This window comes from Sphingomonas sp. CARO-RG-8B-R24-01 (assembly GCF_022662295.1).
Classification (GTDB): domain Bacteria; phylum Pseudomonadota; class Alphaproteobacteria; order Sphingomonadales; family Sphingomonadaceae; genus Sphingomonas.
The window spans coordinates 1-54,020 of sequence record NZ_JAKNQI010000004.1 but is presented as its reverse complement, the minus strand read 5'-3'; the positions used below and the strand labels follow the sequence as shown (position 1 = coordinate 54,020).

General features: G+C 67.6%; 59 protein-coding genes, 1 tRNA gene and 2 pseudogenes (1 of these 62 running past the window's edge). 36 read left to right on the top strand and 26 right to left on the bottom strand.

Annotated elements, in window-relative coordinates; all coding sequences use genetic code 11:
* Nucleotides 1–889 carry the 3' portion of an ammonium transporter gene (locus L8G49_RS09885; RefSeq protein WP_242185743.1) on the top strand. It extends 545 nt beyond the left edge of the window, so 889 of the gene's 1,434 nt are visible here — the last part of the coding sequence; its start codon lies beyond the left edge, outside the window; it ends in the stop codon at nt 887–889.
* 205 nt (nt 890–1,094) lie between these two features.
* Here L8G49_RS09885 and L8G49_RS09880 read toward each other — a convergent pair whose 3' ends face one another.
* Entirely contained in the window at nt 1,095–2,186 is a 1,092-nt protein-coding gene (locus L8G49_RS09880) for a mechanosensitive ion channel domain-containing protein (RefSeq protein ID WP_242185742.1), read from the bottom strand.
* Nucleotides 2,187–2,273: 87 nt separating this feature from the next.
* On the bottom strand, nt 2,274–2,513 hold the full coding sequence (locus tag L8G49_RS09875; protein ID WP_242185031.1) for a hypothetical protein: 240 nt from the start codon (nt 2,511–2,513) through the stop codon (nt 2,274–2,276).
* 164 nt (nt 2,514–2,677) lie between these two features.
* On the opposite strand from L8G49_RS09875, the gene L8G49_RS09870 reads away from it, so the two are divergent.
* From L8G49_RS09870 to L8G49_RS09855, 4 genes are all read left to right on the top strand, one after another.
* Nucleotides 2,678–3,112, top strand: a complete 435-nt coding sequence (locus tag L8G49_RS09870) for a TIGR01244 family sulfur transferase (protein ID WP_242137970.1) — start codon at nt 2,678–2,680, stop codon at nt 3,110–3,112.
* A 19-nt stretch (nt 3,113–3,131) separates the two neighbouring features.
* The gene (locus L8G49_RS09865) at nt 3,132–3,527 is read left to right on the top strand and encodes a hypothetical protein (RefSeq protein WP_242137969.1); all 396 of its coding nucleotides are present in this window, start codon (nt 3,132–3,134) and stop codon (nt 3,525–3,527) included.
* Between the two features lie 106 nt (nt 3,528–3,633).
* Complete coding sequence (locus L8G49_RS09860) at nt 3,634–5,220, top strand: GMC family oxidoreductase N-terminal domain-containing protein (RefSeq protein WP_242137968.1); 1,587 nt, start codon at nt 3,634–3,636, stop codon at nt 5,218–5,220.
* 17 nt (nt 5,221–5,237) lie between these two features.
* A complete protein-coding gene (locus L8G49_RS09855; RefSeq protein WP_242185030.1) occupies nt 5,238–5,405 on the top strand; it encodes a hypothetical protein in 168 nt (55 codons plus the stop codon).
* Between the two features lie 58 nt (nt 5,406–5,463).
* Here the strand turns inward: L8G49_RS09855 and recQ are convergent, their stop codons facing one another.
* The gene (recQ, locus tag L8G49_RS09850; RefSeq protein WP_242185741.1) at nt 5,464–7,236 is read right to left on the bottom strand and encodes a DNA helicase RecQ; all 1,773 of its coding nucleotides are present in this window, start codon (nt 7,234–7,236) and stop codon (nt 5,464–5,466) included.
* 300 nt (nt 7,237–7,536) lie between these two features.
* Between recQ and L8G49_RS09845 the strand changes: the two genes are divergently transcribed.
* Nucleotides 7,537–7,809, top strand: coding sequence for a GNAT family N-acetyltransferase (locus L8G49_RS09845; protein WP_242185028.1), 273 nt, complete (start codon nt 7,537–7,539; stop codon nt 7,807–7,809).
* A gap of 3 nt (nt 7,810–7,812) precedes the next feature.
* On the opposite strand, the gene L8G49_RS09840 is transcribed toward L8G49_RS09845, so the two are convergent.
* A complete protein-coding gene (locus tag L8G49_RS09840; protein WP_242137965.1) occupies nt 7,813–8,496 on the bottom strand; it encodes an RlmE family RNA methyltransferase in 684 nt (227 codons plus the stop codon).
* Nucleotides 8,493–9,602 (bottom strand): Ppx/GppA phosphatase family protein, encoded by a 1,110-nt coding sequence (locus L8G49_RS09835; protein ID WP_242185026.1) that lies wholly within the window; start codon nt 9,600–9,602, stop codon nt 8,493–8,495. The genes L8G49_RS09840 and L8G49_RS09835 overlap by 4 nt, the downstream gene beginning before the upstream one ends.
* A 183-nt stretch (nt 9,603–9,785) precedes the next feature.
* Here L8G49_RS09835 and L8G49_RS09830 point away from each other — a divergent pair.
* Nucleotides 9,786–9,859: transfer RNA gene (locus L8G49_RS09830), tRNA-Gln, on the top strand.
* 47 nt (nt 9,860–9,906) lie between these two features.
* Here L8G49_RS09830 and L8G49_RS09825 read toward each other — a convergent pair.
* From L8G49_RS09825 to L8G49_RS09815, 3 genes are read right to left on the bottom strand one after another with little or no spacing between them, the layout of a single operon-like run.
* Nucleotides 9,907–10,542 carry a heme exporter protein CcmB gene (locus tag L8G49_RS09825; protein WP_242185023.1) on the bottom strand — a complete coding sequence of 212 codons (636 nt, stop codon included), beginning with the start codon at nt 10,540–10,542 and terminating at the stop codon, nt 9,907–9,909.
* The gene (ccmA, locus tag L8G49_RS09820; RefSeq protein WP_242185014.1) at nt 10,536–11,129 is read right to left on the bottom strand and encodes a heme ABC exporter ATP-binding protein CcmA; all 594 of its coding nucleotides are present in this window, start codon (nt 11,127–11,129) and stop codon (nt 10,536–10,538) included. Before ccmA ends, L8G49_RS09825 begins: the two co-directional genes overlap by 7 nt.
* Nucleotides 11,126–11,545, bottom strand: coding sequence for a metallopeptidase family protein (locus L8G49_RS09815; RefSeq protein ID WP_242185012.1), 420 nt, complete (start codon nt 11,543–11,545; stop codon nt 11,126–11,128). Before L8G49_RS09815 ends, ccmA begins: the two co-directional genes overlap by 4 nt.
* 38 nt (nt 11,546–11,583) lie before the next feature.
* On the opposite strand from L8G49_RS09815, the gene L8G49_RS09810 reads away from it, so the two are divergent.
* Complete coding sequence (locus tag L8G49_RS09810; RefSeq protein WP_242137960.1) at nt 11,584–11,877, top strand: 4a-hydroxytetrahydrobiopterin dehydratase; 294 nt, start codon at nt 11,584–11,586, stop codon at nt 11,875–11,877.
* Nucleotides 11,878–11,884: 7 nt separating this feature from the next.
* On the opposite strand, the gene L8G49_RS09805 is transcribed toward L8G49_RS09810, so the two are convergent.
* Nucleotides 11,885–12,679, bottom strand: a complete 795-nt coding sequence (locus L8G49_RS09805; protein WP_242185010.1) for an SDR family oxidoreductase — start codon at nt 12,677–12,679, stop codon at nt 11,885–11,887.
* A gap of 316 nt (nt 12,680–12,995) precedes the next feature.
* Between L8G49_RS09805 and L8G49_RS09800 the strand changes: the two genes are divergently transcribed.
* Both L8G49_RS09800 and L8G49_RS09795 read left to right on the top strand, forming a co-directional pair.
* Nucleotides 12,996–13,784 carry an ABC transporter ATP-binding protein gene (locus L8G49_RS09800; protein WP_242185005.1) on the top strand — a complete coding sequence of 263 codons (789 nt, stop codon included), beginning with the start codon at nt 12,996–12,998 and terminating at the stop codon, nt 13,782–13,784.
* A complete protein-coding gene (locus tag L8G49_RS09795) occupies nt 13,781–15,322 on the top strand; it encodes an ABC transporter permease/substrate-binding protein (protein WP_242185003.1) in 1,542 nt (513 codons plus the stop codon). Before L8G49_RS09800 ends, L8G49_RS09795 begins: the two co-directional genes overlap by 4 nt.
* A gap of 225 nt (nt 15,323–15,547) precedes the next feature.
* Here the strand turns inward: L8G49_RS09795 and ubiG are convergent, their stop codons facing one another.
* The gene (gene ubiG / locus L8G49_RS09790) at nt 15,548–16,288 is read right to left on the bottom strand and encodes a bifunctional 2-polyprenyl-6-hydroxyphenol methylase/3-demethylubiquinol 3-O-methyltransferase UbiG (protein ID WP_242184992.1); all 741 of its coding nucleotides are present in this window, start codon (nt 16,286–16,288) and stop codon (nt 15,548–15,550) included.
* 66 nt (nt 16,289–16,354) lie between these two features.
* On the opposite strand from ubiG, the gene L8G49_RS09785 reads away from it, so the two are divergent.
* On the top strand, nt 16,355–17,614 hold the full coding sequence (locus L8G49_RS09785; RefSeq protein ID WP_242184983.1) for an aspartate kinase: 1,260 nt from the start codon (nt 16,355–16,357) through the stop codon (nt 17,612–17,614).
* 35 nt (nt 17,615–17,649) lie between these two features.
* Here L8G49_RS09785 and L8G49_RS09780 read toward each other — a convergent pair whose 3' ends face one another.
* The 4 genes and pseudogenes from L8G49_RS09780 to L8G49_RS09765 form a co-directional block, all read right to left on the bottom strand.
* Nucleotides 17,650–18,348, bottom strand: a complete 699-nt coding sequence (locus L8G49_RS09780; protein ID WP_242184981.1) for a hypothetical protein — start codon at nt 18,346–18,348, stop codon at nt 17,650–17,652.
* A gap of 10 nt (nt 18,349–18,358) precedes the next feature.
* Entirely contained in the window at nt 18,359–19,399 is a 1,041-nt protein-coding gene (locus L8G49_RS09775; RefSeq protein WP_242184980.1) for a hypothetical protein, read from the bottom strand.
* Nucleotides 19,400–19,733: 334 nt separating this feature from the next.
* A pseudogene (locus L8G49_RS09770) lies at nt 19,734–20,591 on the bottom strand (NAD(P)-dependent oxidoreductase); the annotation flags it as partial.
* A gap of 185 nt (nt 20,592–20,776) precedes the next feature.
* Entirely contained in the window at nt 20,777–21,193 is a 417-nt protein-coding gene (locus L8G49_RS09765; RefSeq protein WP_242137952.1) for a secondary thiamine-phosphate synthase enzyme YjbQ, read from the bottom strand.
* A gap of 45 nt (nt 21,194–21,238) precedes the next feature.
* Here L8G49_RS09765 and L8G49_RS09760 point away from each other — a divergent pair, with 45 nt between their 5' ends.
* Nucleotides 21,239–22,270: a nitronate monooxygenase gene (locus tag L8G49_RS09760; RefSeq protein ID WP_242184976.1), complete on the top strand. Its 1,032-nt coding sequence runs from the start codon at nt 21,239–21,241 to the stop codon at nt 22,268–22,270.
* 392 nt (nt 22,271–22,662) lie between these two features.
* Nucleotides 22,663–22,854 (top strand): hypothetical protein, encoded by a 192-nt coding sequence (locus L8G49_RS09755; protein ID WP_242184974.1) that lies wholly within the window; start codon nt 22,663–22,665, stop codon nt 22,852–22,854.
* A gap of 339 nt (nt 22,855–23,193) precedes the next feature.
* Here the strand turns inward: L8G49_RS09755 and L8G49_RS09750 are convergent, their stop codons facing one another.
* The gene (locus L8G49_RS09750; RefSeq protein WP_242141082.1) at nt 23,194–24,006 is read right to left on the bottom strand and encodes an SDR family NAD(P)-dependent oxidoreductase; all 813 of its coding nucleotides are present in this window, start codon (nt 24,004–24,006) and stop codon (nt 23,194–23,196) included.
* A gap of 78 nt (nt 24,007–24,084) precedes the next feature.
* On the opposite strand from L8G49_RS09750, the gene L8G49_RS09745 reads away from it, so the two are divergent.
* Together L8G49_RS09745 and L8G49_RS09740 are read left to right on the top strand one after the other, a co-directional pair.
* A complete protein-coding gene (locus L8G49_RS09745) occupies nt 24,085–24,432 on the top strand; it encodes a helix-turn-helix domain-containing protein (RefSeq protein ID WP_242141081.1) in 348 nt (115 codons plus the stop codon).
* A gap of 648 nt (nt 24,433–25,080) precedes the next feature.
* Nucleotides 25,081–25,413: a GFA family protein gene (locus tag L8G49_RS09740; RefSeq protein ID WP_242184973.1), complete on the top strand. Its 333-nt coding sequence runs from the start codon at nt 25,081–25,083 to the stop codon at nt 25,411–25,413.
* Nucleotides 25,414–25,446: 33 nt separating this feature from the next.
* Here the strand turns inward: L8G49_RS09740 and L8G49_RS09735 are convergent, their stop codons facing one another.
* Both L8G49_RS09735 and L8G49_RS09730 read right to left on the bottom strand, forming a co-directional pair.
* On the bottom strand, nt 25,447–26,895 hold the full coding sequence (locus L8G49_RS09735) for a hypothetical protein (protein ID WP_242184972.1): 1,449 nt from the start codon (nt 26,893–26,895) through the stop codon (nt 25,447–25,449).
* Nucleotides 26,892–27,638, bottom strand: coding sequence for an ABC transporter ATP-binding protein (locus L8G49_RS09730; RefSeq protein WP_242137933.1), 747 nt, complete (start codon nt 27,636–27,638; stop codon nt 26,892–26,894). The genes L8G49_RS09735 and L8G49_RS09730 overlap by 4 nt, the downstream gene beginning before the upstream one ends.
* Before the next feature lie 174 nt (nt 27,639–27,812).
* On the opposite strand from L8G49_RS09730, the gene L8G49_RS09725 reads away from it, so the two are divergent.
* The 9 genes from L8G49_RS09725 to L8G49_RS09685 all read left to right on the top strand — a co-directional run bounded on the left by L8G49_RS09725 (nt 27,813) and on the right by L8G49_RS09685 (nt 34,433).
* A complete protein-coding gene (locus tag L8G49_RS09725) occupies nt 27,813–28,340 on the top strand; it encodes a YbgC/FadM family acyl-CoA thioesterase (protein WP_242184971.1) in 528 nt (175 codons plus the stop codon).
* A gap of 5 nt (nt 28,341–28,345) precedes the next feature.
* The gene (gene tolQ / locus L8G49_RS09720; RefSeq protein WP_242138706.1) at nt 28,346–29,038 is read left to right on the top strand and encodes a protein TolQ; all 693 of its coding nucleotides are present in this window, start codon (nt 28,346–28,348) and stop codon (nt 29,036–29,038) included.
* A 3-nt stretch (nt 29,039–29,041) separates the two neighbouring features.
* Entirely contained in the window at nt 29,042–29,479 is a 438-nt protein-coding gene (gene tolR, locus L8G49_RS09715) for a protein TolR (protein WP_242137931.1), read from the top strand.
* A gap of 13 nt (nt 29,480–29,492) precedes the next feature.
* The gene (gene tolA, locus L8G49_RS09710; protein WP_242184969.1) at nt 29,493–30,632 is read left to right on the top strand and encodes a cell envelope integrity protein TolA; all 1,140 of its coding nucleotides are present in this window, start codon (nt 29,493–29,495) and stop codon (nt 30,630–30,632) included.
* A 10-nt stretch (nt 30,633–30,642) separates the two neighbouring features.
* Nucleotides 30,643–32,058, top strand: coding sequence for a Tol-Pal system beta propeller repeat protein TolB (tolB, locus tag L8G49_RS09705; protein ID WP_242184958.1), 1,416 nt, complete (start codon nt 30,643–30,645; stop codon nt 32,056–32,058).
* 85 nt (nt 32,059–32,143) lie between these two features.
* Nucleotides 32,144–32,653: a peptidoglycan-associated lipoprotein Pal gene (gene pal / locus L8G49_RS09700; protein ID WP_242184954.1), complete on the top strand. Its 510-nt coding sequence runs from the start codon at nt 32,144–32,146 to the stop codon at nt 32,651–32,653.
* Between the two features lie 416 nt (nt 32,654–33,069).
* Nucleotides 33,070–33,972: an SPFH domain-containing protein gene (locus L8G49_RS09695; RefSeq protein ID WP_242137927.1), complete on the top strand. Its 903-nt coding sequence runs from the start codon at nt 33,070–33,072 to the stop codon at nt 33,970–33,972.
* Between the two features lie 10 nt (nt 33,973–33,982).
* Nucleotides 33,983–34,204 (top strand): toxin-antitoxin system HicB family antitoxin, encoded by a 222-nt coding sequence (locus L8G49_RS09690; protein WP_242137926.1) that lies wholly within the window; start codon nt 33,983–33,985, stop codon nt 34,202–34,204.
* The gene (locus L8G49_RS09685) at nt 34,188–34,433 is read left to right on the top strand and encodes a hypothetical protein (protein WP_242184952.1); all 246 of its coding nucleotides are present in this window, start codon (nt 34,188–34,190) and stop codon (nt 34,431–34,433) included. The genes L8G49_RS09690 and L8G49_RS09685 overlap by 17 nt, the downstream gene beginning before the upstream one ends.
* A 276-nt stretch (nt 34,434–34,709) precedes the next feature.
* Here L8G49_RS09685 and L8G49_RS09680 read toward each other — a convergent pair whose 3' ends face one another.
* The 3 genes from L8G49_RS09680 to L8G49_RS09670 are packed head-to-tail and all read right to left on the bottom strand — an operon-like array spanning nt 34,710 to nt 37,681.
* Nucleotides 34,710–35,585: a S1/P1 nuclease gene (locus L8G49_RS09680; protein WP_242184950.1), complete on the bottom strand. Its 876-nt coding sequence runs from the start codon at nt 35,583–35,585 to the stop codon at nt 34,710–34,712.
* Between the two features lie 45 nt (nt 35,586–35,630).
* On the bottom strand, nt 35,631–36,542 hold the full coding sequence (locus L8G49_RS09675) for an isoaspartyl peptidase/L-asparaginase (protein ID WP_242184948.1): 912 nt from the start codon (nt 36,540–36,542) through the stop codon (nt 35,631–35,633).
* Nucleotides 36,539–37,681: an acyltransferase family protein gene (locus L8G49_RS09670; protein WP_242184938.1), complete on the bottom strand. Its 1,143-nt coding sequence runs from the start codon at nt 37,679–37,681 to the stop codon at nt 36,539–36,541. The genes L8G49_RS09675 and L8G49_RS09670 overlap by 4 nt, the downstream gene beginning before the upstream one ends.
* Before the next feature lie 132 nt (nt 37,682–37,813).
* Between L8G49_RS09670 and ispG the strand changes: the two genes are divergently transcribed.
* The 6 genes from ispG to L8G49_RS09640 all read left to right on the top strand — a co-directional run bounded on the left by ispG (nt 37,814) and on the right by L8G49_RS09640 (nt 41,445).
* Nucleotides 37,814–38,959, top strand: coding sequence for a flavodoxin-dependent (E)-4-hydroxy-3-methylbut-2-enyl-diphosphate synthase (gene ispG / locus L8G49_RS09665; protein ID WP_242184935.1), 1,146 nt, complete (start codon nt 37,814–37,816; stop codon nt 38,957–38,959).
* Between the two features lie 36 nt (nt 38,960–38,995).
* Complete coding sequence (locus tag L8G49_RS09660; RefSeq protein ID WP_242137920.1) at nt 38,996–39,292, top strand: AbrB/MazE/SpoVT family DNA-binding domain-containing protein; 297 nt, start codon at nt 38,996–38,998, stop codon at nt 39,290–39,292.
* The gene (locus tag L8G49_RS09655; RefSeq protein ID WP_242184918.1) at nt 39,289–39,666 is read left to right on the top strand and encodes a type II toxin-antitoxin system VapC family toxin; all 378 of its coding nucleotides are present in this window, start codon (nt 39,289–39,291) and stop codon (nt 39,664–39,666) included. Before L8G49_RS09660 ends, L8G49_RS09655 begins: the two co-directional genes overlap by 4 nt.
* 95 nt (nt 39,667–39,761) lie before the next feature.
* Nucleotides 39,762–40,613, top strand: coding sequence for a DMT family transporter (locus tag L8G49_RS09650; RefSeq protein ID WP_277923209.1), 852 nt, complete (start codon nt 39,762–39,764; stop codon nt 40,611–40,613).
* On the top strand, nt 40,610–41,089 hold the full coding sequence (locus tag L8G49_RS09645) for a GNAT family N-acetyltransferase (RefSeq protein ID WP_010161679.1): 480 nt from the start codon (nt 40,610–40,612) through the stop codon (nt 41,087–41,089). Before L8G49_RS09650 ends, L8G49_RS09645 begins: the two co-directional genes overlap by 4 nt.
* Nucleotides 41,089–41,445, top strand: coding sequence for a TfoX/Sxy family protein (locus L8G49_RS09640; RefSeq protein ID WP_242137917.1), 357 nt, complete (start codon nt 41,089–41,091; stop codon nt 41,443–41,445). The genes L8G49_RS09645 and L8G49_RS09640 overlap by 1 nt, the downstream gene beginning before the upstream one ends.
* Before the next feature lie 227 nt (nt 41,446–41,672).
* On the opposite strand, the gene ppa is transcribed toward L8G49_RS09640, so the two are convergent.
* The 4 genes from ppa to L8G49_RS09620 form a co-directional block, all read right to left on the bottom strand.
* Nucleotides 41,673–42,245: an inorganic diphosphatase gene (gene ppa, locus L8G49_RS09635; RefSeq protein ID WP_242137916.1), complete on the bottom strand. Its 573-nt coding sequence runs from the start codon at nt 42,243–42,245 to the stop codon at nt 41,673–41,675.
* A 58-nt stretch (nt 42,246–42,303) separates the two neighbouring features.
* Nucleotides 42,304–44,211: a peptidase M61 gene (locus L8G49_RS09630; protein ID WP_242137915.1), complete on the bottom strand. Its 1,908-nt coding sequence runs from the start codon at nt 44,209–44,211 to the stop codon at nt 42,304–42,306.
* Between the two features lie 81 nt (nt 44,212–44,292).
* Nucleotides 44,293–44,949, bottom strand: a complete 657-nt coding sequence (locus tag L8G49_RS09625) for a DUF1345 domain-containing protein (protein ID WP_242137914.1) — start codon at nt 44,947–44,949, stop codon at nt 44,293–44,295.
* A gap of 44 nt (nt 44,950–44,993) precedes the next feature.
* A complete protein-coding gene (locus tag L8G49_RS09620) occupies nt 44,994–45,821 on the bottom strand; it encodes a sulfite exporter TauE/SafE family protein (RefSeq protein WP_242137913.1) in 828 nt (275 codons plus the stop codon).
* Nucleotides 45,822–46,059: 238 nt separating this feature from the next.
* Here L8G49_RS09620 and hisS point away from each other — a divergent pair, with 238 nt between their 5' ends.
* From hisS to L8G49_RS09595, 5 genes are all read left to right on the top strand, one after another.
* Nucleotides 46,060–47,304: a histidine--tRNA ligase gene (hisS, locus tag L8G49_RS09615; RefSeq protein ID WP_242137912.1), complete on the top strand. Its 1,245-nt coding sequence runs from the start codon at nt 46,060–46,062 to the stop codon at nt 47,302–47,304.
* Nucleotides 47,301–47,486: a hypothetical protein gene (locus L8G49_RS09610; protein WP_242137911.1), complete on the top strand. Its 186-nt coding sequence runs from the start codon at nt 47,301–47,303 to the stop codon at nt 47,484–47,486. Before hisS ends, L8G49_RS09610 begins: the two co-directional genes overlap by 4 nt.
* Nucleotides 47,483–48,556 (top strand): peptide chain release factor 1, encoded by a 1,074-nt coding sequence (gene prfA / locus L8G49_RS09605; protein WP_242137910.1) that lies wholly within the window; start codon nt 47,483–47,485, stop codon nt 48,554–48,556. Before L8G49_RS09610 ends, prfA begins: the two co-directional genes overlap by 4 nt.
* Nucleotides 48,557–49,088: 532 nt before the next feature.
* Nucleotides 49,089–49,907, top strand: a complete 819-nt coding sequence (prmC, locus tag L8G49_RS09600) for a peptide chain release factor N(5)-glutamine methyltransferase (RefSeq protein WP_242185739.1) — start codon at nt 49,089–49,091, stop codon at nt 49,905–49,907.
* A gap of 256 nt (nt 49,908–50,163) precedes the next feature.
* Nucleotides 50,164–51,312 carry a DUF4167 domain-containing protein gene (locus L8G49_RS09595; RefSeq protein WP_242184915.1) on the top strand — a complete coding sequence of 383 codons (1,149 nt, stop codon included), beginning with the start codon at nt 50,164–50,166 and terminating at the stop codon, nt 51,310–51,312.
* Nucleotides 51,313–51,369: 57 nt separating this feature from the next.
* On the opposite strand, the gene L8G49_RS09590 is transcribed toward L8G49_RS09595, so the two are convergent.
* Nucleotides 51,370–51,645 carry a hypothetical protein gene (locus tag L8G49_RS09590; RefSeq protein ID WP_242184906.1) on the bottom strand — a complete coding sequence of 92 codons (276 nt, stop codon included), beginning with the start codon at nt 51,643–51,645 and terminating at the stop codon, nt 51,370–51,372.
* A 74-nt stretch (nt 51,646–51,719) separates the two neighbouring features.
* Between L8G49_RS09590 and L8G49_RS09585 the strand changes: the two genes are divergently transcribed.
* Nucleotides 51,720–52,148, top strand: a complete 429-nt coding sequence (locus L8G49_RS09585) for a CBS domain-containing protein (protein WP_242184904.1) — start codon at nt 51,720–51,722, stop codon at nt 52,146–52,148.
* A 166-nt stretch (nt 52,149–52,314) separates the two neighbouring features.
* On the opposite strand, the pseudogene L8G49_RS09580 reads toward L8G49_RS09585, so the two are convergent.
* Nucleotides 52,315–53,845, bottom strand: a pseudogene (locus L8G49_RS09580) (lipopolysaccharide biosynthesis protein).
* Between the last annotated feature and the right edge of the window lie 175 nt (nt 53,846–54,020).

Here is a 54,020-nt window from a genome sequence, read left to right as displayed (position 1 = left end):
GACGATCGTCTATTTCCCGATCGCGCACATGGTGTGGTATTGGGCAGGCCCCGATTTCCTCCCCGGATCGCCGACCGACGGCGGCTGGCTGTTCAACCTCGGCGCGCTCGATTTTGCCGGCGGCACCGTCGTCCACATCAATGCCGGGATCGCCGGGCTGGTCGGTTGCCTCGTGATCGGTCCACGCCTCGGCTATGGCCGCGAGCCGATGCCGCCGCACTCGCTGACGATGACGATGATCGGCGCGAGCCTGTTGTGGGTCGGCTGGTTCGGGTTCAACGCCGGGTCCAACCTCGAGGCGAACGGCGTCACCGCGGTCGCGTTCATTAACACCTTCGTCGCGACCGCCGCCGCTGCCGTCTCCTGGGCGGTGATCGACCAGGTCGTGCACAAGAAGCCGTCGCTGCTCGGCGCGGTGACGGGCGCGGTCGCCGGGCTGGTCGCGATCACGCCGGCCTCGGGCTATGCCGCACCGATGACCTCGGTCGTCCTCGGGCTCGTCGTGTCGCCGATCTGCTTCATCTTCGTCACCTATGTAAAGGCGTGGCTGAAGTATGACGACTCGCTCGACGTGTTCGGCGTCCATTGCATCGGCGGGATCGTCGGGGCGCTCGCCACCGCGATCGTCGCGGCGCCGTCGCTCGGCGGACAGGGGTATTTCGATTACACCAAGTTCCCGGCCGTCGCGGTGACCGCTGCCGAGTACAGCATGTCGGCGCAGCTGGTGAAGCAGCTCACCGCGGTCGGCATCACGCTGGTGTGGTCGGGCGGCGTCTCGGCGGTCCTGTTCCTCGCGCTCAAGTTCACGATCGGCCTGCGGCCGACCGAAGAGGTCGAGCATAACGGTCTCGACGTCACCGAACATGGCGAGCGCGCCTATAATTACTGACGAGTTTGGTTGCCGGGTCGGGTGGCCCGGCGGCCCCACGATGTTCCTCCTGCGGACGACCTTAGGCCGGTGTGGCAACGCACCGGCCGCTTTTTATGGGACTTGCCATGTATCGGGCCGGGCATCGAGCAACGGTCGATGCCATTCCCACACCCAGTGGCATCTCGATCCCAGGGTCCCGCGGCAAGGTCCCGTCCGAACGCGGTTAATGCCCTTCCGGCACGGTCGTCGTGTGTCCCGCGAACCCGTCCGTCAGCAAACGGCGTCGCACGATCGCCTCGGGCATTTCGGTGGCGATGTATCGCATCAGGCCCTCGCGAATGTCGCAGCGCAGGTCGAAAGCGATCGACGCATCCTGCGCGGTCGCCAGCACGCGCAACTGCAACGCGTCGGCGGTCGCATCGGTGACCTGCAGGTTCCAGAAGCGCTTGTCCCAGCGGGGGTTGTCCGACACCAGTCGCTCGACATGCGTCCGCAACCGCGCGACGTCGGCCGCCGGGTCGACATAGACGAACACCGAGCCCAGCAATTGCGCGTTCGACCGGGTCCAGTTCTGGAAACTGTCTTCCAGGAACTTGCTTACCGGCACGACCAAACGACGGTCGTCCCAGATCCGCACCACCACATAGGTCAGCCGGATTTCCTCGATCCGGCCCCATTCGTTCTCGATGATGACGACGTCGTCGAGCCGGATCGGTTCGGTAAAGGCGAGCTGGATTCCCGCGATCAGGTTCTTGAGCGCAGGCTGCGCCGCAGCGCCGACCGCAAGGCCGGCAAGTCCGGCGGACGCCATCAGGGTCACGCCGACGGCGCGGATCGCCGGGATGCTGAGCAGCATCATGCACAAGGTGATGAAGACGACGCAGATGACCGCGATTCGCGTCAGGATCGCATAGCGGGTGCGCTTGCGACGGGCCTTGAGATTGTCCGCGACGCTGATGTCGTAGCGCAGATCGACGATGTCGTTGGCCGCCCGGATCGTCGCGATCACCATCCAGCCGACCAGTGCAGGAATGACGAATCCGGCGATCTGCTGGCCCAGCGCGGCCTGGTGGGCGGGCAAGTCGATCCCGCGCGCCGCCATGCTCAGCGCGACCGCCACGAAGATCCAGCGCAACGGCGCGGCGATCCGCGCGACCACGATGTTGTCGGCGCGGCTCGGCGTCCGCTCGGTGAACCGGCGCAGTGCGAGCATCGCGATACGGTAGGACACCAGCGCGATCGCGATCGCGACGGCAAAGGTCACTGCGGCGGCAAGCCGCTGCTCCCACAAATGCGACAATCCAAGGTCGCCGATCACAAGGCCTCCGCTGATCGAGGTGACACTACGCCATCGCAGCGCCTCCTTAACGGATCAGCGCAACCGGGCGTTCCGATGCCGAGGTCAGATCCAGCTGCGCCCATCAGCGCCGCCGCAGCCAAGCGGGGGCAATTGCCCCGGGAACCGCGCATGCAGCTTGGCACAGCCCCAGTGCCGCAATGGTGCCGGCGCGTAGCCATTCAGGGCAATGCCGACTTCGTTATACGGACTGTCGGCGTGAGCGACGTACATGTACCAGCGACTCCCGAACATCACGACGATCGCGACCGTGATGACGACCAGAACTTGCAGCAGTTTGTTCATCAAAATTCCCTTGGTGTCCGTGGCGGAAGGCCATGACTGCGATAGACCTGCGGCGCAACATATATTGATTTAAGTCAATGTTGATGAACGACTTGGGATCGGCGGGCGGCACGTGTGGGGTGCCGAGCCTTTCGCCGCGGCGCTGGGACGGTATAAGGGTGCCCATGACCACGCTTCGCACCATCGACGCCAGCATTGCCGTCGCCCCGCAGATCGCGCCCGATGCGATCGCCGAGCTTGCTGCCGCAGGCTTCACCGACATCGTCAACAATCGCCCCGACGGCGAGGATTTCGGACAGCCGAGCGGCGACGCGATCGCCGCCGCCGCCGCAGCCGTTGGCATGACCTACACCGCGATCCCCGTGACCCATGCCGGTTTCTCGCACCCGCAGATCGATGCGATGGCGGCGGTGCTGGGGGAGGCCAAGGGGCCGGTGCTCGCTTATTGCCGCTCGGGTACGCGGTCGTGCAACCTGTGGGCGCTTGCCGCGGTCAAGGCGGGCGGGCATCCCGATGCCGTCATGGCGAAGGCGGCGGCGGCTGGGTACGACCTGACCGGCCTGCGCCCGTTGCTCGACGCGCTGTCGACACCGCAGTGACGCGGACCGGCGCGCGCCGATGCCGCTGAGCTGGGACGTGATCGGCTATGGCCTCGCCGGGCTGATCGGCCTTGCCCTGGTCGCGCGCTGGCTGCGGCTGGCCGAAAGCCGGATCGGCGACGCAGCGCAAGCGCGCGAGATGGCAGAGACTTTGCTCGCAGGTTTCGTCGCGCACGGGGCGGTGGTCGGCACCGACGGCAATGCCGCGCTGGTCGCGGGCGGGGGCGCGGTCGCGATGCTCAAGCGGCGGGGCGCCAAGGTCGTCGCGCGGCGGTTGCTTCCACCCGTCGCGCTGAGCCAGGACATCGAGGGCGTGCGGGTCGAGACCGGTGAGCGAATGTTCGGCGGCGTGCTGCTGTTCGGCGTGACTGCGGACGAGGTCCGTGCGCTGGAATCTTCGCTGACCTTTCACTGATCCCGTGACGCGCGGCCTCTGGCGGCCGCCACGGGTTCGTGCCAAGTTCGACACGCAAGGCACGATGGCAGCATAGCCACGGCCGTGGAGAGTGAGAGGACAGCCCGTGGAAGAAGTCGACATCGTCGTCATCGGAGGAGGGTCGGGCGGTGCCGCTGCGGCGGGCCGGCTAAGCGAAGGCGGGAGATTCTCGGTCGCGGTGCTAGAGGCGGGCGGCCGCAACACCGGGTTGCGCACGCGGATTCCGGCAATGCTCGCGTTCCAGACCCCCAAGACCAACTGGAATTACGAGACCGTCCCGCAAACCGGGCTCAACGGCCGGCGCGGGCACCAGCCGCGCGGCAAGGGGATGGGCGGATCGAGCGCGATCAACGCGATGATCTACATCCGTGGCAATCGCTGGGATTACGACAATTGGGCGGCGATGGGGTGCACCGGCTGGTCGTATGACGACGTGCTCCCGTGGTTCCGCCGCAGCGAGCATAACGAGCGCGGCGGCGACGCTTTCCACGGTGGCGACGGTCCGCTGTGGGTCAGCGAGCAGCATCATGCCAATCCCGGCAGCCGCGATTTCGTCGCGGCGGGCGAAAGCCTGCAGATCCCGCACAACGCCGATTTCAACGGCGCGCGGCAGGATGGAATCGGCCTGTACCAGGTGACACAGCGCAACGGCGAACGCTGGACCTCCGCACGCGCCTATCTCGGCGACCGGCCGACGCACCCCAACCTGTCGGTGCTGACCGGGGTGACGGTCGAGCGGGTCCTGTTCGACGGCGCGCGAGCGAGCGGGGTCACCTATATTCAGGACGGGCAGGCCCGCCAGATCCGCGCGCGGCGCGCGGTGATCCTTGCCGGCGGCGTGTTCGGGACCGCGCAGTTGCTGCAATTGTCGGGCATCGGCCCGGCGGCGCATTTGCGCGACCACGGCATTGCGGTGCGGGTCGACCGGCCGGCCGTCGGGTCCAATCTGCAGGACCACATCGATTATGTCGCCGCGTTCGAGACGCCGGGGACGCAATTCGTCGGCAGTTCGCTGAAGGGGACGATCGCGATGGCGGGCGGCATGATCCAGTGGCTGCGCAAGCGCCAGGGGATGATGACGACCCCGTTCGCCGAGGCCGGCGCATTCCTGAAAGTGATGCCGGACGCGCCCGCGCCCGACGTCCAGCTGCATTTCGTGGTTGCAGCGCTTGAGGATCACGGCCGGACCAAGGTGCCGGGACACGGATATTCCTGCCATGTCTGCGTGCTCCGTCCCGAAAGCCACGGAACGGTACGCCTCGGATCGACCGACGCGCGGGAAGCGCCGCTGATCGACCCGGCCTTCCTCACCGACCCGCGCGACATGGCCGTGATGAAGGCGGGCGTACGCGCGATGTACCGGATCCTGGAACAGCCCCCGCTCAGCGACCATCAGGGCCGCGACCGGCATCCGGTCGACCTGTCCGACGACGCGGCGCTGGAGGATCTGATCCGGTCGCGCGCGGATACGGTCTATCACCCGGTCGGGACCGCGCGGATGGGATCGGACGAGGCTGCCGTGTGCGATCCACGACTGCGGGTTCGCGGGGTGGAGGGACTGTATGTCGCGGATGCATCGGTCATGCCCAAGCTCGTCTCGGGCAACACCAATGCCCCGTCGATCATGATTGGCGAACGCTGTGCCGATTTCGTGGCGACCGATCTGCGCTGACCGCCTAGGCGATTTCGATGGATCGCAAGGACTGGACCAGGATCGGAGTGGTGGCGGCGGTGTTGCTGGTGCCGGGAGGCTTCGTGCTGGGCGGGCTGCTCGCGACACGGCGGTATCGCGCGGCGCAGGCGGCAAAGGCCATGGAACCGTCGGGCAGTGCGCGCGATCATGAAAATCGCGCCTGAGGTCACGGTATGGTCCGTTCAGGCCGTCATCCCGCGCAGGTAGTCCGACGCCCGCTCCCTAGAACCGCCGCACCACCGCCAGAAACGCCTCGCCATACGCCTCGAGCTTGCGCGCGCCGACCCCGGTGATCCGCCCCATCGCGCCGAGCGACGCCGGGCGCAGGTTCGCCATTTCGCGCAGTACGGAATCGTGGAAGATCACATATGGCGGCACGCTGGCTTCCAAGGCCAGCTCGCGCCGCTTGGTCCGCAGGGCCTCGAACAGCGGATCGCCGCTCGGGTTCGCCGCTGCGCCGCCGCTTGCACCCCCCCGCGTCCGCCGCGCGCGCTTCGGCGGGACGATCAGGTCGACGCGGTCGTTCTCCTTGAGGATCCCGCGCGCGCCGGGGCCGAATTCCAGTCCGCCGAAATCGTTCGCGCGGAGCGCATCGCGCAGCAGCAGCGCGCGGGCGACCGGCTTGATCAGCGCGGTTTCCTCGGGCGACGCGGCGATGCCCCATACCCCGAGCGCCTCATGCCCGTTCATCAGACTGCGCTCGCTCGACTGTCCGGTCAGGACCTGTTCGATATAGCCCGTGCCAAAGCTCTGCCCCGTGCGAAAGACGGCGGAGAGGAATTTCCTCGCCACCTCCGTCGCATCGATGCTGGCGGGCGGGTTGAGGCAATTATCGCAATTGCCGCAATTCTCAGGCGAGTCGTCCCCGAAATGCTTGAGCAGGATCCGCCGGCGGCACCCCGCCGTCTCGGCGAGCGCGCCCAGCGCCGCGAGCCGCTGCCGCTCGCCCGGCTGGCGGACGGGCTCGACCTCGGCGATCCGCTGGCGCGCCCGCGCGAAATCCTCGGCGCCCCAGAAGAGATGCGCCATCGCCGGATCGCCGTCGCGGCCGGCGCGGCCGGTTTCCTGATAATAAGCCTCGATCGACTTGGGCAGGCCGGCGTGGGCCACGAAGCGGACGTCGGGCTTGTCGATCCCCATCCCGAACGCGACCGTCGCGCACATCACCATGTCCTCGGACGCGACGAAATCGGCCTGATTCTTCGCCCGGACCGACGGATCGAGCCCGGCATGATAGGCGCGCGTCGGGCGCCCGGTCTTGGCGAGCGCCTCGGCCATCTTTTCGGTGCCGGCGCGGCTCTGGACGTAGACGATACCTGCGCCAGGCGTCTCCGCGATCAGGTCGGCGATCTGGCGGGTGGCATTGTCCTTGGGGCTGATGCGATACTGGATGTTGGGCCGGTCGAACCCCGCGACGATCATGCCGTCGTGCGGGATGCCGAGCTGATCGAGGATGTCCGCGCGAGTGTGCGCATCGGCGGTCGCGGTCAGCGCGAGCCTTGGTACGTCCGGGAACGCATCGAGCAGCGGGCGGAGCAAGCGATAATCGGGGCGGAAGTCATGCCCCCATTCGGAGACGCAATGCGCCTCGTCGATCGCGAACAGCGCGAGCGGAGCCTGGCCAAGCAGATCGCGGAAGCTCTGGCTCGAGGCCCGCTCGGGCGCGACGTACAGCAGGTCGAGGTCGCCACGCCGGAAGCGCGCGATCGTCTCCATCTGGTCGGTATCGACCGAGGTCAGCGTCGCCGCGCTGATCCCGATCGCGGTCGCCGCGCGCAACTGGTCGTGCATCAGCGCGATCAGCGGGGAGACGACGACGCAGGTGCCGGGCAGCGCGACCGCGGGCAGCTGATAGCACAGCGACTTGCCCGCGCCGGTCGGCATGACGGCGAGGGTGTTCTCGGCACGCAGCACGCGCTCGACGACCGAACCCTGCACTCCGCGAAAACCGGGGAAGCCGAAGGTCGATTGCAGGATCGGAAGGGGGTCGAGCATCATGCCCCGATCTAGCGTGCACGGTCCCAAAGCGTAAGGGGCGCGCGGGCGCAATTAACGCCGTGCCTGCCAAGCGACCTCGCGACCCCGGGACGGGGAAGGTCGGTGGCTGGTGCGCCCGGCGCGTCGTTCGATCGACCACGCGCGTTGTGGCATGCCACCGTCATGACGCTGGCGCGAGTCCACCGGATGGTCCGGACCCCGTCCTTGCCGGTCGCGTGCCCCATGTTTCGACGTGGACGAGCCGCGGCACACGCGCCCTCTTGCGCAATGCGATCCCCGGCGTGCAAACGCGGCACCATGGAACGCGTTGCCGACAACAAGGCCGAGGCCGAATTCGAACTGATCGTATCGGGCCAGCGCGCGGTCGCGGCCTATCAGCGGGAGGACGACACGATCGTCTTCACCCATACGATCGTCCCCAAGGCGATCGAAGGCCGTGGGGTCGCCTCCAAGCTGATTCGCGCCGCGCTCGATTCGGCGCGCGACCGCGGGCTGAAGGTCGTCTCGCAATGTCCGTTCGTCACCGCCTATATTGAGAAGCACCCGGAGTATCGCGCGCTGCTCGGCTGAGCGTCAGTCGGCGGTCTCGCTCGTCTTGCGGCCCTTGAACCCCTGCGCCACGACGTACCATTCCGATGACGCCTTGCGGCTGGCGGGGGGCTTTGCGTGCTTCACGGTGGTGAAGTTGCGCTTCATTTCCGCAACCAGCGCAGTGTCCGCGCCGCCTGCAAACACCTTGCCGACGAACGCGCCGCCCGGCTGGAGCACGTCGATCGCGAAGTCGAGCGCCGCCTCGACCAGACCCATGGTGCGGAGCGCATCGGTCTGGGGATGCCCGACGGTATTCGCCGCCATGTCCGACAGCACAAGATCGGGCGCGCCGCCAAGTGCCGCCATCAGCCGCTCGGGCGCGACATCGTCCATGAAATCGAGCTGAAGGATCTCGACTCCCTCGATGGGATCGACCGGGAGGAGATCGATCCCGACAATCGCCGCCTTGGGTACCTGGCGCCGCACGACCTGCGCCCAGCCGCCGGGAGCCAGTCCGAGATCGACGACGTGGCGCTTGCCCTTGAGGAAATCGAACCGTTCGTCGAGCTCGGACAATTTGTACGCAGCGCGACTGCGGAAACCGTCGGCCTTCGCGCGCTTGACGTAGGGATCGTTCAGCTGGCGTTCGAGCCAGCGCGTGGATTGCGCGGTGCGCTTGCGCGCTGTCTTCACGCGGACCCGGAGTCCGCCGCCGTCTCTGCTCACGAAGAACTCTCCATCAATCGGCGCAAAATGCCCTCGCGAATGCCGCGATCGGCGATGCCCAGCCGTTCGGCGGGCCACAGGTCGAGAATCGTCTCGAGAATCGCGCATCCCGCAACGACGAGGTCGGCGCGCTCGGTGCCGATGCACGGCAGCTGTGCCCGTTGCTGCAAATCCTTACCGGCCAGATCCAGGCTGATCCGGCGCATCGCGGCGGCGGGAACGATCAGCCCGTCGACCTGCGAACGATCGTAATGCGTCAGCCCGAGGTGGACACTCGCCAGCGTGGTTACCGTGCCCGACGTTCCCAGGAGCCGGGGCACCGCGATCCCGCGGGGCAGGCGCGCGGCGAACGCCGCCATGCTGTCGGTGACCAGCGCGCGCATCCGCGCATAGGCCGCCGCCCGCCCGTCGGCGCCGCCATCTGCGCCCGGCGGTCCGTGGCCCGCGCTTTCGGTCAGCGAGACGACCCCCCAGGGCGCGCTGTGCCAGTCGAGCACGCGCGGGGTTTCGCCCTTGGTGTCCACCAGGACCAGTTCGGTCGACCCGCCGCCGATGTCGAACACCAGCGCCGGATCCTCGCCGGGCTCGATCAGCGCGTGGCAGCCGAGCACGGCGAGCCGCGCTTCTTCCTCGGCGGTGATGATGTCGAGCAGGATGCCGGTCTCGGCATAGGCCCGCGCGATGAAATCCGCGCCGTTGACCGCGCGGCGACATGCCTCGGTCGCGACCGCGCGCGACAGCGTCACGTTGCGCCGTTTCAGCTTTTCGGCGCAGATCTTGAGGGCGACGATCGTGCGCTCGATCGCGGCGTCGCTCAGCCGCCCCGATTTGGCTAGGCCCTCACCCAGCCGGACGATTCGCGAAAAGGCATCGACCACCGCAAAGCCATCGCCTTGCGGACGCGCGATCAGCAACCGACAATTGTTGGTGCCGAGATCGAGCGCGGCGAAATGCCGCGAATCGCGCCCCCGCGCAACGGGGTTCGCGGACTTGCCTCCTGGCTTCCTGGCGTTGGCCGGTTTGCCACGAACCTCTCGGCCGTGGGTCGGCGCCGAACGGGCAGGGCGGGCCTGCCGGACCGGCATATCGGGCGGAACGTCCCCCATGCCGTTAAAACTCGCTTATTCTGTTCTGCCGTCGCGACACGCGGGTTCGCGCGTCGTTCGGTGCTTGGTTCAACGCTAGCGCAGCGGGGCCGTTGCAGCAAGCGATGCGAAACACGCGCCATGCATCGTTGCGCAGATCTGTTGACAGCCGCGAATGCCCCGCCTAAATCGCGGCCCTGCTGCTGCCCCGTCGTCTAATGGTAAGACTGCGGTTTCTGATACCGCCTATTGAGGTTCGAATCCTCACGGGGCATCCAGCCAATCCCTTGAAATCCACGGTCTCGATCCGGTTCCCGTACGGGGATCACTCCATGCCCGCGCGCATCGCGGCGCCTGCGACGAACGGTGCGCCGGCGAGCAGCAACAGGCTCACCGCGCCGAGCAGCTTGATCGCGCCCATCCCGCCATCGATCGACCCCGCGCCGAAGATCAGCAGCGGGACGGCAAGCGGCACCATCACCAGCCCTGCGATGGAGCCGGCCCCGCGCAGTCCCGTTACCAGCGCGGCGGTCGCGACCGCGAGCGCGGCGAGCCCGGGCGTGCCGATCAGCAACCCGAGTTCGACCGTGCCGAGCGTCGCGCCGGGCAACCCCAGCAGCCCCGCCGCGATCACCGCGGCAAGCATCAGCGGCGGCCCGAAGCCGAGCCAGTGCGCGACGATCTTGGCCGCCGCCACCGCCGAGAGACTGACCCCGCGCAACGCCAGCTGATCGAGCACGCTGCTTTCGGCATCCGGGCCGACCAGCCGCTCGACCGGCATCAGCGCGGCAAGGAGAGCGGCGGCCCAGATCACCCCGCCACCGATCCGCGCGAGCAATGCGGTGTCCGGTCCGACCGCGAACGGGAACAGGATCGTGACAAGCAGGAAGAAGGCAAGCGCATTGACGATCCCGCCGCTCGCCCAGCCGATCCGCAGGTCGCGCGCGATCAACGTCAGCATGCGAGCGCGATCGGCTGCGCATCGGGCAGGGCGAGCGGCATATGCGTCGCGACCAGCGCGATCCCGCCGCTCGCGCGGTGGGTCGCGATCAGCGTTTCGAGCAGTCCGACACTTGCGGTGTCGAGCCCGTTGGCGGGTTCATCGAGCAACCACAACGCCGCGCCGCTCGCCACCACCCGCGCAAGTGCGGCACGGCGACGTTGGCCGGTCGAGAGCAGGCGCACCGGGACTTCGGCGAGGTTCGCCAGATCAACCGCTGCGAGCGCGCGCGCCGCACGGTCGCGCGGTGCGCCGGGATCGGGATCGAGCGACGCCCAGAAGGCGAGCGCGTCGATCAGCCGTCGTGCGGGGTCGAGCGCGTGCGCCTCCGCCATCAGCGCGCGCGTCGGGGGATGTGCGACCGTTCCGTCAGCGGGCCGCAGCAGCCCGCCGGCGATGCGGAGCAGGCTCGACTTGCCGACGCCATTTGGCCCGCGGACCAGCCCGGCCCCGCCGGGCGCGAGCGTGAAGGACAGCGATTCGAACAGCACCCGCCCGCCCCGCACGCAGGTGACGCCCGAGAAAGCGAGCACGGCCGCGTCGCTCACTGGGGCGCGGCCGACGCTTCGAGCGCATGCATGTCGGCATCGGACAGGCCGAAATGATGCCCGATCTCATGGATCGTGACATGCGCGACCAGCTCGGCGAGCCCGACCCCGGTTTCGACCCATTCGTCGAGGATCGGGCGGCGATACAAATGGATTCGATCGGGGAGGGTGGCTGTATCCATCGACGATTTTTCGCCGATCGGGCGGCCGTGATAGACCCCCGACAGGTCGAACGGATCCTCGATCCCCAGCGCGTCGAGCGTTGCGTCGTTGGCGAACTCCTCGACGCTCAGCACCACGTCGCCGAGATGGGCGCGGAACGCCGGCGGAAGTCCGGCGATCGTCGCGCGCGCGATCGCTTCGATCATGGCTGCGTCGGGCGGGAGTTGATCGGTCTGCTCCATGCGGTAAGCCATACGGCGACGGCGCGCTTGGCGCCAGCAGGAGAGCATGAGTGACCGTGGAGCCGCTGAACGACGAAGACCGGGCCGCCGCGCTCGATGGGCTCGACGAATGGGATTATGACGAATCGCGCGATGCGATCACGCGGCGCTTCACCTTCGCCGATTTCAGCGAGGCGTTCGCGTTCATGACGCGAGTGGCGTTGCTGGCGGAGAAGGCGGATCATCATCCCGAATGGTCGAACGTGTGGAACCGCGTCGACATCGCGCTGACCACGCATGACGCGGGCGGATTGTCGCACAAGGACGTCGCGATGGCGGAGGCGATCGAGGCGCTGGTCGCCTGACCGCGCGTCAGCTCGGATCCGCCGCGATCCCCCGGCGCATCATCTTGCGCAGGCGCCCCGGCAACCAGCGTGCGGCGAACGCCATGCGGTCCGCGGTCTTGCCGACATAGGTGTGGACGCGGTTGCCATGCACCGCATTCCACGCCGCCTGCGCGACCTGGTCGACCCCGGTCAGTTCGAGCCCCGCGCCGGTCACGACGTCGCGGATCGACTGGTTGCTGTTGCCCGCGGGCGCATGGAGCAACGGGGTGTCGATGAAGCTCGGGACGATGTCGCGCACCTTGATCCCTGCGGCGTACCATTCGCCGTCGAGCGCCTCGGTCAGCGCGCGGACGCCGAACTTGGTCGCGGAGTAGACCGGCAGCCCGGACGACCCGTAGATCGCCGAGGCGGACGCGGTGTTGAGCAGGCACGACCCTTGCGTCCGCGCGAGATAGGCGTAGCCGATCTTCGCGCCGTTGAGCACGCCGACGAGGTTGATCGCGACGACCCGGTCGAGATCCTCGAAGCGCATCTCGGCGATCGGCCCGCCCGTGCCGATTCCCGCATTGTTGAACAGCACGTCGAGCCGCTCCCCGGTGGTCGCGACGAATGCGTCGAGGCTCGCGACCCAAGCGTCGCGGTCGCGCACGTCCATGACATAGGTTTCGGCCATGCCCGGCGGGAGCAGCGCGGCGGTGTCGGCGAGGCCCTGCCGGTTGACGTCGGCGAGCCCGACGCGCCAGCCCTTGCCGGCGAACAGCTTTGCCGTCGCCTGCCCGATGCCCGAGCCGCCGCCGGTGATGAAGATCGCCTTTTGCATCCCATTCCCCTTTGTATGCCCGACGTGTCCCGCCGATCCGGGCCGCACGGGCTTTGGCGTGAAGTCTGGGGCATGGCGGGCCCGGGGACAAGCCCGGGTCGGCACGCGGTTTGCGGGGGCGGGTTAGGGGCGCTTCTCCTTTTCGCTTCCCCGGCGAAGGCCGGGGCCCGAGAGCGGGCCCGGTTATTATCGGGTGCTGCACCCGGATTACATCGACCTTCGCTGCTGGGCCCCCGCCTTCGCCGGGGAAGGGGAAGCTTACGCATGGCCCGCAACGGGTTTGACGCCCGCTGAACCGTCCCGCACAAGCATCGCAATGGTGCAATCCCCCCCTTCCGGCCCGACCGTCGCGTTCGACGCCGTCTCCAAACGCTATTCCGGCGGGACCGTGGCGGTCGATCGCGTCTCGGTCGAGATCGCGGGCGGCAGCTTCGTCGCCTTGGTCGGCAGCTCGGGGTCGGGCAAATCGACGTTGCTCAAGATGATCAACCGGCTGATCGAACCAAGCGAAGGTTGCACACGCATCGCTGGCGCAAACGTTGCGGACGAGCCCGCGCCGGTGCTGCGGCGGAAAATCGGTTATGTCTTTCAAAACATTGGTTTATTCCCGCATATGACGGTCGCCGAGAACATCGCGATCGGGTTGCGGCTGGCGGGCGGGGACGGCCACGATGCGGACCGCGTCGGCGCGTTGCTCGACCTGGTCGATCTGCCTCGCGCGGTTGCCACGCGGCTCCCCGATGCCTTGTCGGGCGGGCAGCGCCAGCGGGTCGGTGTCGCGCGCGCGCTCGCGACCGCGCCGGGGCTGATGCTGATGGACGAACCGTTCGGCGCGCTCGATCCGGTCACGCGCGACCAGTTGGGGCATGCGATCCGCGCGCTGCACGACCGGCTCGGGCTCACCACGATCATGGTGACGCATGACATGGCGGAGGCGCTGATCCTCGCCGATCGCGTGCTGGTGATGGATGCAGGCCGGATCGTCGCGGACGAAACGCCCCGCGCCTTGCTCGAAGGCGCAGGCGGGCCGGTCGCGCAGGCGCTGGTCGCGGTGCCGCGCGATCAGGCGCAGCGGATGCGCGCGCTGGCGGGCGACGTGGCATGACCGGCCCGTTCCTCGAGGCGATGACCCGCGTGCCCGATCTGCTCGCCGCGCATTTGCTGCTGTCCGCCGCCGCGCTGATCCTAGGGCTCGCGATCAGCCTGCCGCTTGCGATCTGGTCGGCGCGGTCGCCCGGCGTCGCGCGCTGGACGCTCGGCATCGCGAGCCTGGTCCAGACGATCCCGAGTCTCGCGTTGCTCGCGCTGTTCTACCCGCTGTTGCTGTTCCTGTCGGGGCTGGTCGGCGGCGGCATCCCCGCGCTGGGGTTCCTGCCGTCGCTGCTCGCGCTGTCGCTCTATGCGGTGCTGCCGATCCTGCGCAATGGCGTCACCGGGCTCGCGGGGATCGACCCCGCCGTGATCGAGGCGGCGGATGGCGTCGGGATGACGGCGTGGCAGAAACTGCGGCTGGTCGAGGCCCCGCTCGTAGCACCCGTGCTGATGGCGGGGATCCGGACCGCGGCGGTGTGGACGATCGGCGCGGCGACGCTGTCGACCACGGTCGGCCAGCCAAGCCTCGGCGACATGATCTTCGCCGGACTCCAGACGCAGAACTGGGCCTTGGTGCTCGCCGGGTGTTTCAGCGCGGCGGCGCTGGCGCTTGCGGTGGATACGCTGCTCGGGCTGATCGAGCGGTCGATCGCGCGGCGGCGGCGCGGGGTCGCGTTGGGGGCGGGGGGCGTGCTGATCGCGGGGGTGCTGCTTGCGCTCGCGCCGCTGTGGCCGACCAGCGGGAGCGTCGTCACGATCGGCGCGAAGAACTTTTCGGAGCAATATATCCTCGCGCGGCTGATCGGCGATCGGCTCGAGCAGGCCGGCTACAAGGTCCGGTATCGCGACGGGCTCGGCTCGGCGGTGATCTATGGCGCGGTCAGCTCGGGCGCGATCGATATCTACGTCGATTATGCGGGCACGATCTGGACCAACGAGATGAAGCGCCGCGACACGCCGAAGCGCACGGCGATGGTGTCGGCGATCGGTGCGTGGAGCGCGCGGACATCGGGCGTGAAGGTGCTCGGGTCATTGGGGTTCGAGAATGCCTACGCCTTTGCGATGCGGGGGAATGCGGCGCGGGAACGCGGGCTGGTGTCGCTCGATGATCTGGTGCGCGCGGCGCCGGGGTTGACGTTCGGGGCGGACCTCGAGTTCCTCGAACGCCCCGAGTGGGCCGCGATCCAGCGCGCCTATCCGATCCGTTTCGGCAGCGCGCACGCGTATAGCCCGAGTTTCATGTATCGCGCGCTGGAGAGCGGGCAGGCGGACGTGATTTCGGCGTTTTCCTCCGACGGGCGGATCGCGGCGCAGCACCTGACCGTGCTGAGCGATCCGCGCGGGGCGATCCCGGGGTATGATGCGATCGTGCTGGTGGGCAAGGCACATGCGCACGACGCGAAGTTCCTCGCGGCGGTGCAGCCGTTGATCGGGCGCGTGTCGGTCGACGCGATGCGCACGGCGAATTACCAGGTGGACCGCGATGACGCCAAGGCGTCGCCGGAGGCGGCGGCGCGGTGGCTGGGGCGGACGATCGGGGTGGCGCGGTGATTTGCTCACGGTGGGGTGCGGGTGCTGCTGGCGGTGACGCGCAATTCACCGCAGGCGGGAATGCCGGATCATCACGCTAGTCTAGGGTACCACCCCGACGAAGGCCGGGGCCCAAGCGAAATGTCCGCGTTGTTGAAGCGCAGCAGCCGCCGCTACCGTCCCTCTATTGGGCCCCGGCCTTCGCCGGGGTGGTGCCGCCAGGAGGAACACGAAAGCGCGTCCCCCTCAGTCGCGCACCGCCGTCACGAAATAATCCAGCCCGGTATCGTCGCTTAGCACGAATCCCTTGGCGACCGAAAACGCCAGCCCGCGCACGTCGATCACGCGCAAGCCCGCCGCCTCGACCAATGGGGTCAGCTCGTCCGGCGTCAAAAACTTGTTCCAGTCGTGCGTCCCGCGCGGGATCGTACCGCTCCCCTCGGCGAAAGTGATCAGCGCGAGCCGTGACAGCGCGGTCCGGTTCGGCGTCGACAGCACCAGCAGTCCGCCCGGCGCAAGCGCACGCGCGAGGCCCGCGACGAACCCTGCCGGATCGGTGACATGTTCGATCACCTCCAGGCTGGTGACGAGATCATAGGTCGCATCGGCGAGATCCTCGACGCTGCCGGTGCGATAGTCGATCGAAAGCCCCGACGCGGCCGCATGGATCCGCGCCGCCGCGACGTTCTCCGCCGCCGCATCGAGCCCGGTGACGTCCGCGCCCAGCCGTGCGAGCGGTTCGCACAGCAGCCCCGCGCCGCACCCGACATCGAGCGCGCGCTTGCCGGCGAGGGGCGTGAACCCCGTCTCGTCGCCATGCCACTGCGCGTCGATCTGCGCGCGCAGATACCCCAGCCGCACCGGGTTGAGCCGGTGGAGCATCGCGGACGAGCCCTTGGGATCCCACCACTCGGCCGCCATCGTGCCGAAGTGCCTGGCCTCGGCCGGGTCGATAGTGGTTACAGACGTTACGGTTGCGCTATTCATACCCGCTTTCTATCAGGACCACCCCAATACCCCAAGCCCCACCCCAAGGACTTCGTGACCCGGACCATGGCACGTATCGTGATGAAATTCGGCGGCACCTCGATGGCTGGGATCGAGCGGATCCGCTCGGTCGCCGCGCGGGTGAAACGCGAAGTCACGGCGGGCAACCAGGTCGCGGTCGTCGTCTCGGCGATGGCGGGCGAGACCGACCGGCTGGTCGGCTTCTGCCGCGAGGCGTCGTCGCTGTACGATGCGCGCGAATATGACGTCGTTGTCTCGGCGGGCGAGCAGATCACCAGCGGGTTGCTCGCGATCGCGCTCCAGGCGGCGGGCGTGCCCGCGCGGAGCTGGCTCGGCTGGCAATTGCCGATCGCGACGTCGGACGCGCACGCGTCGGCACGGATCGAGCATATCGACATGGCTGCGCTCGAAACCAGCCTTGCGGCGGGCGAGGTCGCGGTGATCCCCGGGTTCCAGGGGGTCGACGATGACGGCCGCGTCACCACGCTCGGGCGTGGCGGCTCCGACACCTCGGCGGTGGCGATGGCGGCGGCGATGCAGGCGGACCGTTGCGACATCTACACCGATGTCGACGGCGTCTATACCACCGACCCGCGGATCGTGCCGCGCGCGCGCAAGCTCAAGAAGGTCACCTACGAGGAGATGCTGGAACTCGCCAGCGTCGGCGCGAAGGTGTTGCAGACCCGCTCGGTGGGCCTTGCGATGAAGGAAGGCGTCCGCGTCCAGGTGCTGTCGTCCTTCACGGGTGAGGACGCGCCGATGGCGGATACATTACCCGGCACGATGATCGTGGGCGAAGAGGAGATCGACGATATGGAACGCCAGCTCATCACCGGCATCGCGCATGACAAGAACGAAGCCAAGATCACGCTGATCGCGGTGCCCGACAAGCCCGGCGCGGTGGCGGCGATCTTCGCGCCGCTCGCTGCGGCCAACATCAACGTCGACATGATCATCCAGAACATCGCGCATGCGGCGGGATCGACCGACGTGACCTTCACCGTGCCCGCCGCCGACCTCGCGCGGTCGATCGAGGTGCTCAACCAGGGGCGCGGCGCGATCGGGTTCGGCGAACTGGTGCACGACACGCGCGTTGCGAAGATCTCGGTTGTCGGGGTGGGGATGCGCAGCCATGCGGGTGTCGCCTCGACGATGTTCTCGACGCTCGGCGAGCGCGGGATCAACATCCAGGCGATCTCGACCAGCGAGATCAAGGTCTCGGTGCTGATCGAGGAGGATTACACCGAGCTTGCGGTGCGCGTGCTGCACACGGCCTACGGGCTGGATGCGGAGGATGCGGCCTGAAGCGTGCGGCCTGCGGTGGCGCGACGGGGAAAGGCTCAGGTCGTCGTCAGCGTACCCGTGCCGGTGGAGTCGAAGGTCAGTAGATATGTGTCACCAAGCGGCATCGACCACGCCGTCTGGCTGTTGGTGACGGGGTCGCCGATCGTCTGCGTGCCGCTGGACTGAGCAAGCACATAGCCGCCCGCGTTGACCAACACGGTGGCATTGGGGCTGGCGGGCACGGCATAGGCGAAGAAGACCAGGCTGGTGCCAAGCCCGAAACCGATGGTCACGGCATATTGCGTCCCGTCATAGACGGGCATCTTCCAGCCGGCGCTGTCGTGGGTGACGGTGATCGACGGGGTAAGCGCGAGACTGAACACGTCGGCATCGCTGGTATAGACGTAGGTCGCGGTGTTCGCCGCGATTTCCCCCGTCTTGTAGGCGGCGGCGAACCACCACAGCGGCAGATCCCGGTTGAAATCGATATAGACCTTTGTGTCGACGGTCTGCAGCGCCGCGACCATCTGCTGCCCTGACGGCGGGATGGGGCTCGCGGCGGCGAAGGTTGCGACGAGCGGGATCGCATAGTCCACCTCCGCGACGATCTCGACGGTGGTCACCGACGTTCCGCCAGTAGCCGCGAACGTCGACGTCGCGGTTACTGGCGGAAAGCGGCGGCGGGCATCTGCCCGGTCGGCCGGCGTGATGGCGAACGGCTGGCCCGTCGCATCCGAGCCCGCCGTCGTGTCCATCGTCCGCCGCTTATGGCTTTTGCGAATGAAAGATCGCGTTTGCGCCCGCTACGACGATATCCTTGACCGCTTGCGCGGACAGCGCTCCGTTATAGGTAAAATTGACGCTGGTTGCGCCATCGGTACTGCCGGTGACGTTGAAGGTAACGCCGCTCATCGTGAAGTAGAGGAATCCGGCGGCGAGTGCCGTCAGCACCGTGATCGTGCCGCTCAGGATCGCATCTTCCGCGACAGCGGGATTCGCGCTCATAGGAGGCCAAGTCACGGCCGTGACGAGGTCTTGCTGAACGGTTCCGTCGGACAGATAGGCTACGGCGGTGAGTTCCCGAATGCGCGCAGACGTGAGCAGCGACAGGTCGTCGAGCAGCGCGAGGCTGGTCGGCTTGCCGGGGGTGACGCTCCAAGTTCCATTGTTGAGCAGCGTCACCGTAGCTGCAAAATTGCTGAACGAGGACGGCACGGAGAGTTGCGCAGCGTCGTTGCTGACCTGCGTCCAGTCGGCCAGCGTCGATTCACCGTAGGTCCCGGCACTGACATAGAACTTCAGTTGGGGGGTCAGCGTACGGCTCTGGTTTGGCGTCGGCGACCACGTCATGCCGATGAACCCGGCCATCGTCTGGATACCAAACGACTGGCTCGCATACCAGTTCAGCGCTTCGTTGCTGGCCTGATCGAAGGGGTTGGTCGATATCTTGATCGTATTGGCGGGGGCAGCGGCAGCGTCCAGCGTCAGCTTGGGGCCCTTGTTCGGCGGCACGTTGGCATAAACGGCATCCCAGGTCTGGGTCAGGTCGCTGTCCTGGGAGATCGTCGAATTGATCTGTACGTTCAGCCCGACCGCGTTGTTGCTGGCACCCGCTGCGACGACATATTGCACTGGTACCGTGAAGGAATTGGTCGAGGGATCGTTCGGGTCGATGGCCAGGGAGACGCTCGAATTGGCGTCGACGGTCGGGTCGCCGGCAAGTTCCTGCGGGGGCGTCAGGAACAGCCAGAAATTCTGTTGATAGTTCATCTGGTTGACCAGGTAGATTGTGTAATTCGTTGTCATGATATCCTCCGGGAGCGTGGAAGACGCGGAACAGGCCGGCGCCCGAATGGGTCGGGCGGCTCGCTGCACGCACACGGGGCGCGTGACGACAGGGTGCGAACGGATGCGCTTCAACACGAGGGCTCGGAACGGACCGTAACCACGTCACGGCACAGATGGAGCGACGGATCGCGCCGGCCGGAGACCTCAACAACTCTCTATCAGGCAATCAAACAGGGCTGTCCTGGAGTCGAAGCCGAATCGGTGCAATCGTCGATCCACCCCGGCCAATCGTGCCGGAACGGTTGCGATAGCCCGCGAGCATGCGATCAGAGACCTGAGCGCCGCGCCCCGTTCAGCGGGAGAACGGCCGCGCGGCAACCGCCGACCAGTCCTGGTCCGCCATGCCGTCCTCGACCGCGTCCGCCATTCGCGTGCGGATCGCATCCAGCACGGGAAGCGTGACGTTCGCCGCGTCCGCCAGCTCGGTCGCGAGCCGCAGGTCCTTGAGGCCCAGCTTCATCCGGAAGCCCGGGGTGAAATCCTCGCTCACGATCTTCGGCCCGTAATTCTGATACGCCTTCGACCCGAACAGCGTGCCGGTCATCAGCGCAAGGAACGCGGCCTTGTCGACGCCATTGTCGCCGACCAGCGCGAAGGCTTCGCCCATCGCCTCGATCGCCATGGTGATCATCATGTTGCCCGCGATCTTGGCGGCGTTGGCGCTGCTCGGGTCGGTGCCGAGCGGCCAGACCTTGCTCGACAGCAGCTCGAGCAGCGGATGGACCCGCGCAACCGCGGCCTCGTCGCCCGCGACGACGACGTTGAGCTGCGCGGCGGCGGCGGCATCGGGGCGGCCGAAGACGGGGGCGGCGACATAGCCGATCCCGCGGCGCGCATGGTCGGCGGCGAGCTCCTTCGAGAAGGCGACCGAGATGGTCGATGCGACGACATGGATCAGGTCATGTTTCACGCTGTCGAGCGCGCCCGAATCGAGCAGCACGCTGCGGATCACCGCGTCTTCCGACAGCATCGTGAAGACGACCTCGCTGCGCAGCACATCGTCGAGCGTGCCGATCGTCACGCCGGGCGCATCCTCGGGCTTCACCGGCGAGCGGTTCCACGCGACGACGCGGTGCCCGGCCTTGGCGAGGTTGGCCGCCATCGCGCTGCCCATCAGGCCGAGGCCGACGAATCCGATTTCCATGGTGGTGCTCCAGCGATGAGAGGTTTCGGGCGTAGCGTCTCGGACAGGGTTAAGTTCCCAGCGGGGTGCGCGCTACGGGCAACGGTTCCGTCACCCCGGCGCAGGCCGGGGCCGCCATGTTGTGATGAGGACTGGCGTTGCGCGCGCAACCATGGCGGCCCCGGCCTGCGCCGGGGTGACGCGGACGGTTCTTATTCCCCGATCAGGTGCACCGCGATCAGCCGGCGATGCGCGCTGCGGCGATGCTCGAACAGATAGAGCCCCTGCCAGGTGCCGAGCACGGGCTCGCCACCCGCGACCGGGATCGACAGGCTCGTCGCGGTCAGCGCGGCGCGCAGGTGCGCGGGCATGTCGTCCGCGCCTTCGTCGTCATGCTCGTAGCCCGCGTCTTCCGGCGCGATCCTGGCGAAATAGCGTTCCACGTCGCGGCGCGCGGCGGGGGCGGCGTTTTCCTGGATCAGCAGCGAGGCCGAGGTGTGCCGGACGAACACGGTCAGCAGCCCGGTGGTGATCCCGGTCGCCGCCACCCAGCGGTTCACCGCGCGCGTGCAGTCATGCAGCCCCTGGCCGGGCGTATCGAAGCTGAGTTCACCGATTTCTTGTCTCATGCGCGGGGCTTGCCCGAAACCCCCGGCCAAGGCTAGGCCAGTCCCATGAACCAGACCTCCTCGATCGGCGCCGAGCGCCTTCAGCGCCGCATGGCACGTGGCGCGGCGTTCCTCGGCAGCGAGGTCGCGATCGTCTGCGGCGCGATGTCGTGGGTGTCCGAACGCAACCTCGTCGCCGCGATCTCGAACGCGGGCGGCTTCGGGCTGATCGCGTGCGGCGCGATGACGCCGGAGCTGCTCGACCGCGAGATCGCCGCGACCAAGTTGCTGACCGACAAGCCGTTCGGGGTGAACCTCATCACGATGCACCCGGGGCTGTTCGACTTGATCGACGTGTGCACGCGGCATGCGGTCGGGCATGTCGTGCTCGCCGGCGGGCTGCCGCCGACGGGGTCGATCGACAAGATCAAGGCGGACGGCGCGAAACTGATCTGCTTCGCGCCCGCGCTGAGCCTCGCCAAGAAGCTGATCCGCAGCGGCGTCGACGCGCTCGTCGTCGAGGGGATGGAAGCGGGCGGGCATATCGGCCCGGTGTCGACCAGCGTGCTCGCGCAGGAGATCCTTCCCGAAGTCGCCGACAAGGTGCCGGTGTTCGTCGCGGGCGGGATCGGCCGGGGCGAGGCGATCGCGGCGTATCTCGACATGGGCGCGGCGGGCGTCCAGCTCGGCACGCGCTTCGTCTGCGCGACCGAGAGCATCGCGCACGCCAATTTCAAGAAGGCGTTCCTCCGCGCCTCGGCGCGCGATGCGGTGGCGAGCGTCCAGCTCGACTCGCGCCTCCCCGTGATCCCGGTGCGCGCGCTCAAGAATGCGGGGGCGGAGCTGTTCACCGCCAAGCAGCGCGAAGTCGCTTTGTCGCTCGACGAGGGCAAGGTCGCGATGCTCGAGGCGCAGCTGCAGATCGAGCATTATTGGGCGGGCGCCTTGCGCCGCGCGGTGATCGACGGCGATACCGAGCACGGCAGCGTGATGGCGGGCCAGTCGGTCGGCATGGTGACGAAGGAAGAACCCGCCGCCGAGATCATCGCGAGCCTGATGGACGAGGCGGCGGCAGCGCTGGCGCAGCGCGCGGCGTAAGCGCGTGATAAGGTGCGGAAAAGTATTGTAAAAAAGACACCCTTGCCGTTGGCGGGGTCAGTGCCTGACGATCGGAAGGTTAGCATAAGGTTAGGCGCAAACCGCTGCGCGGCGCGCGGTTTGCTGGGTCGATCGTTGCGGGTCCGGACGGTTCAAAGAGCGGGATCGGCGTATAGCGGAGATAGGGTTTGTAGGACAGCGCGGCGACCCGACGGGGCATCGCAGGGCGCTGGTGCGGGCCGACCGGCTTCAGAATGGGGGGCGTCGGACGGGGGAATGGGTGGATGCCAAGGGTAGACGGTTTGCTTCACTGCGGCGGCAACGAGCGGCCGGTCGGCTGACGTTCGGTTGCCGACATTGCCTACCTTACCGGGCCGCGATAGCTTGGTCCTATGTGGACTTTCGTCGTTTGGAACATCGCGGCCCTGGCCGCCGCCATCTACTGCTTAGTCAAAGCCGTGATGGACCTGCGCGCGCGACGGTATGGGTGGGGGATCGTCGGTTTGGTAAGCGCGGTTGTGTTCTTAGTAACGCCTATTCAGACCCGCGCGGTAAAGATCGACCTTCCAGTCGCCGAGAAATGACCGCCTTCGACCACAGCCGGTCGGTCAGATACCTCCGACGAGCGTCCGGTCGTGACGGAAGCTGCCGATCGCGCCGATCGAAGCAGACAATCGGCAACGCGCCCACAGACGGCTGTTCCTAACCGACTCAGATGGTCCCAGAACCGGCCATCCTCCCGGGGTTCTTGCCCGGCAGCGTGGTGCCCAAAGCCCGCAGCCTGTCGCCGCGCGTGGGGATGCTGAAGCCTCGACCTTCGTTTCATCTGCCTTCCCGTTGCGTTCAGATCGGCGGTTCACCCAAACAGCAATCCCTGTCAGCCCAATTTGAAACGGATCGTCGGTCGCGAGGATTAGAGCCCGTCAGGGAATTGACGAGAACCCGCCATCGACGTGGAGATTGACGCCGGTGATATATCCAGCGAGCGGGCTTGCGAGGAAGGCGACCGTATCGGCAAGTTCGCTCAATTCTCCAACGCGGCCAAGCGGGACGGCGGCGAACAGCGGCAGCACGCCACGCTGAATGTCCTCCCAAGGCGCATCCTCAGCCGCGATCCCGCGCGCCGCTGCTACAGCCCGGAAACCACCCTCCAGTTTGTCGCTCTTGATCGTTCCGGGTGAGATCGTGTTGACCGTGATGCCGTCGGCGGCCACCGCTTTAGCCATCGAGGCGGTCAGGGCGTTTATCGCAGCCTTCGCGGCGGAATAGTCCGGCCCTGTCGCGGGGGGCATCGTTGCCGCGCCGCTCGAAATGTTGATCACGCGGCCCCAACGGGCCTGTCGCATGAAGGGAAGAATCCGTGTGCTGACCCGCACCGCAGCAAGGACGTTGCGGTCATACGTCGATGCCCATCCGGCAGACGTGGTCGACTCCCAGTCGCTTTTCGGACCGGAACCACCGGCATTGTTGACCAGAATATCGATCGCACCGACCGCCTCTCGCGCCTCGGCTACCAGCCGCTCAACCGCGTCGTCGTGCGTCAAATCGCCGAGCACCGCATGCGCGCGCCCGCCGCCTGCGACGATGGCGTTCACGACACGTTGGGCCTGCTTTTGGTCGCGTCCGTGGATGACGAGCGCCGCACCCTCGCGCGCCAGAGCCAAAGCGATGGCTTCGCCGATCCCCTTACTGCTCCCAGTCACCAGGGCCGTCTTGTGGTTGAGTTGCAGGTCCATCGTCCAAAGCCCATCTTACGTCGCTGATGAGGAGGTAGGTCGATCGTGACGGCGAGTGAGACAAGTACGCACTTTAAGGTGCCTGTTACGCTGGAGCACCGGGCTGCCTGTCTCGGACCTGACGGCACCTCCGAACATGTGATTCGCGTAATCCGTATGATTCAGGGTCGCTGGAAGCTCCCGATCCTGTTTCGCCTTTTTGCTGACCCGAGCCTGCGGTCTTCGCAGTTGATGCGCGACATGCCCGACATTTCGCAGAAAATGCTGACGCAGCATTTGCGGGAGCTAGAGATAGACCGCCTCATTGAGCGGATCGACTTCGAGGAAAAACCGCTTCGTGTCGAATACCGGCTGTCGGAGGAGGGGCGGCAACTGATGCCGCTCTTATTCGAGGCCCGACGCTTTTCCGCTAGCCATCCTGAATAGCCGTTCCCTTTCGGCCCGCCTTGCTCATTCCGGGGCGGGATGTCGGAAGCACCTCGAATGTCCCCTTCTGCCGAAAGCTGACCTCCGGCATCGGGTCAGCGAACGACCGGTTCGTCCCAGAACGCGCCGACCGCAATCGACCAACTCTCGCCGTTCAGCCTGACGCGTAGGTTGCCAACATCACAGCGTCACACGCCCCCTTTTCCGTCATCCCCGCGCCGGCGGGGATCCATACTGGCGGACGGCGCAGTGCGGGAAGGACCGGGCCAATGGAGTCCCGCCCAGGCGCGATCACTGCGCAGGTCGCGCTGCCCCCCCGTCACCCCGGCGCAGGCCGGGGCCGCCCGGTTGGCCAGCCCCTGCCGGCGATACGGCGCTCGATCGCACCGGCACGCCCGGGGAACCCTACGGCCCCGGCCTGCGCCGGGGTGACGGCCGGGCGCCGAGCGACTTTTGCGGAGGACTTGCCGCCGCGGGAATGACGGACAGGCTAAAAGACATTCCGCCCCCCGCCACCGTCATCTCCGCCAAGGGCCGCGCCCCGCCCGAGATCGGCCACCAAAACCCGGGATCATCGCGCGCGCGATCCGTCACCAACCGTCTGAGCACCGCTTGCGGCCCGTCCGGCGCTGCGTGTAAACCGGCGGCATGGTCGTCCAGGGAAGCTGCCATTGCGGAAACGTGCGGGTGGAACTGCCGCATGCGCCGGCGTGGGTCGCGGCGTGCACCTGTTCGCTGTGCCGTCGGCTCGCCTGGCGCGTCGCCTATTTCCCGCCTGAGCAGGTCCGCATCACGGGGGAAACGACCGCCTATGTCTGGGGCGACCGGATGATCGGCATCCATCACTGCCCGGTGTGCGGCTGCGGAACCCATTGGCAGTCGCTCGGGGAGGATTTCGGGAAGATGGGGATCAACGCGCGCCTGCTCGATGGCTTCGATGAACAGGCGATCGAGGTCAGGACGTTCGACAATGCGGACTGACGCCGCCGGGCAACCGCCGCGCCGCGCGCGGGATCATCGCAGCGTCGCCATCCCCCCGCTCACCAGGAACACCAGCGCCGCCGCGCCGCCGCCGAACACCAAAGCGATCAGCAGCGACAGGATCCCCGCCACGATCGATCCCGACCGGCGCTTGTTGAACGCGCCGCGCTTGCCCGGCTTGCCGAGCTTGAGCTCGACATAGCCGGCGGAGCCGCCGCCCAGCACCGTCATCGCCAGCGTGATCACCGCGCCGACCGGTGTCTGCAGCGACAGCACGATCGGCAGGACCAGCACGAACGGCGCGGCCATCGCGAAGGCGGCGAGCAGCTTGGCATTGTCGACCGCGTCGCGCGCGACCGGGGCGACCTGGAGCAGGTCGGGCGCGTCCTCGGCCGAGACGGTCAGCCAGGCGAAACTGCCGACCAGCTGGCTCGCGATCAATACGCTCGCAAAGGCGAGCGCGGCGGGGATCGGCACCGCGTGGCGATTGCCGATCAGCCCGAGCACCAGCGGCGCGAGATAGATCAGCCGCAGCACGATCTGGAAGGCGAGCGCGGGGTCGCGCGCGAGCAGTTTCCATTCCTTGGCGAAGACCGTGCGGGTCAGGCCGGCGTGGAACAACCGTCCGCTCGCGCGCCCGGTCGGGCGGGTGCGCGACAGCTTGATCTCGCCGTCGAGATACCCCGCCAGGAACGACCGTTCGAGCGTCACCCCCGCGCCCGCGAACAGGACGAGACCGACGCCGAGCACCAGCGCGATCGCGAGCGGATCGCCGAACGCCGCGCGCGCCGGGAGGCCGCTGATGCCCGTCGTGCCGATCCCCGCTGCCTGGAGCCGCTCGAACAGTGCGACGAAGGTGCTGCGGCCGCTCGCGCTGCGCGGCATCAGCTGCGTCGCGAGGAACAGCGACCCGCCCAGCACCGCCGCGGCGATCTGTCCGACGGTGCGCGCGGCGCGCGGGCCGACCGACGTCGCGATCAGCAGGGTCAGCCCGAGCCCGAGCGACGCCGCGACCAGTGCCAGCGCCACCAGCACCGCGACCAGCCCGAACAGCCGCGGATGCCCGAGCACCGCGACCGGCACGACGATCGGCAGCACCAGCACCGCATAGGTCAGCGCGATCGTCGCGACGATCCCGAGCAGCTTGGCGAGCAGCACCGTCCGCCCCGGGATCGGCGCGGACAGCAGCAGTTGCAAATCGCCGCTCTGGTACAGCGTCCGCTGGCTGCCGATCATCGCCTGCGCGGTCATGAAGCTGAGCGCGAGCAGGCAGATCGCGAGCAGACCGGTCATCGCGGCGGGCGGGATCGGGATCGGCTGGTCGCGCAACCCCCAGGCGAGCGCGACCCCGATCAGGCACCAGCCGGCGAGCAGCAGATAGCCGATCCAGCGCGCCACGCCCCGCCGCGGCCGCGCGCGGACGGCGAGGCGCAGTTCGTGCAGCGCGAGCCAGGTGAAGCTCGCCGGGCGCGCGAGGCTCATGCGGCGACCGCGGGCGCGCTGGTCAGGCGGATGAACGTGTCCTCCAGCGTCATGCCCTCGGTCCCGGCACGGTCGCGCAGGTCCTGCAGCGTGCCTTCCGCCAGCAGCCGCCCGCCCGCGATGATCCCGATCCGGTCCGCCAGCCGCTCGGCGACCTCCAGGATATGCGTGGTGACGATCACGGTCTTGCCCGCATCGACCTGCGCGCGCAGCGCATCCTTGACGAGGCGCGCCATGCTCGCGTCGAGCCCGGTCAGCGGTTCGTCGAGGATCAGCAGACGTGGATCGTGGATCAGCGCGCCCGCCAGCGCGACCTTCTGCTTCATCCCGCGCGAGAACCCCTCGCACCGCGTGTCGCGCTGCTCCCACAGGTCGAGCCAGTGGAGCAGCCGGTCGGCTTCGGCGGCGGCATGGGCTGGGTCCATCCGCCACAGCCCCGCGACGAAGGCGAGATATTCGAGCGGGGTGAGCTTGTCGTACAGCATCGCCTCGTCGGGCAGCCACGCGGTGATCGCCTTGGCGCCGAGCGGATTGCGCCGTGTGTCGATCCCGAAGATCTCGATCGTCCCGGCATCGGGCATGGCCAGTCCCGCGACCATCCGCAAGGTCGTCGTCTTGCCCGCGCCATTTGGCCCGAGCAGCGCGTACAATTGCCCCGCCGCGATATCGAGGTCGAGACCCTGGATGACGGGCTTGTCGAAGCTCTTCGCAAGCCCCCGGATGCGCAGCGCTGAATCGGTCATCTGTTCTGTTTAAGCGGTACACTGGTGCCGTCCAGCCGGATCGCCGTCGCCGCGCGGGGTTTTCGTTGCGACCACTTGCCGCTAGAGCGAGGCGGAATGCCGCAGACCGATCCCGCCATGCCTGCTCCGACGGGGCCTGTTCTTACGGGGCCTGTTCCGACGGGGCCTGTTCCGATGGGGTCCGCCCGCGGCGATGTCCCGCGCGATCCGCCGCCGTCGCCTGGCGCAACGGCCGACGACCAGCCCGCCAGCGGACGGATCGTGGCGGGCGCGCACCGTTTCCCGCTGCGCGTCTATTTCGAGGACACCGATCTCTCGGGGATCGTCTACCACGCCAATTACCTGCGCTACATGGAACGGGCGCGCTCCGACATGCTGGTGCGCGCCGGGATCGACCAGCGCGCGCACCAGGAGGCGGGCGGCGGCGCCTATGCGGTGACCGCGCTCGCGATCCGCTACAAGGCGCCCGCGCGGCTCGACGATGCGCTGGTGGTGGTGACGCGGCTGCGGCACATTCGCGCCGCTTCGGTCGATATTCATCAACAGGTCATGTGCGGCGGTCAGATACTGACCGACGCCGAGGTGACGGCGGCGCTGGTGTCGCCCACCGGGCGGCCGCTGCGCCAGCCACGCGAATGGATTGCCGCGTTTCAGCAGGTGCTGGGCGAAACGCAGACACCATTAGGGGAAAAGACGTCGTGAACGAGATGATGCTGAATACCGATGCGGCGAGCATGTCGCCGATCGCGCTGTTCCTCCAGGCCGATCTGGTGGTGAAGGGCGTGATGATCGGCCTGTTGCTGGCCAGCGTCTGGACCTGGACGATCATCATCAGCTTCGTCCTGCGGCTGGGCAGCACGCGCCGCAAGATCGCCGCGTTCGAGAAGGAATTCTGGAAGGCCGAGGATATCGACGCCTTCTACAAGCAGCATGTCGACAGCAAGCTGCCGATCGCGCGCGTGTTCGTGGCGGGCGTCGCCGAATGGCGGCGCTCGACCGTCGGCGGGCAGGTCGATCGCGCGGCGACGCGGGAACGGCTCGCCACCGCGATGGGCGCATCGGTCGCGAACGAGATCGACCTCCTGTCCGACCGGCTCAACATCCTCGCGACGGTCGGCTCGGTCGCGCCGTTCGTCGGGCTGTTCGGCACGGTGTGGGGGATCATGCGCAGCTTCACCGGCATCGCCAGCGCGAACAACACGTCGCTCGCGGTGGTCGCGCCGGGGATCGCCGAGGCGCTGTTCGCCACCGCGATCGGCCTGTTCGCGGCGATCCCGGCGGTGATAGCGTACAACCGCTTCAGCCATGCGATCAACCGGATCGAGGCGCGCCTCAACCGCTTCGCCGACGGCTTCCACGCGACGCTCAGCCGGCAGCTCGAGAGCGAGGGGCGGCGCTGAGCGATGGCGATGAACCTCCCCTCGCAGCGTGGGCGCGGTCGACGCGCGCCGATGGCCGACATCAACGTGACGCCGATGGTCGACGTGATGCTCGTGCTGCTGATCATCTTCATGGTCACCGCCCCGCTGCTCACCGCGGGCGTGCCGGTGAACCTGCCCGACAGCCGCGCCAAGGCGCTCGACCAGGACCAGAAGCCGATCGAGATCTCGATCGACAATCAGGGCCAGGTGTTCGTCGCCAAGGATCTGGTCGGCGATGCGATGCTGCCCGACATCCTGTCGCAACTCGCCGCCAAGGCCGATCCCGCCAAGCCGCCGCAGGTGTTCCTGCGCGCGGACACCAAGCTGGATTACGGCAAGGTGATGCGCGTGATGGGCGAGCTCAACCGCGCCGGACTGAACCGCGTGGCGCTGGTGACGGTCAGCCAGGACGGCAACTGAGATGGACGGGCGGATGACCCGCGGCGAGGGGATCGCGCTCGGCATCGCCGCGCTCGGCCATGTCGCGCTGTTCGCGTTGCTGTCGCTGAGCTGGAGCGCGGCCAAGCTGCCGCCGCCCGCGACCAAGCCGATCGACGTGTCGCTGGTGCAGGACGTCGCGCTCGACCAGCGCGCGCCCGCCGCCGCCGAGCCGCCCGCACAATCCGCCGCGCCCGATTCCGGCCCGCCCGAAGACGCCGCCCCGCCGGCCGACGCCGTTCCGGCCGCCGCAGCGCCGGCTGCGCCCGAACCCGAGCCGCAGCCCCAGCCAAAGCCCCAGCCAAAAGCAGAACCGAAACCACAGCCCAAGCCGGTCGCGCAGCCAAAGCCCGAGCTCAAGCCGGTGGCCAAGCCCGTTGCGGTGCCCAAGCCACAGCCGAAGCCCGAACCAAAGGCGCAAGCCAAGCCGAAGCCGGTCCAAAAACCGTCTCCGCCGGAAAAGGCGGAACCCGCCAAGCCCAGCAAGGCAGATGTGGCCAAGGCCGCGCAGGAAAAGGCCGCCGAAGCAAAGGCCACCCAGGCCAGGGCCGCACAGGCGAAGGCAGCCGAGGCCAAGGCCGCGGCCGACGCCAAGGCGGTGGCCGATGCCAGGACAGCGAAAGCCGCGGCGGCCGCGAAGGCCGCGGCCAGCAAGAGCGCCGCGGCCAAGGGCAATGGCGCGAACGCCAAGTCGAGCAAGGCGCGCGCGACGGGTTCGCTGCTCGACGACGATTTCCGCAAGGGCCTGACGCAGAGCGCGAGCAAGGCCAAGACCTCCGACGCCGCGCCCGCCGCGGCGATGGACGGCAAGGCGGCCGCCGATATCGGTTCGGCGATCAAGCGACAGGTCCAGCCATGCGCGGATCGCCAGCCGATTCCGGGCCCGGGCGCGTCGCGCATCGTCGTGCTGGTCCACCTGTTGCTCAACCGCGATGGATCGCTTGCCGCTCGACCGACAATTTCGGATGACCGTCTCGGCGTCGACGATGAGAATCGGCGCTATGTCGACGTGGTCGACCGCAATGCGATTGCGACTTTTACCGGGTGTGCGCCGCTCCGCGGTCTGCCACCCGAGCTTTACGACGTGCCGCACGGGTGGAAGAAGTTCGCCCTGCGCTACAAACTTCCGGGCTGAGGAATTGCCGATGCTTCCCAAGATGATGCTCAAGACCCTGCTGGCGGTGTCCGGTGCCGCGCTGATCGCGGGGACCGCGGCGGCGCAGGACGCGCCCGCATCGCAACCCGCGCCGGCCCCCCAGGCCGGGGTGGCGAACCCGCAGCAGCCCAATGCGCAGCAACAGGGCGAACTGGTCGTAGACGTGGTCGGCGGGATCGCCGCGCCGCTCGGCATCGCGGTCCCGACGATGCCGACCAGCGAGGCGGTCGATACCCCGGCGGGGCGGACCGACGTGCTCGGTGCGCAGCTGTCGAAGATCATCACCACCGACTTGCGCAATTCAGGCCTGTTCAAGCCGCTCGAGGCCGGACTGAAGCCCGTGACGGTGCCCGAAGTGTCCGCCCCGACGTTCGAATATTGGTCCGGGGCGGGGGCGTCCGCGCTGGTCCAGGGCTATGTCCGCGCAACCGGCGACGGCACGCTGACGGTCGGCTGCTATCTGTACGACGTCACCTCGCGCAACGAGATCGCGCGGCAGGGGTTCGTCGTCCCGCCGAGCGACTGGCGCCGTGCCGGGCACAAGTGCGCCGACATGGTCTATTCCAAGCTGACCGGCGAAGGCCCCTATTTCGACAGCCGCGTCGTCTATGTCTCCGAGACCGGCCCCAAGGGCCACCGCATCAAGCGGCTCGCGATCATGGACCAGGACGGCGAGAACCACCGTTTCCTGACCAACGGCCAGGCGATCGCGTTGACCCCGCGGCTGTCGCCCGACCAGCGCTCGATCGTCTACATGAGCTATCTCAACGATCGCCCCGCGATCTATGTCTATGACATGGCGTCGGGGCGGCAGCGGTTGCTCGTCCCCAACACCGACCTGACCTTCGCGCCGCGCGTCTCGCCCGACAGCCGGTGGGTGCTGTTCTCGATGGCGCGCTCGGGCAACACCGACATCTACCGCGTGCCGATGGGCGGGGGGACGCCGCAGCGGCTGACCCAGTCCCCATCGATCGACACCGGCGGGACCTATTCGCCCGACGGCAGTCGGATCGCGTTCGAGAGCGACCGCTCCGGCACGCAGCAGCTGTACGTGATGAACGCCGACGGGTCGCAACAACAGCGGATCAGCTTCGGCTCCGGGCGCTATGCGACCCCGGTGTGGAGCCCGCGCGGCGACCTGATCGCCTATACCAAGATCGGGGGGGCGTTCCGCATCGGCGTGATGAGCCCGGCGGGCGGCAACGAGAAACTGCTGACCGACGGCGCACAGGACGAGGGCCCGAGCTGGTCGCCCAACGGCCGCGTGCTGATGTTCTTCCGCTCGACCGGCGGCGGCAGCGGCAAGGCGGATCTGTGGTCGGTCGATCTGACCGGAGTCAACGTGCGGCGGGTGCCGACCGTGCTCGACGGATCCGATCCCGCGTGGGGACCGTTACGCCCCTGACATAGACGTGGATCAAATCACCGGGTGCAAGCTTACGCATCTCGTGTAACCGGATGTGCCGTTCCATTCCCCAAGGAGAAACCTGATGGCCAAAGTAACGACCTCGATCCTGATCGCGACCGCGCTGCTTGCGACGACGGCGTGCAGCAAGAAGCGGCCCGCGGTCATTCCGCCCGCGCCGAGCAATACTGCGCCGGTCGATCCCAATGCCGGCGGCAATGGCGCGATCATTCCGGGGTCGCGTGCGGATTTCGAACGCTCGGTCACCAGCAACACTGTCAACTTCGCGCTCGACAGCTATGACATCGACGGTTCGGCGCGCGCGATCCTCGACAGCCAGGCGGCGTGGCTCGCCAAATATCCGAACGTGACGGTCAGCCTCGAAGGTCATTGCGACGAGCGCGGGACGCGCGAGTACAACCTCGCGCTCGGCGACCGCCGCGCCAATTCGGCGAAGAACTACCTCGCGGCGCGCGGTGTCGCGGCGGGGCGGATCTCGACGATCAGCTACGGCAAGGAGCGCCCGATCGCGCTGGGTTCGGACGAGCAGAGCCTCGCGCAGAACCGTCGCGCGGTGACGATCGTCCTGAACTGATCCAATTACGGATCGGTCGGGAAGGGGGCGGTGTCCGGGAGGGCGCCGCCCTTTTTTTGTGCGTTCGCTGTTCCACGGTGGGCGACGCTTCCGCATCCTCCGTTCGGGCTGAGCGTAGTCGAAGCCCCTTGCACGGCGCAGGCCCTTCGACTGCGCTCAGGGCGAACGGGGTGGGGTGGCCGCCCCCACTGCACACTGGCGTAGAGTGGGGCGCGTTACCCGTCGCCTCATACCGCCGTCATGCCGAACTCGTTTCGGCATCCACCGTGCCGCACATCCGACGGGCGTTTGCCAAAAGACGTCGCTGGATCCCGAAACAAGTTCGGGATGACGGGTGCGTGGGACTGTGACCACCTCTCCTTTACCCCACCCGGAAATTGATATAAATATGATATCATAATAAACGGGAGGTCCGCATGTCCGAGTCGATCGCACGCAACACCGCGCTCACCTTGTCCGCCGAGCAATCGGCGACGACGTCGAGCGGGTACGCGATGCTGCTGGTGATGGTTGCCGCGATCGCGTTCGCGGGCTTCGGCCTGACGGCGCTCCGCCAGGAGTCCGATTTCGGCGGCGTGATCATCACCGCCGCCGCGCTGGTGTGCGTGTTCGTGGCCGGCGGTTTCTACATGCAGCAACCCAATCAGGCGACCGCGATCACATTGTTCGGCGCGTACAAGGGGACCGATCGCAGGACCGGGTTGCGCTGGGTGCTGCCGTGGCTCGGGCGCAAGCGCGTGTCGCTGCGCGCGAACAACATGATTTCCGAGCGATTGAAGGTCAACGATTTGCGCGGCAACCCGATCGAGATCGCGGCGCAGGTCGTATGGCGCGTCACCGATACCGCGCAGGCGCTGTTCGACATCGACGATTACAAGGCGTTCGTGATCGTCCAGATCGAGGCGGCGGTCCGCACGATCGGCGCGCGCTATCCGTATGACGATTACGAGCATCAGGAAGTGACGCTGCGCGGCAACCACGACCAAGTCGGGGCGGAATTGCGGACCGAACTGATCGCGCGGCTGGTGACGGCCGGGATCACGGTCGACGAATGCGGTTTCACGCATCTGGCCTATGCGCCCGAGATCGCGGGCGCGATGCTGCGGCGGCAGCAGGCGCAGGCGGTGGTCGCCGCGCGCAAAACGCTGGTCGAGGGTGCGGTCGGCATGGTCGAGATGGCGCTCGACCTGTTGTCGGCCAAGGGCGTGGTCGAACTGGACGACGAGCGCCGCGCGGCGATGGTGTCGAACCTGATGGTCGTGTTGTGCGGTGAGCGCGACACCCAGCCGGTCGTCAACACCGGCTCGCTGTACCAATAGGCACGGACGGATGGCGGATCCCCCCGCGAGGAAGGCGTTTGCGCTGCGGCTCGACCCCGCGCTGCACGCGGCGGTCGAACGACTCGCGGCGGGCGAATTGCGCAGCGTCAACGCGCAGGTCGAATGCCTGCTGCGCGAGGCGCTCGCACGGCGCGGGGTGAAGCTGGAGGCGCCCAACCCGCCCCGACGTGGGCGACCCCCGAAGGAGGATGGTGATGCGGGACTCGAATGATGGCTATTGGTTCGTGCCCAAGGCATTTGGAATCGGCGCTACGCCGGTGACATGGCAGGGCTGGGCGCTGACGATCGGTTTCGTGGTGCTCGCGATGCTCGCGGTGACGCAACTGCCGAACCGGGTTGCGCAGACCGGAGTGCTCCTCGCGCTGATCCTGCTGTTCACGCTGATCGCGATCCGCAAGACGCGCGGGGGGTGGAGTTGGCGTTGGGGCGAGCGGGGGTAGGCTCCGCCTGCGACAGCGGTTGCGCGCGCCAACCTGGCGGCCCCGGCCTTCGCCGGGGTGACGACAGCCCCCCGTCACCCCGGCGCAGGCCGGGGCCGCCATCTTATCGGGCAAAACCGGCGATGCCGCATCCTGCCGTCCCGCCACGCCCGGGTAACGACACGACCCCGGCCTTCGCCGTGGCAAGGGATGCGGGATCAAGCGACTTTCGCAGAAGTTTCGCGCAGGCCGGGGCCGTCATGTCCTTGTCGTCAACCGCGTTGGTACGGGCGCGCCTTATCCCAGCGCCGCATCCAGCAGCTTCGCGAGCCGCAACCCGCCGCGCTCCACTTCCAGCCGCGCGACCGGCACCAGCTTCTCGATCGTCGCCTCGTCGAGCGTCACCCGCTCGGGCGTCGGCGCGCACGGATCGGCCATCACGCTCGCATAGGTCGCGTCATGCGCGACCTGCCAGCTTTCGCGGCTCCAGTCGGTGACGTCGCCCGCCGCGACCTTCGCCCGCACCGCAGGCGCATAGCGGTGCACCAGCGACGGCCCCGAAGTGATCGCGCGCTCGGCGAGCAGCCCGTCCCACACCGAATGGAGGTTGAGCCGCGGCGGACCATAACTGTCATAGGACGCCTTGACGTCGTTCCCGCCCTTGTCGTCCTTCTCGCCCGCATGGAGCGGCTGGTGGAGATCGCCGACGAAGTGGATCAGGAAGACGAGCGCCTGAAGCTTGTCCTTCTGCGATGCGCGGCGGTTCTTGAGCGTCGCGACGTCATGGGTGATCTGCGCCGAGACGCAATTGCCGTCCTTGCAAGCGTCGGTGAGCGAGAAGGGCCGGCAGATGCTGACGTCCTGGAAATGCCACGTGTAGGCATAGCCGAAGCGCGGCTTGCCGTCGGCGCCCTTGAGCGGCTTGATGCAATCCGCCCAGGTGCTCGCCTCGCTCATCGTGCCCGCCTTGCAGGTCGGCGTGTCGAGCAGCGCCTGCTGCTGGAGCAAGCGGCGGATCGCGACGCGAGTCTGCGGGCGAATGTTGGCCGCGGCGATCTGCGCGATCGTCTGGTGGCCATATTCCCAATAGGCCGCGGCGGGGGCCGCCCCGGCCGCAGCCAGACCGATGGAAACAGCGATCAACGCTGAACGAACGCGACGGATACGAGTCATGGCGCGCGCTGTAGCGCCTTGGCGGAGGGCGCGCCACTGTGTGTGTCAGTCCGCAAACACCCCGATCTCGCGCCCGCCCTCGGACGAAAGCCGCGCGCGGTACATGCCGGGGGTGGTGAAATGCCACGCCGCGGTGCCATCCGGCGCGGCGACGATCACCCCGCCGGTGCCGCCCATCGCGCGGACCTCGTCGAGCACCGCCTTTGCCGCGTCGGCCACCGGCTCCCCGCCAATCCGCGCGCGCGCGCAGATTTCGTGCGCCACGCCGACGCGGATGAAGAATTCGCCCGAGCCAGTGCACGAAATCGCGCCCGCGCGATCATCGGCATAGGTGCCCGCGCCGATCAGTGGCGAATCGCCGATCCGGCCCCAGCGTTTGCCGGTCACGCCGCCGGTCGAGGTGGCGGCGGCGACATGGCCGTGCGAATCGCACGCGACTGCACCGACGGTGCCGTATTTCATGTCGACGTCGAACTTGCCGCCGCCCGCGAGCATCTCCTCCAATTGCGCGCGGCGTTCGGGCAGGACGAGCCAGTCCTGCGTCGCGGGTTCGCAGCCTTGCTCGCGCGCGAACGTGTCCGCGCCTGCGCCGCTCAGCAGCACATGCGGGCTATGCGCCATCACCGCGCGCGCGAGCGAGACGGGATTGCGCGTCGCGGTGACGCCCGCGACCGATCCGGCATTCCGATCGCGCCCGTCCATGATCGCGGCGTCGAGTTCGGCGATTCCGTCGTGCGTCAGCGCGGCCCCGCGCCCCGAATTGAAGTGCGGATCGTCCTCCAGCACGCGCACCGCCGCCTCGACCGCGTCAAGTGCGCTGCCGTCGCCCGCGAGCACTGCCGCGCCGGCATCGAGCGCACGCCCCAGAGCGGCCTCGGCCCCCGCGACCTGCTCGGGCGTCAGCGTATCGCGCGTCATTTGCCCGGCACCGCCGTGGAGCATCAGGGTCCAGCTCATGTCGTATGTTCCTTGTGCGGGAAGGGGCGCAGCCCGATCAGCGGCCGCAGCCAGCCGATCTCGCGCCCGATCAGGTAAAACAGCCAGCAACCACCGATCGTCGCGACGACCAGTAGTGCGAATTCGGCAAGCGGCGACAAGGCGAACGGCAGCAGCGCGCCCTCGACCCCGACGATGATCGTCTGGTGGATGATGTAGAAGGGGAACACCGCCTCGGTCAGCGTCCGCCGCCAGCGCCGGTCGAAATTGAGGTAGCGATCGGCCAGTGCGATCAGCGCGACGACCGTGCTCCAGCCCTGTACCGCGCGCGACACCGCAAACAGCGTGCCATAGGGCCAGCCGGGCATGGTCCCGCCGGGCCAGCGCAGCTCGATCGCGGCGGCGACCGCGTAGCTCGCGACCGCGACGATCAGCGCCGCGAGCCACCAGCGATGGATCGCCGCGAGTGCCGCGGGCGAGCCCGCGAGCGCGAAGCCGAACAGGAAGCCGGGGAGATATTGCGCGTGCGACACGCTGTCGCGGACGAGGTCGTTGGTCGGCCCGATCCCCGGGAACAGCCACGCGCTGACCAGCACGAGCCACGCCATCGGCAGCAGCCACACCAGCACCGACCCGAACACCCGGTCGAACGCGGGCTGCAAGCTGCGCCGCCCGACCAGCGCGACCCCCACGACCAGCAGCATCGTATAGAGCCAGAGATATCCGACGAACCACAGATGCTGCCACGTCGGCAGCGGCAGCCCGCGCACGCGCGCGAAGCGGAAATAGTCGTGGAGCAGGAAATAGCCGAAATCATGGGCATACCCGCGCTGCGTGGTCAGCTCGATCCACGGCTGGATCGGCACAACGACCAGCACGCCGAACAGCAACGGGAGGAGCAGCCGCCACGTCCGGTTGCGCGCGAACCGCCCCGCGCCGTGCCCGCGTGCGAGCAACGCGCGGCTGGCATAGCCCGAAACGACGAACAGCAGCAGCAACCGCCAGCTGTTGAGCGCGAGCATCGGAATGACCACCCAGGGAATCGTATGCGCGGTCTTCGCGTGATAGCCCCAGGGGCCGAACACCATGCCGATATGGTAGAAGATGAGCAGGCCGAACGCGCCGATTCGCAGCCAGTCCAGACCATAATGCCGTTCCATCGCGCTTCCCTTAGCCGATGATCGCGCTTTGGCCAGCGCGACCGGGCGGGTGCGCACGCTTTCGCGCGGCAAAAGGTTCCCGTCCGGCGATCGAGACGCTATATCGACCCCGCAGCGAAGGAAATTCCCCCCATGTCCCTACGTCCGTGGCGCGATATCATGCGCCGTCAGTCCCGCCAGATCATGGTCGGCAACGTGCCGGTCGGCGGTGACGCGCCGGTCACCGTGCAGACGATGACCAACACCCCGACCAGCGATCCGCGTGCGACGATCGACCAGATCCGCCGCTGCGAGGATGCCGGCGTCGATCTGATCCGCGTCTCCTGCCCCGACGTCGAGAGCACCGCCGCGCTGAAGCAGATCGTCCGCGCGAGCCGCGTGCCGATCATCGCCGACATCCATTTCCATTATAAGCGGGCGCTCGAAGCCGCGGACGCTGGCGCGGCGTGCCTGCGGATCAACCCGGGCAACATCGGCTCGGCGTCGCGCGTGCGCGAAGTGATCGATGCCGCCAAGTCGAACGGTTGCGCGATCCGCATCGGCGTCAACGGCGGTTCGCTCGAAAAGCATCTGCTCGAAAAATACGGCGAGCCGTGCCCGGATGCGCTCGTCGAATCCGCGATGGATCACATCAAGATCCTGCAGGACCATGATTTCCACGAGTTCAAGGTTGCGGTGAAGGCGTCCGACTTCTTCCTCGCGGTCGCGGCCTATCATCAGCTGGCGGAGCAGGTCGATTGCCCGCTGCATCTCGGCATCACCGAGGCGGGCGGGTTCGTCGGCGGGACGGTCAAGTCGTCGATCGGGATCGGGTCGCTGCTGTGGGCCGGGATCGGCGACACGATCCGCGTCTCGCTCTCGGCCGAGCCCGAGGACGAAGTCCGCGTCGGGTTCGAGATCCTGAAGGCGCTCGGCATCCGCAACCGCGGTGTGCGCGTCGTGTCGTGCCCGTCGTGCGCGCGGCAGGGGTTCGACGTGATCCGCACCGTGCAGGCTTTGGAAGAGCGGCTCCAGCATATCCGCACGCCGATGTCGCTGTCGGTGCTCGGCTGCGTCGTCAACGGTCCGGGTGAAGCGCGCGAGACCGACATCGGGCTGACCGGTGGCGGCAACGGCAAGCACATGGTGTATCTGTCGGGCGTGACCGATCATACGGTCAACAGCGAGGATATGCTCGAGCACATCGTCAAGCTGGTCGAGGACAAGGCCGCGGCGATCGAAGCGCACGACGCGGCGCTGGCGGCGGCGGCGGTGCCGGTGCCCGTGGCGGCGGAATAGGTCCTGTGGTATCTGGTGGGTCCTGGAGGACCCACCATGACCTACCATGCCAAAGTAATTGCTGGCGGTACGATCGCCATCCCTCCGGAACTCCTTACAGAATTGGGAATCAAGGAAGGCGACTCGCTGGTGATCGAACGGGCGGAGGATGGCGGCTTGATCGTCAAGACCTACGCGCAGATCGTCAAAGAGGTGCAGCGTACGTTTCGCGCGATGCTGCCGCCCGACTATAGCGGCAGCATGGTCGATGAACTACTCGCGGAACGGCGGGCGGAAGCCGCACGCGAAGAGGCCGACCTCGAAGAATGGCTGCGGTCGCATCCGGCGCAATGAGCGTGGTTATGGATGCGTCCGCGGTCCTTGCGATCCTCTTTGGGGAACGTGGCGCGGACGTGGCGACCGCCTCGGCACGTGGCGCACGGCTCTCCACGGTCAATCTCACCGAAATTCTTGAGAAGATCGCACGCAGGACGGGCACCTGCGACGCGGTACTGCCGACACTCACCGAACTGAAGATCGACATCGTTCCGTTCGATCAGCATCAGGCGCGCCTGGCGGCCGATCTCAAGCCCCGGGTCGGCAAGAATGACTCGTTTGCCGATCGTGCGTGCCTGTCGCTCGCGCTTGCTTCCGCGCTGCCGGTCGTTTCTGCAGATCGCGCATGGGTCGACCTCGATATCGGAGTCGATATCCGCATGATCCGGTAGCCCGCTTCTGCGCCATGCGTGACGTTGGTGGCGCTCCTCGCTATGGGGCAGCGATGCGGCCTGTTTCCTCCTCATTGGCTTTCTCCGTCGCCGCGATGGGGATCGCGACCTATTCGGCGATGGACGTCCTGATGAAGGGGCTCAGCATCACCAGCGGCGCGTATAGCGCGGTGCTGTGGCGCTCGTTCGTCGGGGTCATGCTGCTCGGCACGGTGTTCCTGCTCAGGCGGCGGGCCTCCCCGGGGCGGGCGGCGCTGAAACTCCATGCGCTGCGCGGGGCGACCGGGGGGATTTCGGTGCTGCTGTTCTTCTGGGGGCTGGTTCGCGTGCCGATGGCGCAGGGCGTCGCGCTGACCTTCCTCGCGCCGTTGATCGCCTTGTTCTTCGCCGCCGTCCTGCTCGGCGAGACGATCCGGCGCGCGGCGATCCTCGGCTCGGTGATCGCGAGCCTCGGCGTGCTCGCGATCGCGGCGGGGGAGGTGCAGGCGCATGCCTCGACCGCGCATGTGCTCGGCTCGCTCGCGATCTTCGCGGCGTCGATCTTCTACGCTTACTCGCTGATCCTGCTGCGGCAACAGGCGCAGGTCGCCGATCCGCTCGAGGTTGCCTTGTTCACCAGCATCGTGCTCACCGGGCTGTTGCTCGTCGGCGCGTGGTGGTTCGCCGCGGTCCCGAGCGTGGCGCAGCTCCCCGCGATCGGCGGCGCGGCGGTGCTCGGGTCGATCTCCGCGATCGCGCTGGCGTGGGCGTACAGCCATGCCGAGGCGCAAGTGCTCGCGCCGGTCGAATATACCGCGTTCGTCTGGGCGGGGATGTTCGGCTGGTGGGTGTTCGACGAGCGGGTGTCGGCCTATACCGTGGCGGGGGCGGCACTGATCATCGCGGGGTGCGTTTTCGCGATCCGCGGCACCGCCGCTCCCGCACCCCAGACCGAGGCCGCTGCATGATCGAAATTCGCCCCGCCACCGCCGACGATGTCGCGCTGATCCTGCATTTTGTCCGCGAACTCGCCGAATTCGAGCGCGCCGCCGACAAGGTCGTCGCGACCGAGCCGCTGCTCCACGACGCGTTGTTCGGCGCGCATCCCGCGGCGGAAGCGGCGATCGCGTCGCTCGACGGGACGCCGGTCGGGATGGCGCTGTTCTTCCACAATTTCTCGACCTGGACCGGGTGGCGCGGGCTGTATCTCGAGGATCTCTACGTTACCCCCGAGGCGCGCGGGAGCGGCGTCGGCAAGGCGTTGCTGAAGCATCTCGCCGCGCTGGCGGTCGAGCGCGGCTGCACGCGGTTCGAATGGTCGGTGCTCGACTGGAACGAGAAGGCGATCGCCTTTTACCGCTCGGTCGGCGCGCTGCCGATGGAGGAATGGACGGTGTACCGCGTCACCGGCGACGCGCTCGCGACGCTCGCGGACAAGGCCTGATGGCGGTCGACCCGGGACTGATCGCCTGGGTCGAGGAGGCGCTCGCGCCGGTCGGCGGCGTGACGAAGCGCGCGATGATGGGCGGCGCGACGCTGTATCTCGACGGGACGATCTTCGGGATCGTGGCCAATGACCTGCTGTGGTTCAAGGCGGATGCGACGAGCGACGCGGCCTGGGATGCCGCCGGGTGCGCGCGCTTCAGCTTCGAAATGGGGGAAGGGCGGACGGGCACGATGAACTATCGCCGCGCACCGGACGATGTGTACGACGATGCCGATACGTTGCGCGAATGGGCGCTGCTCGGGGTTGCGGCGGGAATGCGGGCACCGGTGAAGCGGAAGAAAACCGCGAAATGACCGTCACCCCGGCCTGCGCATGGCCTCTGCAAAACCGTAGCTGTTCTCCCGCGGAGGCGGGAGTCCAGGAGTTGCGAGAACGGTAGGCCGTTGTCTTGCTTGGCTCTGGATTCCCGCCTTCGCGGGAAAACGGCAAATGGCAGGTCCGTACCCCGACGTTCGCAAAGATTTCGCCTGCGCCGGGGTGACGGGGATATCGCCCGTGCGCGCACGCACGGGCGCGTGTGTCAGGCGTCGACGTCCATGCCCGGGGCCGGATCGCCGGCCTTCTTGGCTTGCTCATACCGCTCGATCGCCTCGATCACGACCTTGCGCGCTTCCTCGCGGTCGCCCCACTTGCCGACGCGAACCCACTTCTTCTTTTCCAGGTCCTTATAGTGGGTGAAGAAATGCTCGATCTGCTCGAACACGATCTCGGGCATGTCGCCACGCTCGTTGACGTTCGAATAATAAGGGAAGGTCGAGTCGACCGGCACGCATACGAGCTTCTCGTCGCCGCCGGCTTCGTCCTCGAGGTTGAGCACCGCGATCGGCCGCGCACGGACGACGCAGCCCGGGATGAACGGCGAGCGCGCGACGACCAGCGCGTCGAGCGGATCGCCATCGGGCGACAGCGTGTGCGGCACGAAGCCGTAGTTCGCCGGGTAGCGCATCGGCGTGTGGAGGATACGGTCGACGAACAGCGCGCCGCTCGCCTTGTCGAACTCGTACTTGACCGGCTCGCCGCCGGTGGGAACCTCGATGATGACGTTGAGGTCGTCGGGCGGGCTCTTCCCGACCGGGATCATGTCGATGCGCATTTGGGTCGTCCTGTCTGCTTGATTTGAATGAGTACGAAAGGAAAAACGCCGGTCTGCCTTAGCGGGGCATCAGCAGGCGATCCAGACCGCCTTCGCCCGTCCCACTCTTCTCAAGCCGCGGATAGCGCAGCCCACCGTGATACTCGAGATTGACCGGCGTGATCGAGTCGTTCGCCTTGATGAGCAGCGTGATCGGCGCCTTGCCGGTCTTGGCGGCGGTGATCGCGGCTTTCAGTACGCTGTCCGAATAGGTCGTGCCGTTGACCGCGACGATGCTGTCGCCGACGGTGATGCCCGCCTTGAACGCCGGGCTGTCCCAGCCCACGCCCGTCACGCCGCCGTCCTTGTTGAGCGAGGTGCCGATCGAATAGGTCAGGTCGGTCGTCTTGCGCGTCGCCTCGCCGTTCTTGAAGGTCAGCGTCGGGGTGTCGGTATAGACGAGCGTGTAGCCGTTCGCCGCGAACCCGGAGATCGGCGCGCGCGCGCCGGTCTCGGTCAGGCGCTTGGTCAGCAACCCGGCCCAGTCGTACGGCTGGATCGCCTGGAGCGTCTTGACGACATCGTCGAACGTGTAGGTGACTTCGCCATAATCGCCATCGGTCAACCCGAAGAACGCGCGGCCGAAATCGTCGATCGACTTCTTGCCGCCCGACTGGCGGCGCAGGATCGAGTCGACCTCCATCCACACCAGCAGCCCCTCGTTGTAATAGTCTTCCGACCGCTGGTAGCTCAGCCAGCCCTTGGGGCGACGCTGCGAGATGACGGGATCGTTGGTGGTGTCGACCATGTCGCGCCAGTCGCGCGCAGGACGGTTGTCGAGGCTGGCGAGGATCATCGCATAGCCGTCCAGCGTGTCCTGTTTCGAGACGATTCCCGACCGCGCCTGGAGCACATAGCCCCAGAATTGCGTCTGCCCTTCATACACCCACAGCAGGCTGCCGCGCATCGGAGTGCGATAATCGGGGGTCCACAGGTCCGCTCCGCGGCGGAACTTGCCGTCCCAGCTGTGATTATATTCGTGCGGCAACAGGTTGCGCGGCCCCGGGCCGTCGTTCCACTTGGTGAAATAGCCGAGCTTCACGCCGTCTTCCGACGAGCGGTGATGCTCGAGCCCGATCCCGCCCATCAGGTCCGAGATCGACAGCAGGAATTCATAGGTGTCGTAATGCTGCGACCCGTAGAGCTTGACCGCCTGGTCGACGAGCCGCTGGTGCGCGGCGATCTGCTCCGGGGTCGCGGCGAGCTCGGCGGCGGTGTCGGCATAGACGTCGAGGTTGACGCGCGGGCTCAGCGCCCATTGCTTGTAATAGCGCCCGGCGAGGACGGGTGAATCGACCAGCACTTCATAATTGGTCTTCTCGTACGAATAGGTCGCGCCGCTCGCCCTGGACGGCAGGCCCGACGAGGCGGTGAATCCGGCCGGATATCTGACCGTCGCCTTCACCGGGATCTGCCGGGTGAAATAGCCCGCCGGATACAGGCTCATCGAGTTCCACTGGAGCCGCAGCATGTTGGGGGTCATCACGATCGACCCCTGGTCTTCCTTCGTCGCCGACAGGAATTGCAGGTCGATGTCGAGCTTGCTCACGCCCGCGGGCACGTCGATGTGATAGGCGTAGACGTCGACCGGATCGCGCGTCCACGCGAGCTCCTTGCCGCCCGCACGGATGTGCAGCCCGGCGAGCTTGTCGAGCTGGCCGGTCGGCGAATGGTTGCCGGGCAGCCATTTCGGGAAGAGCAACGCCATCTGCCCCGCGCGCACGCCGGTCAGCGTCTCGTGCGTCGTGAAGATGCCACGCGCGGTGTCGGTCGCGTCGATGTCGAGCGTCATCGTGCCGGGGAAGGGGACGTCCTGCGCGGCCGGGATCGTGTCGACGAACGGCACCGGTTGCGGCTTGGAATTCTCCGCCAGCACCGGCGCGGTGGTGGACAGCAAGACGGCGGTGAGCGCGACGCGACGGATCATGCAGGGGACTTTCCGATAAGGGGAGAAGAAGACACGCTGTTACACTGACTTAAGCTGGCAAGGCGGCGTACGTCCAGCCCGTCACCCGCCCCCGCCGCTGCTGCTGCTGCCCAACACGTTGATCGTAAAGGCGAGAACGCCGATGTTGAAGACGAACGCGGCAAGGCACTGGCCCAATACGGTACGCCGCACCCGCCGCGACGACACTTCGACGTCGGAGGTCTGGAAGGTCATTCCGAGCGTGAAGCTGAAATACAGGAAATCCCAATAATCGGGTTCGTCGCATTTGGGAAAGTCGATCCCGCCGCTGTCCTTCCCGTCTTCGTCGCAGTCGGAATAGAACAGATGCGCATAGTGCATCGCGTAGATCGTGTTCGAGAACAGCCACGCCACCACCAGCGTCCCGATGATCAGCAGCGTGCCCGTGAAGTTCGTCTTGCCCTGCGTTTCCTTGAACACCGAGGTCAGGATGACGATCATCGTCAGCCCGGTCAGCACCAGCAGCCCGGCGCGGTTGGCGTCGTTGGCGGCCGCCTGCTTGCGCATCTGCGTCGCCTCGCCGCGACGGAGCAGCGGAGCGATCGCGACCAGGAACACCGTGCCCGCCACGTCGAACGCCGCCATCGTCCCGCGACCCCAGCCGAGCGGCGGGATCGCGAGCAATAGACCGGCTACGAACAGCACGGTGAAGAGGATGAACCGGGGCGGAGCAATCTTGTTGCCGACATCGAAAGACATGGGCGGGGTGTTGCAGAGGTTGTGCGCCGTCGCAATCCCGCCCGTCACATATGCAGCGCCCGATTTGCCATCACGCCGGCAATAAACAGCAGGTACACCCCGAACACGCGCTTGAGCGGCTCGGCCGGGAGCGCATGGGCCGCCGCCACGCCGAGCGGCGCGGTCAGGATCGACATGGAGGTGATCACCACCGCGCCGAGCAGGTTGACATAACCGAGCGACCCGATTGGCAGCCCCGGCTTGCCGAGACCGATCAGGACCCAGCCGATCGTCCCCGGCACCGCGATGATGAAGCCGAACCCCGCCGCGGTCGCGATCGCCTTGTGGATCGTGCGCCCGCACAGCGTCATCACGATCACCGCGACCGTCCCCCCGCCGATTCCGAGCAGCGAGGAGAACAGCCCGAGCGATCCCGCGATCGCGGCGCGGGTGGCGCCGGTCGGCATCGTGTCGCTGACCTGTCGCCGCGCCAGTTTGGGCACGAGGAAGTTGATCGACATCAGCACGATTCCGCCCGCGAAGATGAAGGTCAGCGTCTGTCCGGTCATTCGCTGCGCGACGAACACGCCGATGCCGACCCCGGCCACGATCCACGGCGCCCAGCTCCTGAGGATCTGGAAATCGACCGCACCGCGCTTGGCGTGCGACAGGGTCGAGCGCAGCGCGGTGACGACGATCGTCGCGAACGACGTGCCGATCGCGACATGGGTATATTCGCGATGGTCCCCGCCGAGCAGCGGGAGCAGCGCGATCATCGCGGGAACGACGACGAACCCGCCGCCGATCCCGAACAATCCCGCCGCAAAGCCGGCGAACAGCCCGGCGGCAAGCATGGCGGCAATGGCGGGTGCCCAGGCGATCAGCGCGCTCATGCCGATCGCTCGCTGGCGAGGCCCAGGAAAATCATTGAAATTCGGGGAGGCGGCAGGCGCATGGAAACCCTTTCCGAAAGCGAGATCGGTGCGGTCCTGCGGATGCTGGCAAGGGGCTGTTGTCGCCCCCGTTGCCGCGATGCTGCGATGCAGCGAACACCCTGTCAAGCGCCGTCGGCGGCGGCATGCGACAAGCATCTGGCGCTAGGCGCGGGGCTCGCCTAGAGAATCGCGGGTTATGGCTCGTATCGAAACCCCCAAGCGCATCCGCGGCACGCAGGACATCTTTGGCGACGACCAGCGTCGCTTCACGCGCGTGGTCGAAGCGTTCGACCGCGTGCGCAAGCTGTACTGCTTCCAGCGCGTCGACATCCCGGTGTTCGAGAGCACCGCGGTTTTCGCGCGGTCGCTCGGCGAGACGACCGATGTCGTCTCGAAGGAAATGTACACGTTCGAGGATCGCGGCGGCGATTCGCTGACGCTGCGGCCCGAATTCACCGCGGGGCTGGCGCGCGCCTATCTGACCGAGGGGTGGCAGCAATATGCGCCGTTGAAACTCGCGACGCACGGGCCGGTGTTCCGCTACGAACGCCCGCAGAAGGGGCGCTTCCGCCAGTTCCACCAGATCGACGCCGAAGTGATCGGCGCGGCCGAGCCTGCCGCCGATGTCGAGCTGCTCGTGCTCGCGGACCAGTTGCTGCACGAGCTGGGGATCGCGGATGGTGTGACGTTGCAGCTCAATACGCTGGGCGATGCCGAGACGCGCGATGCGTGGCGCGCCGCGCTGGTCGCGCATTTCGAAGCGCACCGTGACGTGTTGTCGGAGGACAGCCTTGCGCGGCTCGACAAGAATCCGTTGCGCATCCTCGATTCGAAAGATCCGCGCGATCGCCCGGTCGCCGACAGCGCGCCCGATATCGATGCCTATCTGACGGATGAAGCGCGCGCCTTCTTCGATGCGGTGACGGCGGGCCTGGATGCGGCTGGCGTGGCCTGGACGCGCAACGCGCGGCTGGTGCGGGGGTTGGATTATTACCGCCATACCGCGTTCGAATTCGTCACCGACCGGCTGGGCGCGCAAGGTACCGTGCTCGCGGGCGGGCGCTATGACGGGCTGGTCGGGTCGCTCGGCGGGCCGGACACGCCCGGCGTCGGCTGGGCGGCGGGGATCGAGCGGCTGGCGATGCTGCTCGAGGAGCCTGCGGTCGACACGATCGATGTGGTGATCGCGGTCGAGGACGATGGCGCGATGTCCACCGCGTTTCGCGCGCTCAAGCTGTTCCGCGAGAATGGCCTGTCCGCCGAGATGGTCGCGACGGGGTCGCCGCGCAAACGCTTCGACAAGGCGGCGAAGCTGGGGGCGAAGGTCGTCGTCGGGCTGCGGCTCGACGCGGATGCGCCGGTGTTCAGCACGCGCGCGGCGGCGGATGTTGCTGAGCATGAGACGGTCAAGGAACTGACCTCGCGGTTGGTCGGCGCATGATCGTGCTTTCCTTACTTGCTTCCCCGGCGAAGGCCGGGGCCCAGTCGTGGAACGGCAATTTTTCTCAGGCTGTCCCCGCTTCCGTCGGCCATCCCGACTGGGCCCCGGCCTTCGCCGGGGAAGTGCTGAAGGTCGCCCGGGAAGTGCAAAAGGAAGCGCAGAAGGGTATGCGCACCGCATGAGCTCCATCTCTCCAGAACGGATCGCGCAGATCGAGGCGCGGCGTGACGAACTGTCCGCGCTGATGGCGACGGGCGATCTCCCGTCCGACCGTTTCGTCGCGGTGTCGAAGGAATATGCCGAGCTCGAACCCGTCGCGCGCGCGGCGGGCGAAGTGCGGCGGCTGCGCGCGGAGCTCGGCGTGCTCGCGGGCATGGAAGCCGACGACGACCCCGAGATCAAGACGATGGCGCGCGAGGAGATCGAGGCAATCCGCGGCACGCTCCCCGACGCCGAGCGCGCGCTGTCGCTCGCGTTGCTCCCGCGTGATGCTGCAGACGAACGCGCCGCGATGCTCGAGATCCGCGCCGGGACCGGCGGCGACGAGGCTGCGTTGTTCGCCGCCGACCTGTTCCGCATGTACCAGCGCTATGCCGAAGGGCAGGGGTGGAAGGTCGAGCTGATCTCCGCGTCCAGCTCCGAAAGCGGTGGCTTCAAGGAAGCGATCGCCTCGGTCGAGGGCAAGGGCGTGTTCGCGAAGCTCAAGTTCGAAAGCGGCGTCCACCGCGTCCAGCGCGTCCCCGCGACCGAAGCGCAGGGGCGGATCCATACGTCTGCAGCGACGGTGGCGGTGTTGCCCGAGGCGGAAGAGGTCGACGTCAAGATCGACGACAAGGATCTGCGGATCGACGTCTATCGCTCGTCGGGGCCGGGCGGGCAGTCGGTCAACACGACCGATTCCGCGGTGCGGATCGTCCACATCCCGACCGGGCTGGTCGTGATCCAGCAGGACGAAAAGTCGCAGCACAAGAACCGCGCCAAGGCGATGAAGGTCCTGCGCACGCGCCTCTACGAGGCCGAGCGCGAGCGGCTCCACACCGAACGCGCGGGGGCGCGCAAATCAATGGTCGGGTCGGGCGACCGGTCGGAGCGGATTCGCACCTATAATTTCCCGCAGGGGCGCGTCACCGATCACCGCATCAACCTGACGCTCCACCGGTTGCCGGAGATCCTGCAGGGTGAGATGGAAGAATTGCTCGGCGCGTTGATCGCGCAGGACGAAGCGGAGCGGCTGGCGTCGCTGGATGGCTGAGCCGGCGAACGGGGGAAAGCCCCTCCCCTTCAGGGGAGGGGTTGGGGTGGGGCCGTTCGGCGCGGTTAACCTCGGTGGTCTCTGCGAGGCTCCCCCCACCCCCAACCCCTCCCCTGAAGGAGCGGGGCGAGAAGAAGAAGCCGCGCGCAAGCCCCTCCCCCTCGGGGGAGGGGTTGGGGTGGGGCCGTCCAGCGCGCCCGACCTCGGCGGTCTCTGCGAGGCCTCCCCCACCCCCGACCCCTCCCCTGAAGGGGAGGGGCGAGAAGAAGAAGTAGCCGCACGCAAGCCCCTCCCCCTCGGGGGAGGGGTTGGGGTGGGGCCGTCCAGCGCGGCTAACCTCGGTAGTCTCTGCGAGGCCTCCCCCACCCCCGACCCCTCCCCTGAAGGGGAGGGGCAAGAAGCAGAAGTAGCCGCGCGCAAGCCCCTCCCCCTCGGGGGAGGGGTTGGGGTGGGGCCGTCCAGCGTACCCAACCCCGGTGGTCTCTGCGAGGCGTCCCCCACCCCCGACCCCTCCGCTGAAGGGGAGGGGCGAATAAGGGCGGCGCTTGTTTCTGCAACCGCCGCGCTCGCGACCTTCAGTGAAACCCCGCGGCTCGATGCGGAACTGCTGATGGCGCACGCGCTCGCCATCCCGCGCGAGCGGCTGTTGCTCTACGCGCTCGACGCCGCGGTGCCCGACACCTTCGCCCCGCTGCTCGCGCGCCGGCTCGCGCACGAACCGATCGCCTATATCACTGGCACGCGCGGCTTCTGGACGATCGAGCTGGCGGTGGGCCCCGGCGTCCTCGTCCCCCGCGCGGACAGCGAGACGCTGCTCGACGCCGCGGTCGATCATTTCGCGAAGCGACCGCCCGTGCGCATCCTCGACCTCGGCACCGGTCCCGGGACTTTGCTGCTCGCAGCGCTTGCGGAATGGCCGGCCGCGACCGGGGTGGGCATCGACCAGTCGGACGTCGCGCTCGGCTTCGCCCGGACCAACGCCGCCACGCTCGGCATGGCGGAGCGGGCGAGCTTCGTGCGGGGCGACTGGGCGGACGGGATCGACGCGACCTTCGACCTGATTCTGGCAAACCCGCCCTATATCGGGACAGTCGAGCACCTCCCGCGCGAGGTCGCGGAGCACGAACCCGGTGCCGCGCTGTTTGCCGGGGCGGACGGGCTGGCGGACTATCGCAGGCTCGTCCCGCAGCTCGGTGCCCTGCTCGCGCCCGGCGGCGCGGCGATCCTCGAGATCGGCGCGACGCAGGCGGACGCGGTCGGCGCATTGCTCGGACAGGAGGGTTTCGATGTCGCCCTGCGCCACGATCTGGGCGGCAACCCGCGCGCGTTGATTGCGACACACGCGGCTTGACGGATCGCATGGCTTTTCCAATATTCCGCTTGGAGAATGCGCCGCAAACCGCTATTGCAACCCCTAGGGGCACGCATTTTCATCGTAACGTGTTGAAAATGGGCTGTTGCCCGCTCCCTTCGTCATGCAGTCGCCCGGTCCGGCGACGCTGGCAAGCGCGCTTCGCCGATGGGCGGCGATCGGTGCGCAAGGGGCATTTGCATCCATATTTCTGGAGCACGACCCGGTTGGTTTCCAAGGACAGGACAACAAGAACTTGATCAACAATCGTCAGGCCGGTCGCCGTCGCGGCCGTGGCGGGCAGCAACAGCGCTCGCAAGGTGGTGGCAATCCGGGCCGTCTCGATACCGGAAACCGGATCGACAATCGCGCCCGCGGCAATGCGGCGCAGCTGCTCGAGAAATACAAGACGCTCGCCCGCGACGCGCAGATGCAGGGCGACCGCGTCAACGTCGAATATTACCTCCAGTTCGCCGACCATTACTTCCGCGTGCTGGCCGAAACCCGCGCGCGCATCGAGGAAAATGGTGGTCCGGTCCAGCGGCGCATCCAGGGCGCGACGCTCGACGAGGACGATACCGAGTTCGAGGACGAGGGCGAACGCGTCCTCCCCGCCGAGCAACCGCGCGGCGGCCAGAACGGCTACCGCCAGGACGGCAACCGGTCCGAGGGCAATCGTTCCGACAATTCCCGCCAGGATGGGTCCCGCCAGGATGGGCCCCGCCAGGACAGCTACCGTCAGGACGGTGGGCGTCAGGACGGCGGGCGTCAGGACGGCGGGCGTCAGGATGGCGCGCGCCAGGACACGCGGCAGGACGGCAATCGCAACGAGCCCCGGCAGGACTCGCGTGGCGACGGCGATCGCGGCTATCAGCGGGGCGGCAACCGCGCCAATGGCGAGATGCAGAACGGCAGCGCCGAGGCGCGCGGCACCGAGGATCAGAACGATCGTCCGCGCCGCAGCCAGAACGGCGCCAGCCAGAACGGTGCCAGCCAAAGCGAGGGCGGGTACGACCGCCAGCGCGGCGACACCCCCCGCGGTGCCGACGATCGCTACGCCCAGTCGGAGCCCCGCACCGAGGAACCCACGCTCGACCGCGCACCGGTAGGCGCGGAAGCGGGCCTGTTGCCCCAGACCGGCGCGACCCAGGCCGACTCCGACGCGGCCGAGCCGCCGAAGCGCGGCCGTGGCCGCCCGCGCCGCGATGCGTCGGCAACCCCCGCCGCCGCCAAGCCCGAGCGCAGGGACGCGGACGAGGACAACGGCTTCTCGGCCGATCTGCTGCCGCCGTCGCTCAACGTCTCGGCGGTCGTTCCGGACGAACCCGATGCCGATGGCGCGGAAAAGCCCCGTCGTCGCCGCGGTCGGCCACCGATCGTGCGCGAGACCGACCCGGTCGCCTGACCGACGATGACCGCCCGGACTCGTCCGGGCGGTCAGCCGCGCGCCTGCCGGCCGCGTCTATTCCAGATCGTCGATCGATTCATCATGGCCGCTTCCCGAACTGAGGAAGACGAGCCCCATCAGCGCCGCGGCGAGCATGATCGATCCGCCCGCCCCGCCGACCACCGCCAGGATCGCGACCCAGCCGAGCGGCCCGTACAGCTGATTTAGCACGCCGATCGCGCCTGCGATGAACAGGATCGCGACCACCCCCATCCAGCCCAGGATCCGACGATACCGCGCCCAGGCGAACGCGGCATAAGCGGGATCCTCGAGTCCTGAACGCTTCGCCATGCTTCCCATTGGCGCGCAAACGTGAAACTCTCAAGCGCCTCGAGACTCACCAACGAGCGAAGCGGGAGAGTAATATGACGATCAGCGCCATCTTGGGCGGCAAGGGCCGCGAAGTCATCTCGGTCACGGCGGATCAGAGCGTGCGCGCGGCGGTGGCGCTACTCGCCGAACGTCGGATCGGCGCGGTGCCGGTGCTGGAAGGCACGCGCGTCGTCGGGGTCTTTTCCGAACGCGACGTGATCTACGCGGTCGCCGCGGATGGCAACGATGCGCTGGCGCGGACCGTCGCCGACATCATGACCGCGCCTGCGATCACCGTCGGCCCGGAGGAAGCGGTGATCGGCGCGCTGTCGCTGATGACTCGTCGCCGGATCCGGCATCTGCCGGTGGTCGAGGGCGAGCGGGTCGTCGGCATGGTATCGATCGGCGACCTCGTCAAATATCGCATCGACCGGATCGAGGCGGACGCCGAGGCGATGCGCAGCTACATCCAGTCCGCCTGACACGGCATCGGGTTGCCGACCGGTCATTCGCCGTTTTCCCGCGAAGGCGGGAAGCCAGGGCCACGGCGCAAAACGGCTATGGATCGCGCGACTCCCGGACTCCCGCCGTCGCGGGAGAACGCCGATGGTTCGGTGGAAACCATGCCTTCGCCGCGGTGACGGCGGTTCATGTCCCGATCGCGACGTTCACCGCAGAAGGCGCATCGCTTTCCAAGCGTCCCCCGGGCGTCTTGCGGATCGTATCGCGCACCTCACGCAACACCCCGCGCGCAAACAGACCGAGCCACCCGGCGTATAGCGCCAAGCCACTCGCCACCAGGCTCATCACTCTTGCGAAAGGCCCCATCGCGGGCAGCAGCGAGTCGATCAGCATCACGCCCAGCGCCATCGCGGTCGCCGCGACCAGCGCCGGTGCGATCGCCAGCGCGACCGCCCGAAGCGATGCGCCGATCACCGGCAGCGATCGCCACAGGCTGAATCCCAGATACACCGGATAGGCACAGATCCACGCGACCGCGAGCCCGGTGGGCCCATAACGCACCCCGACCAGGAACCCGATCGCGAGCATCAACGCGCCAAAGGCACCGTTGCGCACCCCGATCCCCGGACGCCCGCAGGCATCGCACGCGGGTTGCAACAGCACCTGCAGCGTCATGAACGGCATGGCGAGCGCAAGCAGGTGCACGACCGGCGCGGTTTCGCGCCATTTTGTCGCCCATCACCGTCACCACCAGCGGTTCGGCCACGACCGCCAGCCCGAAATAGAAGGGGAGCGCGGCGAGCATGATGATCCGCACGCTCCGCGTGAACGCCACGGCGACCGCGGCACGGTCGTGCTGGATCCGGGCATAGGCCGAGAAGGCGACCTCGTTGAGCGGGGGGACGATCTTCGACACGAAGATCTGGGTGAGGAACAGCGCCTCGGTATAGAGGCCCAGACTGTACGGCGTGAAATTGCGCCCGGCGATGAACACGTCGGCCTGGCTCTGCGCGAACCAGAACAGCTGGCCGATCGCCATGACGCCGCCATAGCGCGCGAGCGTTCCCGCACCGCGAAAGTCGAAGCTCGGCCACACCAGCGAGCGCGCCGCGATCGTCATGCCGATCGCGCGGACCGTGAACAGCACGATCGGCGCGAGCACCAGCGTCCATACCCCCAGCCCGGCGAGCGCACCGGCGAGCGCTGCCCCGGCCGCGGCGACCGATGCGACGATGTTGGCGCGCGCCTGCATCCGGAAATCCATCGCGCGGGACAGCAATGCATAAGGGAGCGCAATGAAGGGGGTCGTCAGATAGAGCAGCGCTTGGACGCGCAGCATGTCGGCGACGACCGGCTGGCGATAATAGGCCGCCGCGGCGGGGGCGAGTATCAGGCACTGCAGCGTGGCGAGCCCGGCGTTGAGCAGCAGCAGCATCCCGAACAGCTGGCGAATCGCGAGCGGCGTCACCACGCGTTGCTGGATCAACCCGCTGGCGAGCCCATAGCCGTTGAGCATGTTGAGGAAGACCAGCACGACCCCGGTCATCGCGAACAGACCGTAATCGTGCGGATCGAGCAGGCGAATCACGAGGAAGGTCGAGGCCCATTGCACCAGCTGCGCGAGAATCTGGCTGCCCGACCGCCAGATCACGGCGTTGCGGACCTGATTGGCCAGCGAGTCGGACGGACGGGAAGGAGATTCGGTCGAGGAGGCCATCCTGCACCTGCTAGCGGCAAAGCCTTAAGGAGCCCTGAGTTCCAGCGTTTCCGCGGGTTTGACGCGCGATTGAAAGAAAAGTGCAAAAAAGCGTTTGACCGAATCAACGGCCCTGCCTAGAGGGGTGTCACCGCAGCGACGGACCGGACGGTTCGCTTCTGCAGTCACCAGATCT

Excerpts from the sequence above, each read along its gene's own strand:
- L8G49_RS09875 (WP_242185031.1), bottom strand. The coding sequence starts at position 2,513 with ATGAACAAACTGCTGCAAGTTCTGGTCGTCATCACGGTCGCGATCGTC.
- L8G49_RS09870 (WP_242137970.1), top strand. The coding sequence starts at position 2,678 with ATGACCACGCTTCGCACCATCGACGCCAGCATTGCCGTCGCCCCGCAG.
- L8G49_RS09865 (WP_242137969.1), top strand. The coding sequence starts at position 3,132 with ATGCCGCTGAGCTGGGACGTGATCGGCTATGGCCTCGCCGGGCTGATC.
- L8G49_RS09855 (WP_242185030.1), top strand. The coding sequence starts at position 5,238 with ATGGATCGCAAGGACTGGACCAGGATCGGAGTGGTGGCGGCGGTGTTG.
- recQ (WP_242185741.1), bottom strand. The coding sequence starts at position 7,236 with ATGCTCGACCCCCTTCCGATCCTGCAATCGACCTTCGGCTTCCCCGGT.
- L8G49_RS09845 (WP_242185028.1), top strand. The coding sequence starts at position 7,537 with ATGGAACGCGTTGCCGACAACAAGGCCGAGGCCGAATTCGAACTGATC.
- L8G49_RS09835 (WP_242185026.1), bottom strand. The coding sequence starts at position 9,602 with ATGGGGGACGTTCCGCCCGATATGCCGGTCCGGCAGGCCCGCCCTGCC.
- L8G49_RS09825 (WP_242185023.1), bottom strand. The coding sequence starts at position 10,542 with ATGCTGACGTTGATCGCGCGCGACCTGCGGATCGGCTGGGCGAGCGGC.
- L8G49_RS09815 (WP_242185012.1), bottom strand. The coding sequence starts at position 11,545 with ATGGCTTACCGCATGGAGCAGACCGATCAACTCCCGCCCGACGCAGCC.
- L8G49_RS09805 (WP_242185010.1), bottom strand. The coding sequence starts at position 12,679 with ATGCAAAAGGCGATCTTCATCACCGGCGGCGGCTCGGGCATCGGGCAG.
- L8G49_RS09800 (WP_242185005.1), top strand. The coding sequence starts at position 12,996 with ATGGTGCAATCCCCCCCTTCCGGCCCGACCGTCGCGTTCGACGCCGTC.
- L8G49_RS09795 (WP_242185003.1), top strand. The coding sequence starts at position 13,781 with ATGACCGGCCCGTTCCTCGAGGCGATGACCCGCGTGCCCGATCTGCTC.
- ubiG (WP_242184992.1), bottom strand. The coding sequence starts at position 16,288 with ATGAATAGCGCAACCGTAACGTCTGTAACCACTATCGACCCGGCCGAG.
- L8G49_RS09785 (WP_242184983.1), top strand. The coding sequence starts at position 16,355 with ATGGCACGTATCGTGATGAAATTCGGCGGCACCTCGATGGCTGGGATC.
- L8G49_RS09780 (WP_242184981.1), bottom strand. The coding sequence starts at position 18,348 with ATGGACACGACGGCGGGCTCGGATGCGACGGGCCAGCCGTTCGCCATC.
- L8G49_RS09775 (WP_242184980.1), bottom strand. The coding sequence starts at position 19,399 with ATGACAACGAATTACACAATCTACCTGGTCAACCAGATGAACTATCAA.
- L8G49_RS09765 (WP_242137952.1), bottom strand. The coding sequence starts at position 21,193 with ATGAGACAAGAAATCGGTGAACTCAGCTTCGATACGCCCGGCCAGGGG.
- L8G49_RS09760 (WP_242184976.1), top strand. The coding sequence starts at position 21,239 with ATGAACCAGACCTCCTCGATCGGCGCCGAGCGCCTTCAGCGCCGCATG.
- L8G49_RS09755 (WP_242184974.1), top strand. The coding sequence starts at position 22,663 with ATGTGGACTTTCGTCGTTTGGAACATCGCGGCCCTGGCCGCCGCCATC.
- L8G49_RS09750 (WP_242141082.1), bottom strand. The coding sequence starts at position 24,006 with ATGGACCTGCAACTCAACCACAAGACGGCCCTGGTGACTGGGAGCAGT.
- L8G49_RS09740 (WP_242184973.1), top strand. The coding sequence starts at position 25,081 with ATGGTCGTCCAGGGAAGCTGCCATTGCGGAAACGTGCGGGTGGAACTG.
- L8G49_RS09735 (WP_242184972.1), bottom strand. The coding sequence starts at position 26,895 with ATGAGCCTCGCGCGCCCGGCGAGCTTCACCTGGCTCGCGCTGCACGAA.
- L8G49_RS09730 (WP_242137933.1), bottom strand. The coding sequence starts at position 27,638 with ATGACCGATTCAGCGCTGCGCATCCGGGGGCTTGCGAAGAGCTTCGAC.
- L8G49_RS09725 (WP_242184971.1), top strand. The coding sequence starts at position 27,813 with ATGGGGTCCGCCCGCGGCGATGTCCCGCGCGATCCGCCGCCGTCGCCT.
- tolQ (WP_242138706.1), top strand. The coding sequence starts at position 28,346 with ATGATGCTGAATACCGATGCGGCGAGCATGTCGCCGATCGCGCTGTTC.
- tolR (WP_242137931.1), top strand. The coding sequence starts at position 29,042 with ATGGCGATGAACCTCCCCTCGCAGCGTGGGCGCGGTCGACGCGCGCCG.
- tolA (WP_242184969.1), top strand. The coding sequence starts at position 29,493 with ATGACCCGCGGCGAGGGGATCGCGCTCGGCATCGCCGCGCTCGGCCAT.
- tolB (WP_242184958.1), top strand. The coding sequence starts at position 30,643 with ATGCTTCCCAAGATGATGCTCAAGACCCTGCTGGCGGTGTCCGGTGCC.
- pal (WP_242184954.1), top strand. The coding sequence starts at position 32,144 with ATGGCCAAAGTAACGACCTCGATCCTGATCGCGACCGCGCTGCTTGCG.
- L8G49_RS09695 (WP_242137927.1), top strand. The coding sequence starts at position 33,070 with ATGTCCGAGTCGATCGCACGCAACACCGCGCTCACCTTGTCCGCCGAG.
- L8G49_RS09690 (WP_242137926.1), top strand. The coding sequence starts at position 33,983 with ATGGCGGATCCCCCCGCGAGGAAGGCGTTTGCGCTGCGGCTCGACCCC.
- L8G49_RS09685 (WP_242184952.1), top strand. The coding sequence starts at position 34,188 with ATGCGGGACTCGAATGATGGCTATTGGTTCGTGCCCAAGGCATTTGGA.
- L8G49_RS09680 (WP_242184950.1), bottom strand. The coding sequence starts at position 35,585 with ATGACTCGTATCCGTCGCGTTCGTTCAGCGTTGATCGCTGTTTCCATC.
- L8G49_RS09675 (WP_242184948.1), bottom strand. The coding sequence starts at position 36,542 with ATGAGCTGGACCCTGATGCTCCACGGCGGTGCCGGGCAAATGACGCGC.
- L8G49_RS09670 (WP_242184938.1), bottom strand. The coding sequence starts at position 37,681 with ATGGAACGGCATTATGGTCTGGACTGGCTGCGAATCGGCGCGTTCGGC.
- ispG (WP_242184935.1), top strand. The coding sequence starts at position 37,814 with ATGTCCCTACGTCCGTGGCGCGATATCATGCGCCGTCAGTCCCGCCAG.
- L8G49_RS09660 (WP_242137920.1), top strand. The coding sequence starts at position 38,996 with ATGACCTACCATGCCAAAGTAATTGCTGGCGGTACGATCGCCATCCCT.
- L8G49_RS09655 (WP_242184918.1), top strand. The coding sequence starts at position 39,289 with ATGAGCGTGGTTATGGATGCGTCCGCGGTCCTTGCGATCCTCTTTGGG.
- L8G49_RS09650 (WP_277923209.1), top strand. The coding sequence starts at position 39,762 with ATGGGGATCGCGACCTATTCGGCGATGGACGTCCTGATGAAGGGGCTC.
- L8G49_RS09645 (WP_010161679.1), top strand. The coding sequence starts at position 40,610 with ATGATCGAAATTCGCCCCGCCACCGCCGACGATGTCGCGCTGATCCTG.
- L8G49_RS09640 (WP_242137917.1), top strand. The coding sequence starts at position 41,089 with ATGGCGGTCGACCCGGGACTGATCGCCTGGGTCGAGGAGGCGCTCGCG.
- ppa (WP_242137916.1), bottom strand. The coding sequence starts at position 42,245 with ATGCGCATCGACATGATCCCGGTCGGGAAGAGCCCGCCCGACGACCTC.
- L8G49_RS09630 (WP_242137915.1), bottom strand. The coding sequence starts at position 44,211 with ATGATCCGTCGCGTCGCGCTCACCGCCGTCTTGCTGTCCACCACCGCG.
- L8G49_RS09625 (WP_242137914.1), bottom strand. The coding sequence starts at position 44,949 with ATGTCTTTCGATGTCGGCAACAAGATTGCTCCGCCCCGGTTCATCCTC.
- L8G49_RS09620 (WP_242137913.1), bottom strand. The coding sequence starts at position 45,821 with ATGAGCGCGCTGATCGCCTGGGCACCCGCCATTGCCGCCATGCTTGCC.
- hisS (WP_242137912.1), top strand. The coding sequence starts at position 46,060 with ATGGCTCGTATCGAAACCCCCAAGCGCATCCGCGGCACGCAGGACATC.
- L8G49_RS09610 (WP_242137911.1), top strand. The coding sequence starts at position 47,301 with ATGATCGTGCTTTCCTTACTTGCTTCCCCGGCGAAGGCCGGGGCCCAG.
- prfA (WP_242137910.1), top strand. The coding sequence starts at position 47,483 with ATGAGCTCCATCTCTCCAGAACGGATCGCGCAGATCGAGGCGCGGCGT.
- L8G49_RS09590 (WP_242184906.1), bottom strand. The coding sequence starts at position 51,645 with ATGGCGAAGCGTTCAGGACTCGAGGATCCCGCTTATGCCGCGTTCGCC.
- L8G49_RS09585 (WP_242184904.1), top strand. The coding sequence starts at position 51,720 with ATGACGATCAGCGCCATCTTGGGCGGCAAGGGCCGCGAAGTCATCTCG.